The organism is Arenibacter arenosicollis, from assembly GCF_014397245.1.
In the GTDB taxonomy this organism is placed as follows: Bacteria; Bacteroidota; Bacteroidia; order Flavobacteriales; family Flavobacteriaceae; genus Arenibacter; species Arenibacter arenosicollis.
In genome coordinates this window covers 1-57,671 of record NZ_JACLHY010000007.1, presented here as the reverse complement: position 1 = coordinate 57,671, position 57,671 = coordinate 1, and the positions used below count along the sequence as shown (strand labels likewise).

Annotated in this window: 44 protein-coding genes and 1 tRNA gene; 18 read left to right on the top strand and 27 right to left on the bottom strand. The window is 39.0% G+C overall.

The annotated features are described in order from the left end of the window. Window positions 1-12: 12 nt before the first annotated feature. From H4O18_RS09015 to H4O18_RS08995, 5 genes are read right to left on the bottom strand one after another with little or no spacing between them, the layout of a single operon-like run. On the bottom strand, window positions 13-852 hold the full coding sequence (locus H4O18_RS09015) for a 5-oxoprolinase subunit C family protein (RefSeq protein ID WP_187583700.1): 840 nt from the start codon (window positions 850-852) through the stop codon (window positions 13-15). Then, complete coding sequence (pxpB, locus tag H4O18_RS09010; protein ID WP_187583698.1) at window positions 845-1,582, bottom strand: 5-oxoprolinase subunit PxpB; 738 nt, start codon at window positions 1,580-1,582, stop codon at window positions 845-847. Before pxpB ends, H4O18_RS09015 begins: the two co-directional genes overlap by 8 nt. Next, window positions 1,579-2,316 (bottom strand): 5-oxoprolinase subunit PxpA, encoded by a 738-nt coding sequence (gene pxpA / locus H4O18_RS09005; protein ID WP_187583689.1) that lies wholly within the window; start codon window positions 2,314-2,316, stop codon window positions 1,579-1,581. Before pxpA ends, pxpB begins: the two co-directional genes overlap by 4 nt. A 5-nt stretch (window positions 2,317-2,321) precedes the next feature. Further along, on the bottom strand, window positions 2,322-3,515 hold the full coding sequence (locus H4O18_RS09000; RefSeq protein ID WP_187583687.1) for an Nramp family divalent metal transporter: 1,194 nt from the start codon (window positions 3,513-3,515) through the stop codon (window positions 2,322-2,324). Between the two features lies 1 nt (window position 3,516). Then, window positions 3,517-4,632 carry a DUF2891 domain-containing protein gene (locus H4O18_RS08995; protein WP_187583685.1) on the bottom strand — a complete coding sequence of 372 codons (1,116 nt, stop codon included), beginning with the start codon at window positions 4,630-4,632 and terminating at the stop codon, window positions 3,517-3,519. A 216-nt stretch (window positions 4,633-4,848) separates the two neighbouring features. Between H4O18_RS08995 and H4O18_RS08990 the strand changes: the two genes are divergently transcribed. The 3 genes from H4O18_RS08990 (at window position 4,849) to H4O18_RS08980 (ending at window position 7,344) form a co-directional block, all read left to right on the top strand. Then, a complete protein-coding gene (locus H4O18_RS08990) occupies window positions 4,849-5,295 on the top strand; it encodes a hypothetical protein (protein ID WP_187583683.1) in 447 nt (148 codons plus the stop codon). 90 nt (window positions 5,296-5,385) lie between these two features. Further along, a complete protein-coding gene (locus H4O18_RS08985) occupies window positions 5,386-5,925 on the top strand; it encodes a hypothetical protein (protein WP_187583681.1) in 540 nt (179 codons plus the stop codon). Between the two features lie 330 nt (window positions 5,926-6,255). Beyond that, window positions 6,256-7,344: a Gfo/Idh/MocA family protein gene (locus H4O18_RS08980; RefSeq protein ID WP_187583679.1), complete on the top strand. Its 1,089-nt coding sequence runs from the start codon at window positions 6,256-6,258 to the stop codon at window positions 7,342-7,344. A 453-nt stretch (window positions 7,345-7,797) separates the two neighbouring features. Here the strand turns inward: H4O18_RS08980 and H4O18_RS08975 are convergent, their stop codons facing one another. Together H4O18_RS08975 and H4O18_RS08970 are read right to left on the bottom strand one after the other, a co-directional pair. After that, window positions 7,798-8,625, bottom strand: coding sequence for a sialate O-acetylesterase (locus H4O18_RS08975; protein WP_187583677.1), 828 nt, complete (start codon window positions 8,623-8,625; stop codon window positions 7,798-7,800). Window positions 8,626-8,670: 45 nt separating this feature from the next. Continuing rightward, a complete protein-coding gene (locus H4O18_RS08970) occupies window positions 8,671-9,141 on the bottom strand; it encodes an OsmC family protein (RefSeq protein ID WP_187583675.1) in 471 nt (156 codons plus the stop codon). Window positions 9,142-9,396: 255 nt separating this feature from the next. Here H4O18_RS08970 and H4O18_RS08965 point away from each other — a divergent pair, with 255 nt between their 5' ends. Further along, on the top strand, window positions 9,397-10,701 hold the full coding sequence (locus H4O18_RS08965; protein ID WP_187583673.1) for a serine hydrolase domain-containing protein: 1,305 nt from the start codon (window positions 9,397-9,399) through the stop codon (window positions 10,699-10,701). A gap of 67 nt (window positions 10,702-10,768) precedes the next feature. On the opposite strand, the gene H4O18_RS08960 is transcribed toward H4O18_RS08965, so the two are convergent. The 9 genes from H4O18_RS08960 to H4O18_RS08920 form a co-directional block, all read right to left on the bottom strand. Then, the gene (locus H4O18_RS08960) at window positions 10,769-12,052 is read right to left on the bottom strand and encodes an agmatine deiminase family protein (RefSeq protein ID WP_187583671.1); all 1,284 of its coding nucleotides are present in this window, start codon (window positions 12,050-12,052) and stop codon (window positions 10,769-10,771) included. A gap of 185 nt (window positions 12,053-12,237) precedes the next feature. Further along, window positions 12,238-13,773: a YifB family Mg chelatase-like AAA ATPase gene (locus H4O18_RS08955; RefSeq protein ID WP_187583669.1), complete on the bottom strand. Its 1,536-nt coding sequence runs from the start codon at window positions 13,771-13,773 to the stop codon at window positions 12,238-12,240. A 380-nt stretch (window positions 13,774-14,153) separates the two neighbouring features. After that, window positions 14,154-16,553 carry a penicillin acylase family protein gene (locus H4O18_RS08950; RefSeq protein ID WP_187583667.1) on the bottom strand — a complete coding sequence of 800 codons (2,400 nt, stop codon included), beginning with the start codon at window positions 16,551-16,553 and terminating at the stop codon, window positions 14,154-14,156. A gap of 99 nt (window positions 16,554-16,652) precedes the next feature. Continuing rightward, window positions 16,653-18,533 (bottom strand): CocE/NonD family hydrolase, encoded by a 1,881-nt coding sequence (locus H4O18_RS08945; RefSeq protein ID WP_187583665.1) that lies wholly within the window; start codon window positions 18,531-18,533, stop codon window positions 16,653-16,655. 116 nt (window positions 18,534-18,649) lie between these two features. Then, window positions 18,650-20,632, bottom strand: coding sequence for a protein-disulfide reductase DsbD family protein (locus H4O18_RS08940; RefSeq protein ID WP_187583663.1), 1,983 nt, complete (start codon window positions 20,630-20,632; stop codon window positions 18,650-18,652). Next, window positions 20,632-21,936, bottom strand: a complete 1,305-nt coding sequence (gene tilS / locus H4O18_RS08935; protein ID WP_187583661.1) for a tRNA lysidine(34) synthetase TilS — start codon at window positions 21,934-21,936, stop codon at window positions 20,632-20,634. Before tilS ends, H4O18_RS08940 begins: the two co-directional genes overlap by 1 nt. Window positions 21,937-21,968: 32 nt before the next feature. Continuing rightward, complete coding sequence (locus tag H4O18_RS08930) at window positions 21,969-22,814, bottom strand: alpha/beta hydrolase (RefSeq protein ID WP_187583652.1); 846 nt, start codon at window positions 22,812-22,814, stop codon at window positions 21,969-21,971. A gap of 87 nt (window positions 22,815-22,901) precedes the next feature. Beyond that, window positions 22,902-24,200 (bottom strand): anthranilate synthase component I family protein, encoded by a 1,299-nt coding sequence (locus tag H4O18_RS08925; RefSeq protein ID WP_187583650.1) that lies wholly within the window; start codon window positions 24,198-24,200, stop codon window positions 22,902-22,904. Between the two features lie 6 nt (window positions 24,201-24,206). Further along, window positions 24,207-24,740 (bottom strand): NADPH-dependent FMN reductase, encoded by a 534-nt coding sequence (locus H4O18_RS08920; RefSeq protein ID WP_187583648.1) that lies wholly within the window; start codon window positions 24,738-24,740, stop codon window positions 24,207-24,209. Between the two features lie 133 nt (window positions 24,741-24,873). On the opposite strand from H4O18_RS08920, the gene H4O18_RS08915 reads away from it, so the two are divergent. Continuing rightward, window positions 24,874-26,073, top strand: a complete 1,200-nt coding sequence (locus H4O18_RS08915; RefSeq protein ID WP_187583645.1) for a heparan-alpha-glucosaminide N-acetyltransferase domain-containing protein — start codon at window positions 24,874-24,876, stop codon at window positions 26,071-26,073. A 54-nt stretch (window positions 26,074-26,127) separates the two neighbouring features. Next, window positions 26,128-26,364 carry a CDGSH iron-sulfur domain-containing protein gene (locus H4O18_RS08910; protein ID WP_187583644.1) on the top strand — a complete coding sequence of 79 codons (237 nt, stop codon included), beginning with the start codon at window positions 26,128-26,130 and terminating at the stop codon, window positions 26,362-26,364. Between the two features lie 104 nt (window positions 26,365-26,468). Here H4O18_RS08910 and lpdA read toward each other — a convergent pair whose 3' ends face one another. Together lpdA and H4O18_RS08900 are read right to left on the bottom strand one after the other, a co-directional pair. Beyond that, window positions 26,469-27,875, bottom strand: coding sequence for a dihydrolipoyl dehydrogenase (gene lpdA / locus H4O18_RS08905; RefSeq protein WP_187583642.1), 1,407 nt, complete (start codon window positions 27,873-27,875; stop codon window positions 26,469-26,471). Window positions 27,876-27,991: 116 nt separating this feature from the next. Continuing rightward, on the bottom strand, window positions 27,992-28,450 hold the full coding sequence (locus tag H4O18_RS08900; protein ID WP_187583640.1) for an Lrp/AsnC family transcriptional regulator: 459 nt from the start codon (window positions 28,448-28,450) through the stop codon (window positions 27,992-27,994). Window positions 28,451-28,606: 156 nt separating this feature from the next. Between H4O18_RS08900 and H4O18_RS08895 the strand changes: the two genes are divergently transcribed. From H4O18_RS08895 to ribB, 11 genes are all read left to right on the top strand, one after another. Further along, window positions 28,607-29,827 (top strand): aminotransferase class I/II-fold pyridoxal phosphate-dependent enzyme, encoded by a 1,221-nt coding sequence (locus tag H4O18_RS08895; protein WP_187583638.1) that lies wholly within the window; start codon window positions 28,607-28,609, stop codon window positions 29,825-29,827. 61 nt (window positions 29,828-29,888) lie between these two features. Next, a complete protein-coding gene (gene nhaC / locus H4O18_RS08890; RefSeq protein WP_187583635.1) occupies window positions 29,889-31,364 on the top strand; it encodes a Na+/H+ antiporter NhaC in 1,476 nt (491 codons plus the stop codon). A 386-nt stretch (window positions 31,365-31,750) separates the two neighbouring features. After that, window positions 31,751-32,395, top strand: coding sequence for a peroxiredoxin (locus tag H4O18_RS08885; RefSeq protein ID WP_187583633.1), 645 nt, complete (start codon window positions 31,751-31,753; stop codon window positions 32,393-32,395). 74 nt (window positions 32,396-32,469) lie between these two features. Continuing rightward, on the top strand, window positions 32,470-32,784 hold the full coding sequence (locus tag H4O18_RS08880) for a thioredoxin family protein (RefSeq protein WP_187583631.1): 315 nt from the start codon (window positions 32,470-32,472) through the stop codon (window positions 32,782-32,784). Further along, window positions 32,765-33,022 (top strand): DUF6952 family protein, encoded by a 258-nt coding sequence (locus tag H4O18_RS08875; RefSeq protein ID WP_187583629.1) that lies wholly within the window; start codon window positions 32,765-32,767, stop codon window positions 33,020-33,022. The genes H4O18_RS08880 and H4O18_RS08875 overlap by 20 nt, the downstream gene beginning before the upstream one ends. Window positions 33,023-33,210: 188 nt before the next feature. Then, window positions 33,211-33,717 carry a thiol peroxidase gene (tpx, locus tag H4O18_RS08870; RefSeq protein WP_187583627.1) on the top strand — a complete coding sequence of 169 codons (507 nt, stop codon included), beginning with the start codon at window positions 33,211-33,213 and terminating at the stop codon, window positions 33,715-33,717. After that, window positions 33,710-34,075 carry a diacylglycerol kinase gene (locus H4O18_RS08865; protein ID WP_187583625.1) on the top strand — a complete coding sequence of 122 codons (366 nt, stop codon included), beginning with the start codon at window positions 33,710-33,712 and terminating at the stop codon, window positions 34,073-34,075. Before tpx ends, H4O18_RS08865 begins: the two co-directional genes overlap by 8 nt. A gap of 128 nt (window positions 34,076-34,203) precedes the next feature. After that, complete coding sequence (locus H4O18_RS08860) at window positions 34,204-36,582, top strand: FtsK/SpoIIIE family DNA translocase (protein ID WP_187583623.1); 2,379 nt, start codon at window positions 34,204-34,206, stop codon at window positions 36,580-36,582. Window positions 36,583-36,612: 30 nt separating this feature from the next. After that, on the top strand, window positions 36,613-37,257 hold the full coding sequence (gene lolA1 / locus H4O18_RS08855) for an outer membrane lipoprotein periplasmic chaperone LolA1 (protein WP_187583614.1): 645 nt from the start codon (window positions 36,613-36,615) through the stop codon (window positions 37,255-37,257). Between the two features lie 73 nt (window positions 37,258-37,330). Continuing rightward, window positions 37,331-38,746, top strand: a complete 1,416-nt coding sequence (locus tag H4O18_RS08850) for an LptF/LptG family permease (protein ID WP_246474153.1) — start codon at window positions 37,331-37,333, stop codon at window positions 38,744-38,746. Continuing rightward, complete coding sequence (gene ribB / locus H4O18_RS08845) at window positions 38,743-39,885, top strand: 3,4-dihydroxy-2-butanone-4-phosphate synthase (protein WP_187583610.1); 1,143 nt, start codon at window positions 38,743-38,745, stop codon at window positions 39,883-39,885. Before H4O18_RS08850 ends, ribB begins: the two co-directional genes overlap by 4 nt. A gap of 82 nt (window positions 39,886-39,967) precedes the next feature. Here ribB and H4O18_RS08840 read toward each other — a convergent pair whose 3' ends face one another. From H4O18_RS08840 to H4O18_RS08800, 9 genes are all read right to left on the bottom strand, one after another. Next, on the bottom strand, window positions 39,968-40,756 hold the full coding sequence (locus H4O18_RS08840; RefSeq protein WP_187583608.1) for a 3-keto-disaccharide hydrolase: 789 nt from the start codon (window positions 40,754-40,756) through the stop codon (window positions 39,968-39,970). Window positions 40,757-40,906: 150 nt separating this feature from the next. After that, a complete protein-coding gene (locus tag H4O18_RS08835) occupies window positions 40,907-44,965 on the bottom strand; it encodes a hybrid sensor histidine kinase/response regulator transcription factor (protein ID WP_187583607.1) in 4,059 nt (1,352 codons plus the stop codon). A 109-nt stretch (window positions 44,966-45,074) separates the two neighbouring features. Then, the gene (locus H4O18_RS08830; protein ID WP_246474152.1) at window positions 45,075-47,381 is read right to left on the bottom strand and encodes a GH92 family glycosyl hydrolase; all 2,307 of its coding nucleotides are present in this window, start codon (window positions 47,379-47,381) and stop codon (window positions 45,075-45,077) included. Between the two features lie 10 nt (window positions 47,382-47,391). Continuing rightward, complete coding sequence (locus H4O18_RS08825; protein ID WP_187583605.1) at window positions 47,392-49,446, bottom strand: glycosyl hydrolase 115 family protein; 2,055 nt, start codon at window positions 49,444-49,446, stop codon at window positions 47,392-47,394. Between the two features lie 139 nt (window positions 49,447-49,585). Next, a complete protein-coding gene (locus H4O18_RS08820; RefSeq protein ID WP_187583603.1) occupies window positions 49,586-51,244 on the bottom strand; it encodes a RagB/SusD family nutrient uptake outer membrane protein in 1,659 nt (552 codons plus the stop codon). A 17-nt stretch (window positions 51,245-51,261) separates the two neighbouring features. Beyond that, the gene (locus H4O18_RS08815; RefSeq protein ID WP_187583601.1) at window positions 51,262-54,330 is read right to left on the bottom strand and encodes a SusC/RagA family TonB-linked outer membrane protein; all 3,069 of its coding nucleotides are present in this window, start codon (window positions 54,328-54,330) and stop codon (window positions 51,262-51,264) included. Window positions 54,331-54,544: 214 nt separating this feature from the next. Next, window positions 54,545-55,750: a DegT/DnrJ/EryC1/StrS family aminotransferase gene (locus H4O18_RS08810; RefSeq protein WP_187583599.1), complete on the bottom strand. Its 1,206-nt coding sequence runs from the start codon at window positions 55,748-55,750 to the stop codon at window positions 54,545-54,547. Between the two features lie 56 nt (window positions 55,751-55,806). Further along, window positions 55,807-56,439, bottom strand: coding sequence for an NAD(P)H-dependent oxidoreductase (locus tag H4O18_RS08805; protein ID WP_187583597.1), 633 nt, complete (start codon window positions 56,437-56,439; stop codon window positions 55,807-55,809). Between the two features lie 13 nt (window positions 56,440-56,452). Then, window positions 56,453-57,211: a sulfite exporter TauE/SafE family protein gene (locus H4O18_RS08800; RefSeq protein WP_187583595.1), complete on the bottom strand. Its 759-nt coding sequence runs from the start codon at window positions 57,209-57,211 to the stop codon at window positions 56,453-56,455. 109 nt (window positions 57,212-57,320) lie between these two features. Between H4O18_RS08800 and H4O18_RS08795 the strand changes: the two genes are divergently transcribed. Continuing rightward, window positions 57,321-57,405 (top strand) — tRNA-Ser (locus H4O18_RS08795). Window positions 57,406-57,671 lie beyond the last annotated feature (266 nt).

Here is a 57,671-nt window from a genome sequence, read left to right as displayed (position 1 = left end):
AATATGCAGTGGCTATTTTAATTTAAACTTAATGTGGTCTCCGGATCTTTTTTGAGCTAAAATGGACATGGCCATATCTGATAACTGCAAAATTCTGGGATAGCCACCGGTAGTTTGTCCGTCTTTCATTAACACTATTAATTTTCCAGAAGGAGTCAATTGTACCGTTCCTGGGAGTGTGGCCGAGGTTAACATGGAAACTTTGTTTTCTTCTATTGTCTCATTTAACTGATATGCCATACGGTTATTTTCGTTGGCCACGGAAAATTCCCGATAGAACAATTTGCCTAATTGGTTATCCGTTAAAAGTTTATATTCCGGCCCCTTGTATACCTCCAAAACGGATTTATCCAATACGGAATCTACCTTAAGTTCGGAAATTTTTGGATTGAATTGTTTGCAAGTGGCATAGGGAAGATCGGGCATTTTTTTAATGGAATCTTTATTGGTAATTGGTTTAAAAAAGGACCTACTTCCCAATACGAGCTCTGTATTGAATCCATCCTTTATCCCCAAATAAGCCCGGAAACCTTTTTCCAATTTTCCATAGCTTAAAATATCGCCACTTTTTACTTTATAAACTTTGTAGTTCTCCAAGGCAATATCGTTCAGGGTGACCGACATTTCCGCACCGCCTAAAACAATATAGGTATCTTCTTCAAATTCCAATTTGGGGCCCGTCATGGTTATTTCCAAAACCGCGCATTTCTCATCGTTTTCCAACAATGTATTTACCTTGGATGTAGAAAAGGAATCCATTACCCCTGCCACAGGAACACCTTTATCCCTATATCCAAATCTGCCAGTATCCTGTACTGTAGTGAAAAAGCCCGATTTTAAAATGTTAAGCATTGAGCACTATTTTTTCTATGTTATATATCCCTACCTCAGCTTCTATTTTGTGCAATTGGTATTCGGCCATCGAAATTGGATAAAATTGAATTTGATCACCAACGGTAACGAAACAAGGATTTTCGTTCTTTACGTTAAACATGGGTATAGGACATTTACCAATAATATTCCATCCTCCCGGTGAATCTTGGGGATAAATCCCAGTTTGTTTGCCCGCAAGACCTACAGAACCTGCAGGTACCTTCGATCTTGGAGTAGATTTACGTGGAACTTCCAAAGCTTCAGGCACTCCGCCCAAATACATAAATCCAGGTAAAAAACCTATTCCATAGACCGTATAAATACTCTTGGAATGTAGTTCTATTATACGATTTACTTCCAATCCCAATTGACTTGAAATTTCCTGGAGATCCAAGCCAAATTCCAAATCGTAACTTACCGGTAACCTCCAAAGATACCTTGTTGCATGTGATACCTTTTTTATTAAACTATACCACTCTTTTATTTTTGGTTTAAAATAATCGAAATCTAGGACAGTATCTTTGCAAATCAAAGTAAGTGAATTATAAGCTGGAACAAATTCCCACTCCTTTTCACTTAATTGATTTTTCTTTAAATATTGAATAAACTGAAGAATCTCATCCAATATGGACTCATCCACCTTATTGGGCCATTCAACTAATATGGCATGTACCCCAAATTGCCTGACCGATATTTTGAAATTGCTCACTTCTTTATTAAGATTTGGTTCTTTGGTAAATGTTGTGAAAGATACATTAATATTTGTAATGTTGCAGGAGAATCTCCGTGAATACAATAGGTGTCCGCCTTGAGTTTTACTGCCTTACCGGACAAGGTTAAAACGGCACCCTTTTGCACCATATGAAGTATATGGTTCAAAACCGCTTTGGGATCTTGAATCAAAGCCGCAGATTCCTTTCTGGAAACCAGGGAGAGGTCTGGCTTATAATTTCGATCGGCGAAGGCCTCATATTTTACCCGAAATCCCAATTGTAAAGCTTCCTCTTCTATTTTTGATCGATAGGGAACATATAAATAAACGTCTTTTTTGTACTCCTCTATACTATTTAAAAAGACTGCGGCTAATTTCCTGTCCTTGGCAATGTCGTTGTACAAAGCACCATGTGGTTTTATATGGTTTAACCTCATTCCCAGGGACTTCAGTGCCAAATTTAAATTCCCTATTTGGGCAAGGATATTTTTTTTCAATTCCTTTTCAGAAATATTGATCGAAATTCTTCCAAAATTTTCACGATCAGGATAGGATGGATGTGCCCCAATTAGGACATGGTGTTCTTTGGCCAGACGGGCAACCCGCATCATGGTCCCATTATCACCGGCATGGCCGCCGCAGGCTATATTACATGAAGATATAAGGGGCATTATTTGAGATTCATTGCCCATACCCTCCCCTAGGTCGCAATTTATATCGATATTGATCATACTACTCAAAATAGTTCAAAAACAGTTAGTATACTCTTTACTCCCAATATTACGGATAAAAGAATGATGATAATTCCCAATATATTTTCAATCAAGGTATTCCGATATTGCAGCATCACTGTTTTCCGGTTTACGACCCATAGTAAAAAAACAGCGATAATTGGCAATAACATACCATTTGTCACTTGGGCAAATTTGATGATTTCCAAGGGTTTTATTCCTATGGACATAAATAGAACACCCACCAATATGATTACCATCCAAACCAACTTGAATCGTATATCCTTCATAGTGGTATTCCATCCAAAACAGCTATTGGCGACATATGCGGCGGCCAAGGGGGCTGTTATTGCAGAGGTTGTTCCGGCAGCAAATAATCCAATTCCCATAAAATATCTGGCACTGTTCCCATAAAGTGGTTCCAAGCCTTGAGCCATATCCATTATATTGTTAATTTCCTTGGAAGGTATTGCAGTTGCGGTAACCATTACTGCCATTGAAACCATACCGCCCAAAACGATGGATAAAACGGTATCTCTTTCCGCATCCTTTAAATTAGCTGTGGATTTCCATTTTTCACTTACTAGGGAAGTATGCAAAAATAAATTATAAGGTACCACGGTAGTGCCGACCAAAGCGATGATGGTCAGAATACTTCCTTCTGGAACTTTTGGGGTAAAAAGACCTTGTAATATGGCTAAAATATCAGGTTTTGTAATTATGGCCGTCAATATAAATGATAAGCTCATGATCACTACCAAGGTTACAAATACCTTTTCCAATAATTTATAATTGCCAAAGAACAAAAGTAAAAAAGCAACAAGACCAATGGCAAAAGGGTAGAAACTAAGGTATTCTTGCCCAAATATGGCCACAAGTCCCAAAGAAGCACCTCCAATATTGCCTCCTTCATAGGCGGCATTACCTATAACTATTGCGGATAAGATCAATCCTAGCACTAAAATCTTTATCCATTCAACACCTATTTCTTCTTTTATGACATGCGCCAGACCTTTTTGGGTAACAATTCCCAATCTCGCCGCCATTTGTTGTAAGACTACCGTAGCCACTATGGAAAGTAACATGGCCCATAGCAAGGTATATCCAAATTGTACCCCGGCAAAGGTGCATACCGTAACGGTACCTGGCCCAATAAAGGCTGCAGCTACCACAACACCTGGCCCCATTTTCCTAAACATATTATTTGGCCTTATTTAAAGCGTATAATGCAAAACTTCCCAACCAATGGGTTCCACTATAATTGTCGTCTACTATATTGGGAAGGGAGTAATTTATATGTTCAGTGGCAATTTGTTTTAAATGGGTGTATTCGGGAAGTGTTTCCGCAATTCCGTACAAACACCAAGCCCTACTAAAATTAAGTCCATCCAAATGCACCAATTTTCCATCCGTTCTGTCCGAAACCTTTCCCGGTTCAAGATTAAATTGAACATTTTTCAATTGCGGCAAAAATTTGTCCAACCATTTTTTGAACTTTTCGGGGCCGTAAATTTTTCTGACCAGATTGGCCTCCTCCAAGCAAGGGGATAAAAAATCGAATCCACTGGGTTCCCAAGTTATAGGGCAATCGGCATCATTTTCATAAAAACGTGCTACACTGGAAATAATGGCATTTTTTAAAGTGTCATCCTCCATTACAATGGCATAATCCCAAGCCATGGAAAGTCCAAATGCGGTATTGGAATGTTCTCCTACCCGAATGGGGTAATTTAATTTAGGTAAAAAATCTACGTAAGCAGCTACTATATAATCTATTAATGGTTGCAAATTTACCTCTAGATCACGGGCCAAGGGGTCGTTCCAAGTGTGAAGCTCTTCTGCCAATTTAAGGATCCAAGCCCAGCCATATGTCCGTTCATAGGATTTATTACCTTCCATATTAAAATAGGCCAATTCCCCTATTATATTTTCCTTGGAAATATTTTCTACCAACTTATTTCGGATTGTGGAAGCCTGATTTAAACTTGGGAACTGTTTTAACAGTGAAACTAAGGACCAATGACCGTGAACCGATGAATGCCAGTCGAAACATCCATAAAATGCTGGGTGCAGTTCTTGAGGTCCGCCTAGATGTGTGGAATCCTGAAGGGATTGGTTCAATTTATTGGGATATTCTGTCTGTAGGCATTCCAAAGGTAAACGCGCCAAACGGTTGGCTTCATTAAAACTAAGTTCGGGGACGGCTAGGGAGATATCTTTTTCTGGTGCTGACTTTTGTTGATCCTTACAGCTAATGTGAAGGAAAAAAACTAAAAAAGTTATACCTATTGTTTTCAGTATTGGTCTTGGATCCATTGTTTTGATTTGTAATGGTGAATATGTAAATATATATGGATATTACAAAATGGGGAAGCATATTTAAATTTTACAGAACAAGTGGTTTAAAAAGGAGGTAGTTCATCTAAAAAGTTGCAGTTCGTCTAAAAGTTGACCTTTTTGGATTACCCCAACATAATAATCCAAAAATAATTGGGTTATAATAGTCCCAAATTAAATTTTTAACCTACTTGAATGACATGTTTAGATTGTAACAAAGAGCTTAGTTATCTTGACCATAAAAGCGCAATGGATCTTTTAGGAATAGAGCTTTGTGCGAAGCATAAAAGCAGAATGGAAAAGCTAATTAAACTCAAAAGGACCCCCAAAGAAGCCATACAATTATATTATGGTTTAAAAAACGCAGGTGTAAATCCAATGCTCGAATGGTGGGATGGAAAAAAATCAGTGGATATTGCTATATCTAGGGTAAAACTTAATATAGAAATCGATACCGAATATCATTCCATTACCCACGAACAAGCCATCAATGATTTGGAAGAAGCCATGCATTCGTTTAAAAATGGATTTACCACCATTCGTATCCCCCACGTACTCATTAAATATTATTTAAAGGAAACCGTAAATAATATTTTAGGGATTATGGACGGACTTAAGGCCAATATTAAGGCGCTTAGTTAGTGATACGTTAGGGAAATGTCTTTTCAAGGAAGGACAAGGGCAATTCGGCGAATATAGAACTGAAACGCCCTGAATCTTAAAAACCATCTTATGGAAACAGAAAAGAAGATTTTAAGAACACCTTTAAGAATTGCCATTTCCCTACTTATTGTAGGTTTTATCTGCAAAATTCTACATTTCCCGAACTTTGCCAATCCCATCATAATTCTCTCACTTTGTGCTATTGGTACTTTGTACGGATTGCGATTTTGGAAAAAAAGCAAAAAGGGATTCCTGGAATACAACAAATTGGTGCTGGTTACAGCGTGGTCCTTAAACGGCATATTCAAAATTCTAGAGGTATCCAATACGGATTTTTTTCAGCTTATTGGTAGTTTGGCTTTTATTGTCTGGATTATCATGGAAGGCACAACATATCTCATAGATGATAAGGACGATAATAGAAGTGACATTGCCTATTTCATTTGGAATACCATGATGATTATCGGCATATTGGCGATTATAATAGGTAGCCTTACCAAAATATTGGAATGGGAATATGCTACCCCTACCCTCATAACAGGATTTATTCTCGTTACCGCATATGTATTAAAAGACCTTTTGATCCAAACGCTTCAGAAAAAGGAATAGAAGGGAATCTACTTAGTAATCATTCCTCTTTTGGGGTTTGCACCTGTCCATCCTTACCGTTTTATCTCTTTTGCATATTTCGGTATTCCAGGTATCTTGGGAAATAGGAAGAAAATATACAGTTTTGGTTGATCCCAATATCAAAAGGAAATCAATTACCAGATTCCTTGAAATAAACTGCACTAATTTATATTAAATCTTTTCGAGCCTAAAGAAAGGCTTTCTAAATTTTATTTAATTCTCTCAATGAACAATTTATAATCCAAGCGGTCCATTATTTTTATGGATATTTCAAATTTTTGTCTTATTTTTTCTGTTAAATCGGGAACCATGGAAAAACAAAGACGAGTATTTATTCAAAAGGCGGGTATAATTGCAGCAGTTAGTACAATTACCCCACAAATATTATTCTCTACCAATAGGGCGCAAAATAAAAAGTTGGGGGTAGCCCTTGTAGGATTGGGGTACTATAGTACCGATCTTCTTGCCCCTGCGCTGCAATTGACCAACAATTGTGAATTAAGGGGCATTGTTACCGGGAGTCCCGAAAAAATCCCTGTATGGAAGGAAAAATATGGGATAAAGGATAAGAATATCTACAATTATAAAAATTTTGATAGTATCGCGAACAACCCTGATATAGATGTCGTTTATGTGGTCTTGCCGCCTTCCATGCATGCAGAGTACACTATAAGGGCCGCAAAAGCGGGGAAACATGTTTGGTGTGAAAAGCCTATGGCGCCCTCCGTTGCAGATTGTGAAGCCATGATCAAAGCATGCAAGGATAATAAGGTAAAACTGGCCATTGGATATCGTTGTCAGCACGACCCCAATATTCAGGCCTATATGAAAGTAGGCAAGGAAAGACCATTTGGTAAGGTTAGAATGGTGACTTCGGCGGCAGGATATTTTGATGGCCGTACCAACCATTGGAAACAAAACAAGAAATTAGGTGGCGGAGCAATGGGAGATATGGGGGTTTATGCACTACAGGGTGCCAGATTGGCCACTGGTGAGGAACCCATCTCCGTATTGGCACAGGCCTCCACTACCCGACCAGAAATCTATCACGAGGTTGAGGAAACTATGATGTTTCAATTGGAATTTCCGAGTGGTGCCCGGGCATCCTGCCAGACCAGTTTTGGCATTAATATGAACCATCTACAGGTAAACTATGAAAAAGGTTGGTTAAAAATGGAACCGCATTCTTCCTACAGGGGCAATAATGGAAGCATGTCCGATGGTACCATTATAGAATTTCCCATCCCAAACCAACAGGCCAAACAAATGGATGAGGATGCTATGGCCATTATGAACAAAACCGATTTATTAGTTCCTGGGGAAGAAGGACTTCGGGATATTCGTGTTGTTGAGGCAATCTATAAATCGGCTGCACAGAATTGTGTGGTTAAATTGTAGTTTTGTAGTGGGTTCTAACTTAGAAAACATCGGTAAAATGTTACTTTACAAGGTTTTGTGTAATTGTAGGATTTTACTTTCATAGAGGATTTTGACCCTTTGTCCGACTTAGGGTCAAGTCGTCGAATTTTTGTTCCATACATGGGGATGAAAATCCTTTTCCCTCTGTTTTTGGGTTTTATATATAAACCCGATATTATGAAGGAAAATACTACATTAATCGATTTTTTATTTTATTTCTTTTGCGCCTTTTGCTTTTCTTGGGCCTTATATGTGCTGTTCTTAGGGTAAAGCTAAGAACTTGGGGGAAACGTTGGTAATCTGGAAGTCTGGCAGTTGTCTGGACTAATATTTCGGAATGCCTTTGCTAAGATTATGGTCATCTATCATAAGATGGCCGCTTGCTCTCCTCTTATGGCATAGCAAGGAAGGATGTTGTTTACGAATAATGGCCTAATTTTGAATTTTCATAAATTCTAGGGCATATCTTTCGCCCATTATCCTTTGCGCTTCAGAATTAAAGTGAACCTTATCTCCTTTTTCTTTTAGGTCCTGGGTATTGATCATCCCTGCATTCGGATCTGTGGAAATATAGTATTTTATGTGGTCATTAATCTTCGACCACAATGGATTGGTCGAATAACTGCCCAGTTGTCCTATTACAACGGTTGCCTCTTGGTTCCCAATGATTTTTCTGAATTGATAGAACAACTCCGATAATTTGATTTGGTATAATGGAGCCTCCTTGGTTTTGGCATCACTTTCACCCTGATGCCAAAGAATCCCTTTTACTGTCCCAAAACGCATTCCCAATTCCGCTTTTTCTTTAAAATTGGTGAATAGTTTAACTTCCCTATGGATGGAATCGTTTAACCATTGTGAAATTGAGCTTCCCCCTACCGCAGTGGGAATTATGAGCACCGATATACTGTCCGGGATATGCTTGATGAGAGATTTGCCGAATGAAAGACCACTGTCCAAACCGCTCATTGATGGTTCATAAAAATGTAACGGCTCCTTGGCATATATCATATCACCTTGTTTATTTATGGTGTATACCCTTGTATTGGGAACGGTGTCCTGTGGCTCTACAAATCCACGTCCCGCCATATTGGATTGCCCTGCAAGCATAAAAACCCAAAGATTTGCCTTTTCGGGAACGTTTTCTACCGACAATTCAACTTTTGGGAAAAATTGGGTCCTATTGTTTTCGTGCTGACCATAACACCAGGATAGCATGGAAAATATCAGAATGGGAAGGAGTAATTTTTTATTGGTCATATTGGTATTGTCTTTACGGAGCCTCCCAAAGGTAAGTTGAAATTTTTATTCAGCCGTAATTGTGGGTTTATGATTAATTTTGAAATTACAGGAATTGGCAATAAAACACATTTTATTGGCCTCTAAATGGAGTTGGGTCGCCTTCTCGATCAATTTGGCCTCTGTTATTTTGATTATAGGGTTTAGTGTAACTTCCTTAAAACTTCCACTTCCATTAGCTGTTTCTTCCATTAGTCCAACAGCCTCATCCATATATTCCGTAACCACTATTTTATTTACTGCACATAAATGAAGATACCAAAGCATATGACAGGCAGAGATGGAGGAAACCAGTAGATCCTCTGGATTATACCTTTTACCATCCCCAGAGAAAGCAGCATCTGACGATCCTTTTATTGAATTATATTTTTCTGGACACGAGATGTTATGGTTTCTATTATAGGATCTAGGATTTAAAGTTCCTTTTCCCTCATTTCCCGTCCATTGAACCGTGGTATGATATAGGTGATTTTTCATATTTAAAATGGTTTTGAGATTATGTCAGCCTCCCACAATATATATAATTATTTCCGCGGTTGTTTATGGATTATATTTTTTAAAAATGCCCCAACCCTCATTGAAGGATTAGTTGAGATCCGAATGTTCAGCCTTAACAAGTTGGAAATTAGTGTTAAAAAAGAAAATATAAATAAGAAATTGTGCATTTTGTCCGTTATTTAAGTATATCATCCTATATTTAAGCCGTCTTATTCTAAATTAAAATTCACCCCAATGAAGAAAAGCAAAGTCTTAATAGGAGCTTCACTTATAACCTTAGCCCTATTTGCCCTTATATTCAGTGCTTTTAAGCCAGAAGAAAAGCCTAATTCCAAAGTGGCCATTTCAACCGTAGATAAACAAAAAGATGTATTAGGGAGTCACGGGACACTTCTTTATAAAAAACATCAGGAGGAATTGGGTGCCGCTGTAAAGGCCTACTTTGAAAAAGCTATCGCTGAAGGTGATATTGTAGGTGCCGGAGTTAGTATTGTAAAAAACGATTCCGTTGTAATTTCTGATGGATATGGCAAAAGACAAATTAATTCCGATGCAGTTGTTGATGGAGGGACCATATTTAGACTGGGATCGTTATCCAAAGGATTTGCAGGTGTATTGGCCACAGAATTGAAGGATGAAGGCAAATTACATTGGGAGGATAAGGTAAGCGATTTTATTCCTGAATTTCGATTGGGCGATACGAATAACACCAATAAAATTACCCTTGCCAATATTTTATCGCACACCTCTGGTACTCCCTATCACAGTTACACCAATCTTGTTGAGGCTGGACTACCGTTACAGGATATTGCCAAACGCTTTAAGGCAGTTAAACCGATAAGTGAACCTGGATCCATGTATAGTTATCAGAATGCGATGTTTGCCCTTTGTGGGGAAATGATTCATAAAGTAACCGGACAGGATATCGGTGAGGTTTTGACCAATACGTTTTTCAATCCTTTGGGCATGTGTTCCACTACTATGGACTATGAATCCCTGTCACATATGGAAAATGTGGCTATGCCCCACACTAAAAGACGAAATAGCTGGAGAACATTACCACTTTCAGATAATTATTACAACGCAATTGCAGCAGGAGGTATTAGCGCCAGTGCGGTAGATATGGCCAAATGGATGCGATTTTTGTTGGGGTATAATCCGGAACTTATGACCAAAAATGCCTTGGCGGAAACATTTACCCCGTTTATAGAAATTAAAGGGGAAAGTAAGTATTACCAACGCTGGCCGGGACACACATCCTCTTACTACGGTTTTGGATGGAGAATCCATAAATTTTTGGAGAACGGCTCCAATAATGAAAAGACCATTTGGCATCACGGTGGAAGTGTCAACAATTACAGAAATGAAATTGCCATCTATCCCGAAGCCGAACTAGGTATCTGTGTGCTATTGAGCAACAACAGCAAAATTGCCAAAAACGTAATTCCGGACCTATACAAAATAGTAAACGACATTTTTGAGGACAATTCTGCTGAAATTGCCTTGCACACCAATAAAAGTGCTGTCTCACCCCTGTAGAAACAACTCAAAATCCAGTTCTTGAAAAAAGGAATAATACTTGGTTAACTTCCCTACAATTATAAATCTAATGGGTTGGGAAGGTTGGCTGGTGCATGCTGATGCAATGAATTCCGCCACCACCCAAATTAACGGCAAGGGCATCGATCATAATTACCTTGCGATCGGGAAATACGGATTGCAATATGTGCTTAGCCTTTTCGTCCTTTAATTTTAATTCATCTGGCATTCCTTCCCGCCAGCTGGTCTGTCCAATAACGACCTTGTTGGTAATAATAAAATTCAGATAGCTGAGCGCGGCCATGACTTTTACATTGTCTCCATTAGGGAATGTACTTCCATCCCTATAGTCAAGTGTTTTAATATAATCATAAACATAGTCCCCTGGACTCATGCTGGAAAAAATAGTTCCCGGTAACGGCATTTCAATAATGGTAAACGGCTTACCATCTTGATCGGTGGCTTCGGACAATATTCGGTAATTCTCTTCCATGCGTTTGTGGTTTTCGAAGGCAATGGGATCGCCAAGATCCACGCTATCCACTTTTGCGAAAAGGATGGTGGAATCATTTACAAATCGGGCGAATTCGTCAACATGACCATTTGTGGTAACTACCGTGTAAGCTGTGTGGCCATCTAAGGTTGTTACCGGGCCTAGGAAGGTATGATCGTCTTCCACCAAACCCTTTTTCAACCAAATTATTTTTTTAACCCCCAATAGCCTCTTGTATTCCTTCTCCATTTCCTCCTTGGTCATGTGAGGATTTCTGTCCATTTCTACTGCCTCTGTTGTAATTAGGGTACCTCTGCCATTTACTTCCCTATTTCCTCCTTCACTGATCATGGTACTGGAAATAACGGGCAGTTGAAAATGTTTCGCAACCCTTTCATCATACAATTCCTCAGTTTTGGTATCTATGTTCAAAGTATCGGAATATCCCCAAGAATTAAAATTAAAGTCGGCCATGGCCATAGTATTGTGATTGGTCTCTACAAATATGGGTCCCATGTCCCTTGCCCAGATCTCAATGGAGGGGAGTTGCAGAAGTTTAAGTTTTGTAAGTTCTCCAAAATGCTTCTTTAGGGTTTCCTGGGCGTGGGCCATAAGTTCTTTATCCTTACAAGTAATAACTATTTCTATATTACCCATCAATGCTTCAACAATAGCAAGAGTAACTTGTTCAACAGACTCCCCTTCCTTATGGTCCGTTGAAGGCCATATTAACCAAATCGCTTCTTGGGATTCGAACTCTGCAGGTTGATTTACAACATAAAAACTGTCGGTCTTCTTGGGAGATGAACACGAAAGCATCAAGAGTGAGATTACAAAGCTATTTATAAACGACCTCATACAAACTTATTTAAGGATATATAACCATTAAATATAATGAATAAACAAATCTATTGGACCTTGAAAACTTTACAAGGGAATGGTTTTGTGCTATGGGCACGATCCTGCCTCGCCAGGCAGGCGCACCCCAGTTGTTCTTTATGTTTAGGGCACGAGCCTGCCTGACGGCGAGGCAGGCTCGTGACCTACCCCAACCAGCCTTCACGGTCTAGGCTACGGTATTGAATGGCTTCGCCAATATGATTTCCACTGACATCCGTGGCATTTTCCAGATCGGCGATTGTTCTTGCCACTTTCAGAATCCTGTCGTAGGCACGGGCAGAAAGATTTAATCGCTCCATGGCATTTTTCAACAGTTCTTTGGAAGGGTCGTCCATCTTACAATATTTACGTATGTGCTTGGTATTCATCTGTGCATTGTAATGAACGTTTTCCATTTCCTCAAAACGCTGGGTCTGTATTTCCCTTGCGGCAGTAACGCGCTTTCTAATTTCCACACTACTCTCCCCTTTGCGTTCCTCGGACAGTTTTTCAAAAGGTACCGGGGTTACTTCTATATGGATATCGATACGATCCAATAAGGGCCCGGAAATCTTGCTTAAATACCGCTGCATCTCTGCCGGTGAGGAGGTAACTGGGGCATCAGGGTCGTTAAAATATCCCCCAGGACTTGGATTCATACTTGCTACCAACATAAAACTGCTGGGATAGGTTACGGTAAATCGCGCTCTGGAAATGGTAACTTCCCGATCCTCCAAGGGTTGTCTCATGACTTCAAGTACACCCCTTTTAAACTCTGGCAATTCATCCAAAAATAAAACTCCATTATGGCTCAGCGATATTTCCCCTGGTTGGGGATAAGCCCCGCCGCCGACAAGGGCGACATCCGAAATAGTATGATGCGGACTACGAAACGGTCTTTGGTTCATAAGGCCCATATTCTTGATTTTTCCTACCACGCTGTGAATTTTGGTAGTTTCCAAGGCCTCATGCAAGGTCATGGGCGGCAAAATGGAGGGCAGGCGTTTGGCCAACATGGTCTTCCCCGCTCCTGGTGGACCGATCAAGATAATATTATGTCCGCCGGCAGCAGCTATTTCCATACACCGTTTTATGCTTTCCTGGCCTTTGACGTCGGAAAAATCGAATTCAGGGAAATCCAGGGTTTTATAAAATTCTTTTTTGGTGTCTATTATCGTTTGCTCCAAGGGCGTATCCTTGTCAAAAAAATCGATTACCTGTTTAATGTTGTCAATGCCATAAACTTCCAAATCATCTACTATTGCGGCCTCTCGGGCATTGTCATTGGGCAAGATAAATCCCTTAAAGCCTTCTTCTCGAGCTTTTATAGCTATGGGCAAGGCTCCCTTTATGGGTTGCATACTGCCATCCAGGGAAAGTTCTCCCATGATGATGTATTTCTCAATGGACTCGGATTTTATCTGATTGGAAGCGGCCAAAATACCAATGGCCAAGGTTAGATCGTAGGCCGAACCTTCTTTGCGAAGATCGGCAGGGGCCATATTTATGGTTATTTTTTTTCCAGGTATTTTGTAGCCATTGTTTTGCAATGCTGCTGCAATACGATAATTGCTCTCTTTGATGGCATTGTCTGGTAAACCTACTAGATGGTAACCGATGCCTTTGTCGATATTCACTTCAACGGTGATCGTCGTTGCTTCCACTCCAAAAACCGCACTACCATAAACTTTTGTAAGCATTTACCTATTATTTATCTAAATGTAAGTAAATAAAATAAATTTTTGGTGCAGCCAATGTGCTAAATTTTAAGGAATTATGTGCTTAATGCCATTGGAACCTGGTATGAGTCAAAAAATTTAACCTTCGACATTGGACCTTCAATTTTATGACAGAAACTAGTTCTCTCCAGAAAGTAATCGGTATGCACTTGAACGGACAGGTGTAAGTCACTTCGAAATGAGCCTCATTTACTGGCGATTGACAAGTCACACAAAATCGGTTGTAGGAGCTCCTATTCTTTTTTTGGCTCCAAATACTTCTAACTACTCAATTCTATTAACTAGACTGCCTTGACTTACTACCAAGTATTGGCTAATGCACAATGGCAATTCTGGGATAATTATTTTTTAGTCGGTTCAAAGATCAGTAGTGATTTCTGGGTTTTTATAATCTCCTCTTTGTTCATCATCATTTTTCGAAATTTCCCCTGATTAAACATTTCGGCCTGATCGTCATAATGTTCACTGAAAGGATTCCCTGATTGCCCCGTAGGAAGGATACTGGTACTATTTTCAATATCCGAAAAGTCGATCACCCTCCTTGTGGACGGACCCGAAGTAACAGGGTAAAAACCTGTATCGTCATATTTAAAGTACATATTGTTGATGACCTCCCTTGTTCCGGAAACGGGAAAAGGGCCAACATTAAAGAGAGACCTAAGGGCTTTGATCTGCCCTATGGGATGTCCGTGTTCCAAGGTGTGCAGCTTATTCCATGTCCATTTGTTGGGGTTTTTTCCAAATTCCTCTTCCAGAGACTGGTAGGCTTGTCTAAAGGAAAGGTTTACCCTTTCTTTTTTTGTTTCTACACTGTCCGTGGTGGTTACATCGTCCCACCATACTGAGGTTTCCTTTTCGGCCATATGTGCTATTAGGCGTTTGTGGAAGTGGGTGTCCAACATTTGCCCAAACATCTCTGTTCCCAGTTCATCCGCGAAAGTATTCTTCAATATAAAATATATCCAGCGATTGTAAATACCGGGTTCTACTTGTTGCAATTGACTACTGCCGTCCCATAAGTTTAATTTGTCTAGGATAGCGATCTGTTTATCGTTCAATTGCTCCACTTCCATGCTTTTGGATAAATTGGTAACCACTTCGGTATTTACCATAGAGGTATCATCCAACATCATCTCCTGTACGGCCTCCCTGTCCCAGTCATCTTTAGGCTCTAAAAGAGATACAATTCGCTTCGCCCTATCCTCGGGCAAATAATAACCAGGGTATAATTTGCCGTTTATGGAGTCCGGCTGATTGTTGGCGGAATACACATAATTCCAAGACGGATTAATGGCCATGGGGTTTTCAGAAAAATCCAAATATCGTATGGGTTCATCTTTTCCTGTACTTCCTTCCAAAATAAACTTGGTATTGGTGCTATCCGGCATTTCGTATAATTTTGCCGTAGCAAACCATGCTACATTGCCCATTGCATCGCCATACATCAAGTTTAAACCCGGCGCGTGTACATTGGGAAGTGATTCACGGAATTCTGATAAATTTTGGGCGTGCGACATGCCATAAAGCGCATCCAAGATTTTGTTTTCCACTTTTGTATAGATCCAGGACATGGCTATTGGGCGTGTATCCGATACCTGATCGGCAATTCCATTTAGAATTGGACCGTGATCTGATTTTTTATAGGTGAACATGACATTCTTCTTCCCTTTTACTTTTATAGTTTTGGAAATAACTTCATATTTTTTCCATCCAGAGGGTGTTTTATAGGAGTTGGTGTCATCCTCATTTTCTTCCACATAGTAAAAGTCTATATCATCGTTTTCAAACATAGTAATCCCATATGCCAACTTCCTATCATGGCCCAAAATGGGAAATGGGACTCCGGCCAAATGATAGCCATACTTTTCGTAGGTAGGGGCATTTACATGTGCTTCATACCAAACGGAAGGTTGTGCAAAACCAATATGGGGATCGTTGGCCAATATAACTTTGCCATTCTTGGTCTTATTAGGGGCTATGACCCAGGAATTGCTCCCTTCGAATAGCGGGACAGGAAAATCCTCAAGCACCTCGGAAACGAGGCCGGCAACCTCATTTTTAATAGAATCGCGAAGGGTAGGTTTATAATTTTTTATCAATGTTGAATTGGGATCTGTGTTTAACCCCAAATCAGTTAAATAGTCAGGTCCTAATTTGTTCTTGATGTTGGTAAGCAAAGGATCGGTCTTATGGGCCATGGCAAAATCAAAAGCCATATAACCAATGGTATTATAGATATCCTTCAGTGTAAATGGTGTTTTTTCCAAACCCGTAAGATGAAATTCAATGGGTGTAGGACCTTCCTTTATATATTGATTTATTCCATCCAAATAAGCTTGTGATAACCGAACCACGGGGCTATTTTTGGAAATCATTTCCACAGTCTTTGAGGAGGCATCATCTATACCTAAGGACAAAAAGAATTTATCAGTCTTTAGCATGTCCTCACCAAAAATTTCCGAAAGTCCACCTTTGCCGATCCTACGCAACAATTCCATTTGCCATAATCTGTCCTGTGCATGTACATACCCCAGACTTCTAATGGCATCTTCTTCAGAGTTTGCATAAATATGCGGTATACCATAGGTATCAAAATAAACTTGCACCTTGTTGTTCAGCTTATCCATTGTCTTGGTTCCGGTATATTCAGGACTATGTGTGTAGATATATACAGCACTGCTAAGGGCCAGGACAACCACGATTCCCAAGATTATCCAAAGTAACTTTCTAAATACTTTCATATATGTGTTTACCTAATTAAAGGTATATTAATTTAGGGTATAAAAAAAGTACCCCTAGAGGTACTTTAATTTTTTTTATCAGATTATTCTTTCAGAATCTTAGGGCTTTAACAGGGTAAATTCTATTAAAGAAGTGTTGTAAACACGATGTGTTTGCTTTTGAAAATCCTCAGGTTTTGCTTCAAAAATGTTATCTACATAGGTCTGTGGATTAATATCTATATAAGGAAACATGGTACTTTGCACCTGTACCTGTAGTTTATGTCCCTTTTTAAAAGTATGGAAAACATCCTGAAGCTGAACATTTACCTGCGTCACCTCCCCTGGCACAAAAGGTTCAGGTTTTGAAAAATTGTTTCTGTATCTGCCTCGCATGGTCTCGCTGCGCACCATTTGATGATAATTTCCCATTTTTAAATACGACTGGGTTTCTTCATAGTTCTCATGATTGGCAGGGTATACGTCTATTACTTTTACGATCCAATCAGCATCAGTACCTGAGGTGGAAACACTTAGTTTTGCCAAAATATCACCGGCGAGGGTAAGGGGTTCTTCCAAAGGTTCGGTCTCAAAAACCAAAACATCGGGTCTGCGTGCGGCAAAACGCTGATCATCTGTCATGAACTTACGTGGGGTAAACACCATTTTTATGTCCTCGGTATAGGGTACCGGTTTTTTAGGGTCACTAACAAATTCCTGAAATGAATATTCCCTGGTTGCAATTTGTCCAAGTCTTTGGTTGCGCTGTAGGGAATAGGTTTCCTTGGTGGTGTTTTTGGGAGGCCAGCTATCAAATGTTTTCCATTCTTTGGCACCGGTATCAAAAACATAGGCTTCGGGTAAACCAGTGGTCCCTCCCTCTCCTTTAAGAAAGTGATTAAAAAATTTGGTTTCAATATTCTCCTGATAGAATTTGGATATATCATCCCCAAAATAAACATTGCCAATGGCCTGACGTTTTGTTTCTTTGGACCAGTCCCCGTGGCTCCAAGGTCCCATTACGATTGTATTATAATTGGAACTGTTTTTTTCTATATGCCCGTAGGTGTTTAATGGTCCGTATAGATCTTCGGCATCAAACCACCCTCCTACTGTCATCACTGCTGGTTTAATATTTTCCAGATGCTGGATTATTCCTCGCTTTTGCCAAAAGTCATCATAATTTGGGTGCTCTTTTAATTGTTGCCAAAAGACATTATCTTCCTTATAATACTTATCCAAATTGGATAGTGGGCCGGCATCCAAAAAAAACTGATATTGGTCTTCCGTCCCTAATTCCGGGAAAGAATACCATTCTTCGGTGGTTGGTTGGTCTTTCATATAACCAAATACCGCTGTAGCCCTCCAATAACTAAGTAAATACGCCCCGTTATGATGAAAATCGTCGAAAAAGAAATCCCCGATCGGAGCTTGAGGTGAAACCGCCTTTAATGCAGGATGGGCATCTAGCAGAGAATAGGTAGAATAAAATCCGGGATAGGAAATTCCCCAAACACCTACATTGCCATTGTGGTTTTGAACATTATTGATCAACCATTCTATGGTGTCATAGGTATCCGATGCCTCATCTACTTCCCCTTCTTTTTTATTGGGAATATAAGCCCTCATGTTGTCGTAAACACCTTCACTGTTCCATCTACCCCTTACATCCTGATAGACCACGATATTCCCTTCTTTCATCATTTTTCTATTGGGCGATATCAGGGCTTTATATTCATTGGAACCGTAGGGCCTGCAACTGTATGGCGTCCTGGACATAATAATGGGATACTTCTTGGAAGTGTCCTTGGGTGAATAAATGGTGGTATGCAATTTTATTCCATCCCGCATAGGAATGGTGATTTCTTTTTTGTTGTAAAAATCGGAGGGATTATACGTATCAACAACTCGGGTATTGGTTTTATTTGTGGAAGGTTGTATTCCTATTCTTCCACATGATACCAGGATAATAGCTGATAAAATAAATATAATCTTTCTCATGAAGGTTGAATTTGTTTTAATTGAATTCGTAGAATTTTATGCCCATTTCACGATTAATAACCTTGTCAGTGACAAGGTTTAAGCGTTAAATCACCAAGAACACTTTTATGTGGGTCTTATTTAAGCTGCCCCAGTTCCTTGAAATTACTTACTCCTTGTCTTAACCACTCCTTATAGGTGTCCCGATCTGTATATTGGACGGCAGTGTTCAAAATTTCCAAATCAGGGGAAAGAAGGACATAATAAGGTTGTGAAGCTGCGTTGAAATTTAAAGTTTGGAAAGTACCCCATTTTTCACCAACGGTATTTATTTTCTTTACGCGTCCAGACTCGTATTTAAAATGGAATTGTTCCTCTTCGGGCAATTCCTTTCTGTCATCTATATACAGCGATATTAAAACATATTCGTCTTTAAGTATGGGATAGATATCCGGCTCGCTCCATACCGTTTCCTCCATTTTTCTACAATTTACACAGGCCCAGCCCGTAAAATCCAGCAGGACCGGTTTGTTTACTTTTTGTGCATAAGCAAGGCCCTTGTCAAAATCCTTAAAACAATCTATTCCCAAGGGACAATCGCTCTCTGTTTCAAAAACACTGTAGAAATGAGGTGGTGGAAAACCGCTCAACAGTTTTAAATCGGTAATTTTCGCTAGGCCCAATATCAGATAGACGGCAAAAGCGGTACTAAGGATTGCGGTAAGCTTCCTGCCAATCGACAAGCGTTGTTTGGGACCGTCATGAGGAAATCTAAATATTCCGAATAAGTAAAGGGAAAGCAATACGAATAATAATATCCATATCCCTAGGAAAATTTCCCGTTTAAAAAATCCCCAATTGCCTACTAAATCGGCATTGGATAGAAATTTAAAAGCCAACACCAGTTCCAAGAACCCAAGGGTAACCTTTACCGTTGTCATCCATCCTCCAGATTTTGGCAAGGAATTAAGCCAAGTAGGGAACAATGCAAATAGGCCAAAGGGCAAGGCCAGGGCAACTCCAAAACCGACCATCCCCATGGAAAGGTTGGTAGCCACATCTCCGTCTGCCAAGGCAGTGCTTCCCAATAATCCTCCTAAAATAGGACCGGTACAAGAGAAGGACACTATGGCCAAGGTAACTGCCATAAAAAAGATGCCAAAAGCACCTCCCACCTTGGTGGAGGCCGAATCCATCTTATTGGCCCATGAACTTGGAAGGGTTAATTCATAATATCCAAAAAACGAGAAAGCAAAAAATATGAAAATGAGAAAGAAAAATAGGTTCAGCCAAACATTGGTCGCAATGGTGTTCAATATTTGTGAATCTACAGAATCGAACAGATGGAAGGGCAAACTCAATAAAAAGTAGATAAGTACTATAAAAAAACCATACAAAAGAGCATTGGCTATCCCCTTGGATCTATTTCCTCCCTGCTTGGTGAAAAAGGAAACCGTTAAAGGTATCATCGGAAAAACGCAAGGCGTTAAAAGCGCAATTAACCCGCCTAAAAAGCCCAAAACAAATATGGTCCAAAGCCCTGACTTTTCATTTACGGCATTGTCATCCCCGTTAACCAGCAATTCCTTGTTCTTTAGGTCCAGCATTAAAGCACTGCTCATGTCCAGACTACGCTGGTCTACTGTCTGGTCCGCAACAATTACTTCTTCGCCCGTCAGGGAGATATGGAATATTTCATCCTTTGGGATACATACCTCTTTGCAGATTTGATAGAACAAACCAACATCGACCTGAGTGACCTCTGGATTTAACAATTTTATTTTTTGGGTAAATATAGCCTCGTCCTTAAAGAAAGTTTCATCTACCTCAAAAATATCGGAGTATTCGGTTTGGGTCTCGCTTTCTGTTGTACCACCCACCAGTTCATAGTCCTCCCCAACTTTTTCAAAAGAGAACTCGCTTGGCAAGGAGCCATTTTCATCTGTAAATTGTGAATATATATGCCAGCCTTCATAAATATCGGCCTTAATAATCAGATTATATTCGGTATCCGATATTTTTTCTGCTTCATAGGTCCATCTTGCCGGATTATCATCCGACTGGGAAAACCCCAAGAAAAAACCGAACACCAATAAAAACAATCCTAATATATGTTTCATTATTCGAAAATAATCTTTAATATTTCTTTAGTACTTTCTGTAATTTTGAAACGGTCATCGGCACGTTTGCCAATGACCCAAACAATATCATGCCCAGAACACAACAACCATTGGTTCTCCTTGGCAAAGATATCCATCTTCTCATCCTTGAAATATTTTGATACCTTTTTCTTACCTAACATTCCAAGTGGGTAAAAATAATCCCCTTTTTCGCATTTACGGACAGTTAGGGGGTACTTTAACTTTTCTTTATCTACGTAAAGCGCTTTAGGGGAACTCTCCCCCATAAATTCCATAGTACTAAATTTCAAGGAAATAGGTTCTACTAAAATCTCTTGTCCCTCTACAATAGTAATAACCTTAGTATCCTCTTGTTCTTTTGGTTTCAGTAATAAAAAGTCCCGATCTTTCAGCAATCGATGTGTATTTGAATGTAATTCCTTTCCGCTACTGGCACCTAGTAAATCGTAAATGTCTGCCCATTGTGTAAAACCGAAATCCCTAAAGAAATGAAATAGATAGGCTTTGGTAGGATGCAGAGCCAATAGTGCGGCTACTTTTACCTTTTCTACCTCGCCGGCTTTAGTGAACAACTCACGCCTTAAATGGGCGATATGGGTGGCTGATATTTCTTGTGTCTGTCCAAGATATTCCTGAGTCTTTAAAAAATTGCTTAAAAAGTTGGGGTTTAGTTCCTTTAGTTTAGGAATTATATTATGGCGGATGTTATTTCTTAGATATTTTGTGTTTTCATTACTGGTGTCTTCTCTCCACTTCAAATTGTGTTCTTCGGCATAGGCTACAATTTCCGCTCTGGAAAATTTTAACAAGGGCCTGGAGATGGTATTTGTGTGTGACGGTATGCCAGTTAGACCTTCGATACCGGTTCCCCTGGATAAGTTGATAAGAAAGGTTTCCAAACTGTCATCTGCGTGGTGTGCTGTAACCAAGGTCTTTATATTGTTTTCTTCCATTATTTCCGAAAACCATTGATAGCGGAGTTCCCTAGCTGCAATTTGCAAGTTCGTTTTATGTCTGGCCATGTAGCCATGGGTATCAAAACTAGTTACAAAAATATCCTTGGCGAAGGACGCTGCCATAATTCTTACATGTTCTTCGTCCTTATCACTTTCCTCACCACGTAATTTAAAGTTGCAATGTGCTATTGTGAAATCCATTTTAGAAGTAAAACACAAATGGGCCAGAACCACACTGTCTATTCCGCCACTGCAGGCCAATAGAAACTTGCCGTCTTTTAGATGGGGAAAGTACAGGTCTATGTGGTTCCTAAAATTCTCTAGCACAGCGCTAATTTACGTAACAAAAATGATTGCAGCTATATCTGGCCGTAGAAGTGGTTCATCCTGTTTGTTAACCATGAAGCAATTAAATCCAAAGTACCTTTGCAGCCAACATCTTTATGTAATTCGTGATAGCCGCCCTCAATTAACTGAAGTTCAGTTTTGTTGGAATTTTCGTGAAAGCTTTGGGTTCCACGATAATCTATAATTTTGTCTCCTGTGCCATGTAGTAAAAGGGTTGGGATCTTTAGCTTATGACCATTATTTATGGCCCATTCCCCTGCTTCCATTATTGGAAAGGAATACATTGGGCTCACTCTATCATGAACCAAGGGGTCCGCAATATATTTTTCTACCTCCTGGGCTATTCTAGAAATGTGCTGGGGATTTAAACCAGATGACATGGTTATGGAAGGAAAAATTTGCAACATTGCCTTTCCTAAGGTCATTTTCCACTTGGGAGGTTGAAAGGCCAATTTGAGATAAGGGCTGGAAGCTACAATTCCGGTGAAATCCGATTTTATCCTTAAAGCATGGTTCAACACTAAATTCCCGCCCATACTATGCCCGTAAAGGAAAATGGGTTTATTGGGGTTTAGTAATCTTGCCTTCGCGAAAACAATATCCAACAACTCTATCAATGCGTAATAAGTGAGGCAATGACCCCGTTTTCCACCCGATTTTCCATGTCCTATATTGTCATAACCAAAGACGACCAAATTTTCTTTCAAAAGTCTAGGGACAACATCTTCCAGGTATCGGCTGGAATGTTCACCAAATCCATGGACCAGGATAACTGCTCCTTTCTCTATTTTAGGTCTGGCATACCAGGCATAAATAGGGATGGTTTTATATTGAATATCAAGCATTTTTATATCCATAGAACTTAAAATATAAAATATTACTTACACCTAAATTTATTAAAGGTTAAGGTAGATGGAAAATTGGTGATTAACAAAAATGAATTATTAATTTTCAAGCACCTGCCTCATGGCCTTTGCCTTAAGGAGGCATTCTTCATACTCCTTTTCAGGAATTGCCTTAGCGGTTATGGCGCTCCCAACGGAAAAAGAAACATATTGGGCCGTATTGTTATACAGAATACTTCTAATAACTACGTTAAAATCGAAATCGTTTTCAGGGGTAAAATAACCTACAGTGCCCGAATAGAGCCCTCTTTTTGAAGCTTCCAGGTCCTCTATTATTCTCATGGCGGAAACTTTTGGAGCTCCGGTCATACTACCCATGGGAAAGGTCTCCATTATAATATCCACAGGGTTTGCAGTGCTGGGAACTTCTGCGGATATGGTGGAGATCATTTGGTGCACTTGATCAAATGAATATACTTTGCACAATTCCTCAACTTCAACGGTTCCTTTTAAGGCACTTTTGGAAAGATCGTTTCTTACCAAATCCACGATCATAATATTTTCCGCCCTTTCCTTTGCATCATTCTCCAAGGTTTTTAACAACAATTTGTCTTCGTTTATATCCAAGGAACGCTTTGCAGTGCCCTTGATGGGTTGCGATATAATCTTGTTATTTATTTTTTTAATATAACGTTCGGGAGAAGAGGATAATAGGTATTTATCGTTGATTTTTAAAAAGGTTGAAAACGGTGCACGGGTAATGGAATTTAGCTTTTGATAAGTCCTCAATGGATTAATGATCGTATTTTCAGCATAAAATTCCTGACAAAAGTTGGCTTCATAAATATCTCCTCTATGTATATGGTTGAGCATTTTACTTACACGCCTAAAATAGTCGTCCTTAAAAATTCTTAGTTTAATGCGAATGTTGGATTCAACCTCCAATTCAGTGGTAAGTGCATCATTTTGATTATTGATGGACACAAAATCCGTTTCAATTTCATCTGCCACCATGTTCAAATAATGGAAGGTGACCACTTGGCCCTCTATCCTTATTATCTTCTTTGGTTGAAAAAAGTATAATTCCGGAAAATTCAATCCGTCAATATTGGCAGAGGTAAGGCGTTCAGTATCATTTTTTAGATCATAGGATAAATATCCAAAAATCCAATCCTTGGCGTTGGATTGGTATGTTCTTAAATCTTCAAAGGCATTTTGGGTGTCGGTCACAATCGATGTTAGTGCGTCCACTGCAAGCATTCCATCAAAGGAGCTGTATTTGCTTTTATGTCCGTTGCTGTCCAGCCAAACAACTTCGTAATATTGTTGTGACCAGAGTAATAAGGATTGCTTAAAACTTACAATGTCCGAGACAGTAAATGATACCTTTTTTCGCAAAGATTGTTAAATTTGTGATAAGAATATTTCCAAAGCGTTTTTATGGGCCAAGGCGAGTTCAGGGTCCGTTATACCCTTTGACTCTTCAAAGGTATGGTTAAAGGATGGTAATGAAAAGGTGGCTACCACTTCCCCTCCAAAACGCGGTAAAATTCCTTTGGTAACCTCCAAGGAACCCATGGCTCCCCTTCTACCCCCGGAACAGGACATGAGTAAAATCTTAGTGTCTGCCAGGTAATTCCTGTCCACTCGTGATAACCAATCCAATACATTCTTAAAATATGCGGACGGATTACTATTGTGTTCGTTTACAGAAATAATCAATCCATCTGCACTCACAATCTTGTTCTTTAGGCTCTTAAGCAAATCGGAATACCCTTCATTTCTTTCCAAATCCTCACTAAAAACAGGAAAATTATAATCCACCATATCTATTAGGCTAATATCGTGATTCTTAATAAGTGAGGTAGTATATTTTACCAATTTATAATTAATGGAGGTGCTGGAGTTGCTCCCTGCAAAGGCCAAAATACGAGACATCCGAAATAATTTAATAATTGAACAACGAAAATACCGTAAAATAGATTGAATTGCGAGGAATTTGTATAATTTTGCACCCGCAAACATCCAAAACCACTGTTATACAAGTATATAGGATGTATACGAAGCTACTATGGGCAATAACAACCTGAGACTTTATTTTATTGATGCTATGAGGGCATGGGCCATCCTTATGATGTTGCAAGGACATTTTGTGGACGGATTGCTTGACAATGTATTTAGGGATAATTCCAATAGCGTATATTCTGTATGGAAATATTTCAGGGGCGTTACCGCACCAGTGTTCTTTACTGTATCCGGTTTTATATTTACCTACCTATTAATAAAAGGAGACGAAATTGGCTTTAAAAACCCTAGAGTAAAAAAAGGGATTAAAAGGGGCTTGCAATTATTGGCTATTGGCTACTTACTTAGATTAAACTTTTTTGGATTATTGAAAGGTCAGATTTACGGTTCATTTTATCTGGTAGATGTTTTGCATTGTATTGGTCTTTCTATTTTGGGTATTATCGGAATTTATCTACTTACGATTACAAGAAATAAATACCTATTCCCAGGGGTGTTATTGGTAACCACCCTGGTTTTATTTGTATTTGAACCCAACTATAAACAATACGCCCATCATTACCTGCCTGAGTTATTGGCCAATTACCTAACTAAGGCCAATGGATCCGTATTTACAATTATGCCTTGGTTTGGGTATGCAACCATAGGTGCTTTTATGTCGGTATTGTTTACCAGGTTCAAGAATTTCAAATATTTATATCCGGCAGCCATAGCCAGTTTTACTCTTGTTGGCTTCGGTCTTTTGTTTTATTCCTCAGGTTTCTTTTTAAAGTTATATAACTGGACAGGGATGCTTATTTTTTCGAAGGTTTATTTCAATAACTATCTGTTTATAAGATTAGGGGATGTATCCTTGGTTTTTGCCGTATTTATGTTATTTAGAAGATTTATGAGTAATAGTACAGTGCTGAAAATAGGCCAAAGTACTCTCTCCATTTATGTGATTCATTATATCATATTGTATGGAAGCTTTACCGGCTTGGGACTTTATTACTTCTTAAACCATAGCCTTTCCCCTTCTATCGTAATTCCAGGCGCCTTAGCCTTTATGATAGCAACTACGGTATTGGCCTTACAATATGAAAAGAACAAAGTTTTTATAAAACTGCAATTATCCACTGCTGTCAAGACAGTCCAACTAAAAGGCGAGTCTTGGTTGAATGAAGAAGGTCAACCCCTTTTAAAAGCTTTTGTCCTAAAAACCAAGCTGACGTTGATACGCTTATTTAGATTGGTAAAAAATTAGTAGTACACGCTTTTTTCTAATTTGCTTTCCCTTATTTTCGCACAAAAAATATAAATGAGCGATACGAATAATAAGTTTGCCCCGGTAGCGGTCGAATTGGAGAAAGATAAAAAATATAAGTGGTGTACTTGTAGCCATAGTAGTGTTCAACCATTTTGTGATGGTTCCCACAAGGCCGAAAACGCCACACCCCCTTTGGTCTTTATTGCAGAAGAGGATAAAAAGGCCCATTTGTGCACCTGTAAACTTACCAAGAATCCACCATTTTGTGATGGTACCCACAAGTTGTAAATGCAATTTGTATCCTGATAAATAATATTTAGGGAATTACTATAATATAATAGCCCCGTTAGACACAATCTAACGGGGCTATTATTATCAATCTGTTCAATTATTTAAACATGCAAAGCTCTATTGTCAGTAGCTGCTAAGGCGGCCTCTTTCACGGCCTCTGCAAAGGTTGGATGTGCATGGCTCATTCTGGAAATATCTTCGGCCGAAGCTCTGAATTCCATTGCTGTTACCGCTTCCGCAATAAGATCTGCCATTCTGGCTCCGATCATATGGACTCCCAAGACTTCATCGGTCTCTTTATCCGCCAATATTTTGACGAAACCATCCAAATCCATACTAGCCCTAGCTCGTCCCAAGGCACGCATAGGAAACTGACCTACTTTATATTCAACTCCAGCTTCTTTTAGTTCTTCTTCTGTTTTTCCTACGGCGGCTACCTCAGGCCAGGTGTATACCACACCTGGAATTAGGTTGTAATCTATATGTGGCTTTTGTCCGGCTAATATTTCTGCAACGAATGTTCCCTCCTCTTCTGCCTTGTGCGCCAGCATGGCACCCCTTACCACATCTCCAATAGCATAAATATTGGATACACTGGTCTGTAAATGTTCATTTACGGCAATGGTCCCGTTCTTTTCCATTTTTACTCCGGAAGCTTCAATGTTTAGCCCATCCGTAAAAGGTCTTCTGCCTACTGAAACCAAACAATAGTCTCCGGTAAAAGTTATCTCTTCCCCTTTTTTATCCTCAGCTTTTACAATTACTTCTTTGCCTTTGGCCTCTACAGATTTAACCTTATGTGATAAATTAAATTTCACCTTTTGCTTCTTCATTACTTTCAAAAGTTCTTTTGAAAGTGCTCCATCCATCCCAGGAATAATGCGGTCCATATATTCGATGACCGTTACCTCTGCACCAAGGCGTTTGTATACCTGTCCCAATTCCAATCCAATAACACCGCCCCCAATAACTATTAAATGTTTGGGTATTTCTTTGAGTTTTAAAGCTTCCGTTGAGGTTATGACACGCTTCTTGTCCAATTTTATAAATGGCAAGGTGGATGGCTTGGAGCCCGTGGCAATAATTATATTTTTAGCCTCAATGGTTTCTGTTTTGCCATCGTTCTTTTTAATGTTGACATGGGTTGCATCCTTAAAACTTCCCAAGCCCTCATAAACATCAATTTTATTTTTATCCATTAGGAACTTGACCCCTGAACAAGTTTGGTCAACAACCGATTGTTTCCTGGCAATCATTTTTTCAAGGTTAACCTTGATTTCACCCGGAATTTCAATTCCATGATCTTCAAAATGCTTAACGGCATCTTCATAATGGTGGGAAGAATCCAATAATGCTTTGGAAGGAATGCAACCTACGTTAAGGCAAGTTCCCCCTAAAGTTGAATATTTTTCTATTATAGCAGTTTTCATTCCTAACTGGGCACAACGGATTGCTGCAACATATCCACCGGGACCTGAGCCTATTATGGCTACGTCGTATTGGGTCATATTATTATTGTATTGAAAAGATTAGTTTAATCATTGTGAACACAAAAATACAAATGTTTTGTTGTTGGACAACATTCATATTCCCTGGGATATGAACGTTTTATGGACAAATGTTATTAAATGAATACTTCTGTGGTACTTTTAACCTCATTGATTACAAATGAACTTTGAGTACTTCCAATATGATTTATGGCGGTAAGTTTAGTGATCATGAACTCCCTGTATTCTTCCATGTTGGCCACGTATATTTTGAGGATATAGTCGTAATCGCCGCTGGTGTGATAACATTCGGCTACCTCATTTAATTTGAGTATTTCCCGTTCAAACTGCAGAACATACTCCTTTATATGCTGAACCAGTTTAATATGGCAAAGCACGGTAAAGGCCTTGTCTACCTTCTTTTTGTCTACCAAGGCTACATATTTGGTAACCACCCCCAGCTTTTCCAGTCTTTTTATGCGCTCATATACGGCCGTTACCGATAAATTTAATTGAAGGGCATATTCCTTAGTGGTCTTTTTGCTATCATTTTGTAGCAATCCCAATAATTTTATATCTATTTCGTCAAACTTCATGGTGATATATTTTCTTTGGTTTGGCTATAATTCTCTACTTGGGATAAAAATAAACTAAATATGATATAATTTGTAGATTTATAATCTACATTTTTTCTAATTGGTTGATTTATTACTATTATACCCTTAGTTTTATAGTAAAATAAATATTTTGTTATGGATTTTAAGGCATCAGATGATTTACAGGATTTACAGTATTTTGGTGAATATGGAGGGGTGAATCCTTCTATATCCGATTCTTCTACCTATACGTTTTTATCGGCAAAGACCATGTTCGATACCTTTGAGGGCAATACGGAAGGCTGCTATTTGTATAGTAGGCACTCCTCCCCTTCCAACCTTTATTTGGGAGAGGCATTGGCCGCTTTGGAGGGTACGGAAACTGCCAATGTAACCGCCAGTGGTATGGGAGCTATTAGTGCTGTGATATTGCAGCTGTGCAATGCCGGGGACCATATTGTTAGCAGCAGGACCATTTACGGTGGTACTTACGCCCTGATGAAGAACTTTTTAAAGAAATTCAATATTACAACTTCCTTTGTGGACACTACAAGATTGGAGGAAGTGGCCATGGCCATTACCCCAAAAACAAAAATGATCTATTGTGAGTCAGTAAGTAACCCTTTATTGGAAGTGGCCGATATAGGGGCTCTTTCCAAACTGGCCAAAAAGCATAACCTTCCCTTGGTAGTGGACAATACTTTTTCTCCTTTATCCATTTCTCCTGCCAAATTGGGAGCCGATATTGTTATACACAGTTTAACTAAGTTTATAAATGGTACCAGCGATTGTGTGGCGGGAGTGGTTTGTGGCACCAAAGATTTCTGTTTGGGCCTAAAGGATGTGAATAATGGTGCTGGCATGTTGTTGGGCAGTACATTGGATAGCTTAAGGGCTTCTTCAATTTTAAAGAATATGAGAACGCTGCATATAAGGATGAAAAAACATAGTGAAAATGCCTTGTATTTAGCTCAAAATTTTGAAAAAGACGGATTGCGGGTGGTATATCCAGGATTAAAATCGCATGCTGGGCACGGGGTAATGAAAAAACAATTTAACCCGGAATATGGCTTTGGGGGATTAATGACTTTGGATGTAGGATCCTTGGATAATGCCAATGCCCTGATGGAATTAATGCAGAAAAAACATTTGGGATATTTGGCCGTTAGTTTAGGCTTTTATAAAACTTTGTTTAGTGCGCCTGGAACTTCCACTTCTTCAGAAATTCCTATGGATGAACAATTGGAGATGGGCTTATCCAACGGTCTAATTCGGTTTTCAATAGGATTGGATGACCATATTGATAGGACCTATAGGGCTATGAAAGATTGCTTGGTCCAATTGAAAATTTTAAAAAATATTAAGGCAGGGGTGTAATATTGGGTTTGCAGAACAGATATCAAAATCGTAATATTACGAAGAAACAAATAGCTACTAGATGCAAAACCTTAGCACTAATCCCGCTGGACCTGAGAATGAACATATTGTAGAAAATAAGGAACTAAATATCTGGGAGGCCCTTATCCCAGTTGTTCTTTTAATGATGATGTTGGCCTATAATATTTTCTTTGCCGATGGGGAATGGTTCGGGGAATATTCAAATCAGATTATTTTATTAATCGGTGGTGGAATAAGTGCCGTTGTCGGGTTTTTTAATAAAACCTCCCTAAGAACTATGGGCCTAGAAGTTCTGGAAAATTTAAAAAGTGTTCTCGTCCCAATCATGATATTGTTTTTGGTAGGAGCCTTGGCGGGTACTTGGTTGGTTAGTGGTGTTATCCCCGCCATGGTCTATTACGGACTTAAGGTTTTGAATCCCTCCATTTTTTTGCCAGCTTCCGTGGTAATTGCCGCGATAATCTCCGTGGCTACAGGAAGTTCATGGACTACATCCGCAACCGTGGGTATAGCACTTGTGGGTATTGGGACTGCATTGGGCATTGACCCCGGTATGATTGCCGGAGCGGTAATTTCAGGGGCTTATTTTGGGGATAAGATGTCCCCTTTAAGCGATACCACCAATTTGGCACCCGCCATGGCAGGGACTGACTTGTTTACTCATATAAAGTACATGACCATTACTACCGTGCCTACAATATTGATTACTTTGGTTGTTTTTACGGTAATCAGCTTCAATATAGAGACTTCTGGGAGTGCAGATGTAAGTGCACTATTGGACACTATTAAAAATACCTTTAATATAAGCCCGTATTTATTTATAGTGCCAGGAGTGGTAATAGCGCTCATACTTCTTAAAACAAAGCCACTGATTGCCTTGGGGACTGGTGTAGGGTTGGCTGGGGTGTTTGCCCTATTTTTTCAAACCGAAGTATTGAAAACCCTGTCAGATTCCAATGTTACTGCTATTTTCAATGCAATTTTTATTGATACGGCCATAGTAACCGAAAACGAAAAGTTGAACGAGCTCTTCAGTGCCGGTGGAATGCAAGGTATGCTTTGGACCATATTGCTTATTTGCTGTGCTATGGTATTTGGGGGAATCATGGACGGCATTGGGGCGTTGGCCCGAATTACCAAATCCTTGTTATCCTTTGCAACTTCCGTATTTGGTTTATTTGCCAGTACCGTGATGAGCTGTATTGGGTTAAACGCCATTGCCAGTGATCAATACTTGGCTATTGTTATCCCTGGCAAAATGTTTAAGAAAGCCTTTCACGACAAGGGTTTGGCTCCTGAGAACTTGAGTCGGACTTTGGAAGATTCTGGTACTGTGACGTCTGTATTAATTCCATGGAACACCTGTGGAGCTTACCAATCGAGTGTATTGGGGGTTGGTGTGGCCGAATACTTTGTTTATGCCATTTTCAATTGGTTGAGCCCCTTTATGACGCTGTTTTTCGCAGCACTACATCTCAAAATTAGGCAGCTAAGAACATCTTCGGTAGCTGCTTGATCAGTGGGCATTGGACAAGACATTATTCCAAAATTATTTGTGATTATTTCTGCCGAAATTTTTCAAGGAATTGCCCGATCATCAAATTAGTTGTAGGCAGGTAATGAGTAAACCTCTTTTAATAAAATGGGTAATAGATCAATAATTGACTTTTCTTAAAACTCGCTCCATTTTTAAAAAACATATTTGATATTTTTTAATCATCATGATTGCTATATCGTGAAATTTTACGTTGAATTTTTTACAACTTCGCAAGTAAAATCCATAAAGGGCATAGGTATATACAATAGTTATATTGGAATAAGTTTTTTAAATCCAGAATATGGCAATACGCCTTATTTAGCTGTAATTTTACATCAGAAATTAATAGTATAAAATTTATAAATATGACTTTAGTAGGTAAAAAATTTCCAAATCTTAGCGTGAATGCAATGAACGATTTGGGTGACACTTTCAAATTGAATGTTTTGGAGGAAGCTCAAAAAAACAACAAAAAGGTGATTTTGTTTTGGTATCCAAAAGACTTTACTTTTGTTTGTCCAACAGAATTGCATGCTTTTCAAGCTGCTTTGGGAGAATTTGAAAAAAGAAACACTTTGGTTATCGGTGCTTCCTGCGACACTGCCGAAGTTCATTTTGCTTGGTTGAGTACGGCTAAGGATAATGGTGGAATTGAAGGGGTTACTTACCCAATACTTGCGGACAGCAATAGAAACTTGGCTTCCACTTTAGGTATTTTGGACATTACCAATGAGCAGTACAATGAGGAAACAGGTGTTATCATGGTAGATGGTGACAATGTAACTTACCGTGCTACTTATTTAATTGATGAAGAAGGTACTGTTTTCCACGAAGGAATTAATCATATGCCATTGGGTAGAAATGTAAATGAGTATTTACGTTTGATCGATGCCTATACCCACGTTCAGCAAAAAGGAGAAGTTTGTCCTGCCAACTGGGAAGAGGGTAAAGATGCAATGACTGCTGACAGGAATGGTGTTGCCAATTATTTGTCTGCACACGCAAACTAGGCTCAAGACATAAATATAAGGAGTCAATTGTTAAATAAAATTGGCTCCTTTTTTATAAATTAAAATAAGAAATTATGCTGCTTGAATTGGAAAATGATAATCTTAAGGAGATTATTGATCAAAATAAAAATGTAGTGGTTCAATATTCAGCTACTTGGTGTGGCAATTGTAGAATAATGAAGCCCAAGTTTAAAAAAGAAGCGTCTGCAAATGAGGATATTACATTTGTTCTTGCGGATGCAGAAAAGTTCCCTGAATCCAGAAAATTGGCCAATGTGGACAATCTTCCAACTTTCGCCATATTTAGCGATGGTGAATTTAAGAATCAGGTTCAGACTAATAAATATGACGTTTTAAAAGAATTGATAAGTGAAATTACCAGTAATTAAGCACCTAGCCGGCTTCATCGCGGAAAATGATGAGGACTATGTGTTGGAAACCATAGAAACCTTGGAATCCATAACCGAAGTTTCTTCATTAAAAGATGAGGAACTGGATGTTATTGGCGAATTGATCTCCAATTTATATGGAGCCTTGGAGGTTCAAAAATCTATTAAGGAAGGAAAGCCCCAGAAGGAGGCTTTAAACGAATTTATGCAAAGGGTCGTTGGTTCTATTGACAAATAGATGTAAGGGAATCCATCAAACCAATTGCGGTAAATCCCTCTAACCCTCTGTGTAACTCATTGGTTAGAGGGATTTTTGTTTTATTTATCTTATCGACTAGCTTTTTTGTCCTCCTACTTTTTTATCCATTATTCCTAACATATCAATCATATATTTTTTATTTTCACGCAAAATTTAAAAAGATAAACATGGCTACTGTAACACTTAAAGGAAATCCAATAAATACAATAGGTACACTCCCTTCTAAAGGTAGTGAGGCACCTAGCTTTTCGTTGACCAAAAAAGATTTATCAACCAGTACTTTTTCCGATTATAAGGGAAAAAAAATAGTATTGAATATTTTTCCTAGTGTAGATACGGGTACTTGTGCACAATCTGTTAGACAATTTAATGAGAAAGCGGCAGAATTGGTAAACACCAAGGTTTTATGTATTTCCAAGGACCTTCCATTTGCCCAGAATCGTTTCTGTGGTGCAGAAGGATTGGATAATGTAGAAATGTTGTCCGATTTTAGGGACGGTAACTTCGGAAAAGCTTTTGGTGTTGAATTTATTGATGGACCTCTTAAATCCTTGCATTCCAGATCTGTAGTAGTTGTTGATGAAGAAGGAAAAGTAATTTATACGGAACAGGTTGCAGAAACCGTGGATGAGCCCAATTATGATGCGGCCCTAGAAGTATTGATGGATGCCTAAGGAAAGCTTCTTGGTGAATCGTATAAAGAGTGTGGGTTTCGCTTTTAGGGGAGCCCTACTCTTGATAAGGACAGAATCCAGTATCAAGATACAGGTTTTTATAACTCTGGTGATGACAGCCGCGGGATTTTATTTTGAAATTTCCAACACGGAATGGATACTTCAAATTATGGCCATTGGATTGGTTCTAGGTATTGAAGGCTTAAATACGGCCATTGAGAAAATAGCTGATTTTATCCAACCCGAATACGATGAAAAAATTGGATTTATAAAAGATATTTCTGCGGGTGCCGTTATGTTTGTGTCTATTGCCGCTTCCATTATTGGCCTTATCATATACATTCCAAAGCTTTTTTGATAACCATTAGTAGTACCTATTAATATATCGGCTTTAGACGTAGTTTTCTTAAAATGATATATCCAAGGGAAAAGTTCCGATGAGTTCATAAGTAAATTTGTAATTTAGCCTCCAGAATTGAAGATTTAATGGCAAAAAAGGTAAGAAAACCAAAGTCAACACCCAATAAAAAAGGCTTTTCCTTAAAATTATCGCAACAGAACAAAATTATTTTTGGAGGGTTGCTAATGCTTTTAAGTATAGCCCTGTTCTTTTCTTTTGTATCCTTCTATTTTACATGGCAGGATGATCAAAGCTTGCTCTCCGAATTTGCAAACAGGAATGAACAAGCAAGAAATTTGTTGAATAAATTTGGAGCTAACGTAAGTCATTTTGTCCTTTATAAAGGATTTGGTATTTCTTCTATCATATTTACTTTTCTACTTTTTACCACTGGGCTGTACATGTTTTTAAGTATGCAAAAACAAGGGCTGCTTAGAAAATGGATATGGGGATTGGTATTTATCATCTGGTTCTCTATTGCACTAGGCTTTTTTGCCTCAGCAAAACCACTGTTAGGCGGTATGGTTGGGTATGAAATGAACGATTTTCTTCAAGATTATGCTGGCAAAGTCGGGGTCTTTCTGTTATTGCTTTTCGGCTTGATCGTAATTTTGGTAAGATTGTTTCAATTTTCCCCTGACAAGGCTGTAGCTTATATAAACACAAAGGGAAAATCTTTGGCTTCGGAATTTAAGAATGGTAAAGCTCCTATAGCGGATAACGACAGGGAGAACGATATTTTATATACGGAGGAAAAGGTAGAAACCCCTATCGTAATAGATACTTATACCCACAAAAAAGATATTCCTCCTTTGGAAAAAGAAGGCGAAGACGAGGAATTTGAAGTAAAAGTGGGGCCCGTGGAGGAGACTATTTCCATGGAGGTAGAAAAAATCAAGGTGGAACAAGAGGAGTCCGATAATATTTCGGATAAACTTGTGGAAGATTTTGGAGAATTTGATCCTACCTTGGAATTGGGCAATTATAAATTCCCTCCTTTGGATCTTTTGGATCAGCATGGGGCTACGGGTGGAATAACCATAAATCAGGAGGAGCTCGAAGAAAACAAGAATAAAATTGTTGAGACCTTAAAGAATTATAAAATTGGCATTGCCCAAATTAAGGCTACCATAGGGCCTACAGTTACCCTATATGAAATTGTTCCCGACGCAGGGGTGCGAATTTCCAAAATAAAAAACTTGGAGGACGATATTGCCTTGTCCCTTGCAGCGCTTGGCATACGTATAATCGCTCCTATTCCGGGCAAGGGCACCATTGGTATCGAAGTCCCGAATAAAAACGCTACTATTGTTTCTATGCGTTCCGTAATAGCATCCAGCAAATTTCAAAAAGCGGAAATGCAATTGCCCATTGCCTTTGGTAAGACCATTAGCAACGAAACTTTTGTGGTAGATTTGGCAAAAATGCCACACTTGTTAATGGCAGGAGCCACTGGACAGGGTAAATCTGTTGGATTAAATGCCGTATTGACCTCCCTGCTCTATAAAAAGCACCCTGCGGAAGTTAAGTTTGTACTAATAGATCCCAAGAAAGTAGAGCTTACCCTATTCAACAAAATAGAAAGGCATTATTTGGCCAAATTGCCAGATTCGGAGGAAGCCATAATTACCGACAATAATAAGGTGATAAATACCCTAAATTCACTTTGTATTGAAATGGACAACCGTTACGAGTTGTTGAAGGTGGCCATGGTGAGGAATATTAAGGAGTATAATGCCAAGTTTAAGGCGAGGAAATTAAACCCCAATGACGGGCACATGTTCCTTCCTTATATTGTATTGGTTATTGATGAGTTTGCCGATTTAATTATGACCGCAGGTAAGGAAGTGGAAACACCAATTGCGAGGTTGGCACAATTGGCTAGGGCAATTGGTATCCATTTGATTATTGCCACCCAAAGACCTTCTGTTAACGTAATTACAGGTATCATAAAAGCCAACTTCCCGGCGAGGATAGCTTTTAGGGTTACTTCAAAAATAGATTCAAGAACCATTTTGGATGCCCAGGGCGCCGATCAATTAATAGGACGCGGGGATATGCTGTTTACACAGGGCAATGATGTTACCAGAATTCAATGTGCTTTTGTGGATACTCCTGAGGTTGCCAAGATTACAGAATTCATAGGTTCACAGAGAGCCTACCCGGATGCACATTTACTTCCGGAATATGTTGGGAACGACGATTCTGGCACAAGTATTGATTATAACATCTCTGATCGTGATGCCATGTTTAGGGATGCGGCAGAGGTAATTGTTATTGCACAACAAGGTTCGGCCTCCCTGATACAACGAAAGTTGAAATTAGGGTACAATAGAGCAGGGAGAATTATAGATCAATTGGAGGCCGCAGGTATCGTTGGTCCGTTCGAAGGCAGTAAAGCTCGCCAGGTTCTGGTTGCGGATATTTATGCCTTAGATCAACTCTTGAGCAATGAAAGCCCATAGAGGTACATTAAAAATTTAAAAAGAAGACAAATGAAACTTAAATTATCTATTATATTATTGGTATTATCTACTTCTATCTCTATGGCCCAAAACTCCGCAAAGGCCAAGTCTTTGTTGGATGAAGTGTATAATAAAGTAAAAAGTTATGACAATATTTTTGTAGACTTTAAATATAGCCTTAATAATGAAGAGGCCAATATAAATACCGAGACACGGGGAGATGTTACCATGCAGGGAGATAAATATTTATTTAATTATTTAGGTTCCAAACAATTATATGATGGTAAAAAAGTATATACCGTTGTTCCGGAAAATGAAGAAGTTACCATTGAAGAAAAGCTGGATGATGAAAACACCATCACCCCTTCAAAAATGCTTACCTTTTATAAACAAGGTCACAATTATGATTGGGACATTCTACAAAATATACAGGGAAGAAAAATTCAGTTTGTAAAGTTGACACCAATTGATACCAATTCCGAAATCAAATCCATTTTATTAGGAATAGATGTGGAGACCAAGCATATCTATAAGCTTATTGAAACCGGTAAGAACGGTACTAAAACTACCATTACTGTTAATTCTTTTAAAATAGACCAGCCTTTGTCCAAAACCTTATTTACTTTTGACGAGAGCAAGTATAAAAATGATGGGTACTACATCATAAGAAATTAGGACATTGAGAATTCTAGACCGATATATATTATCGAGCTTCCTTTTTAATTTTTTCAGCTCGTTTGTGATACTGATGTTTATCTTCGTATTTCAAACGATCTGGCTGTTTATTGATGATTTTGCAGGTAAGGGCTTGGATATTTTTATAATCGGAAAATTCTTGTTTTACCTTATGCCCAATCTAATGGAACGGGTAATTCCTTTGACCGTGTTGCTTTCTTCTATCCTAACTTTCGGTTCCTTTGCCGAGAATTATGAATTTGCAGCCATGAAGGCCTCTGGTATTTCCTTGCAAAGGGCAATGTTGCCCCTTATTATCTTTGTCACTTTTTTAGGAGGGGTTACCTTTTATTTTGCAAATAACATTATCCCTATTTCAGAACAAAAAATTTATAACCTAAGAAGGAATATAGCCAAGGTAAAACCGGCCGCTATAATTTCTGAAGGGGTTTTTAGTGATTTGGAAGGTACGGAGATGAACATGAAGGTCGACCGTAAATATGGTCAAAATGATCGGTTTTTGGAAAATGTCATCATCCATGAAAAATCTAAAATAAAAGTAAATACAACCGTAATCAAGGCTAAGTCAGGTGAACTTATCAGTAGCGAAGATTCGGATATTTTACAGTTGGTATTGAAAGATGGACATTACTATTCTGAAATGCCCACTAAGAATAACAAGGAAAAGAAGAAGAATCCTTTTACCAAGGCCAATTTTAAAACCTACACCATAAACAAAGATCTTTCCGATCTAAATGATGTGGATTTGGATGAAGAGCGGGATGTAAGTACGGATAAGATGAAGAACATATCGCGCTTAACCAAGGATATAGACTCCCTTAAGGAGGACAACGTAAAATTGGTTACCGCTTTCTCCAAGAATATAGTGGGAAGAATGGGGGCCTTCGTACCCTTAAAAAAGCCCGATTCATTATCGCAAATAACAATTGACAAGAAAAAGAAGGAAAGGGATTCGTTGGGCACTACCCTATCTACCGATGATATTGTTGCACTTTTCCCTTCATGGCACCAAACACAAATAGTAAATTCGGCTAAAAGTTCCACTTCCAATATTATTACAAGTATACAGGGAAAGAAAAATGAACTTCAAATAAAATACAAGATTTATCGTCTGCATATTTTATCACTTCATAAAAAATACGCCTTAGCCTTATCGTGTATTATTTTGTTCTTTGTTGGAGCGCCACTGGGAGCCATAATTAGAAAAGGAGGTTTGGGATTGCCAATGGTAATCGCCATTGTTTTATTCCTTACCTATTACTTTATTGGTGTATTTGCCGGTAATTATGCCAAGGAGGGGAATATTAATCCAATTATAGGCGCATGGCTTTCTACGTTTATAATGTTACCTTTAGGTGTGTTTTTAACTAGGAGAGCAACGGCCGATAAGGGCTTAATGTCCTTTGGAAGTATTTTTGATTATTTTAAAGGCATATTTAAAAAGAAAGATAAAATTGCTGCAACATGACAACAAAAGTTAGCAAAACCATTACACTAAATACCATTGAAGAAGCCATTGAGGATATAAGACAAGGCAAGGTTATTATTGTAGTGGACGATGAAAATAGGGAAAATGAAGGGGATTTTTTGGCAGCTGCAGAATTGGCCACCCCCGAATTGATTAATTTTATGGCAACCCATGGCAGGGGGCTTATCTGCGCTCCACTTACTGAAGGTAGATGTAAGGAATTAGGCCTGCACATGATGGTCCATAATAATACGGATCCCATGGAAACTGCATTTACCGTTTCTGTAGATTTAAGAGGCTATGGAGTAACTACTGGCATTTCTGCAGCAGATCGTGCAAGTACCGTAAAGGCCTTGACCGACGAAAATATTAAGTCTTATGACCTTGGAAGGCCTGGGCATATATTTCCGCTTGTCGCCAAAGAAGGTGGCGTGTTAAGAAGAACTGGTCATACAGAGGCCGCTATAGATTTTGCCCGTTTAGCCGGACTAAAACCAGCTGGAGTCATAGTAGAAATTATGAATGAAGATGGCTCTATGGCCAGATTGCCTCAATTGGTAAAAGTAGCCAAAACTTTTGACCTCAAAATCGTTTCCATAGAGGCCTTGATCGCCTATCGTATGGAGCATGACAGTCTTATACGCAAAAAGGAGGATTTTAATATTGTTACCAGGTTTGGGGAATTTAGGTTGAGGGCATATCAACAGACCACCAATAATCAAGTACATATAGCATTGACCAAAGGTACCTGGAAAAAGGACGAAAAGGTCCTTACCCGAATCAATTCAACCTTAATAAACAATGACATTTTAGGTACGCTGACGAACAACCCCGATAAAAAATTGGAAGACATGTTCAATGCGATCAATGAAGAGGGAAAAGGAGCATTTGTTTTTATAAATCAGGAAACCGAATCATTGAATTTACTGGGAAGATTGAGTGAATTGAAGGAATTACAAAAGAAAGGCGTATTTAAGGCACCCAAAGTGGATATGGATGCTAAGGATTTTGGTGTAGGCGCACAAATTTTGCACGATTTGGATATTGCCAAAATAAGGCTGTTGTCCAATTCTACCCAAACTAAAAGAGTGGGTATTGTGGGTTACGGGCTCGAAATTGTAGAATACGTAACGTATTAATAAGAACGAATAAATCTTAAATAATAAATGCCGAGGGATCAATTTCCTTCGGCATTTTATTTTGGCTCAAGGTAGTTCCGACCTACAAGGGTCTTACCCAGATGTTTCTGAATTGGGTTTTGTTGCCGTGATCCTGTAGAGAAAGTACATCATCGCCATGGGGAGATGGATAATCATGCAAACCAATATAATAGGTGTTACCGCTAATCTCTACATTATTTTGTACTAGAACACCGTTGTGTAGAACCGTAATCCTCGCTTTGGCATCCAATCGGCCATCTTTTTTAAATCTAGGAGCCGTATAAATTACGTCGTAAGTGTTCCATTCCAATGGACCGCGCATGGCATTTACCAAGGGTGCATGATCCTTATAAATACTGGCTGCCTGTCCGTTTCTATAGGTGCGGTTATTGTAAGAATCCAATATTTGCAATTCATATCTGTTCTGCAAAAATAATCCGCTATTGCCCCTACCCTGGCTTGAACCTTCCACCACATCCGGAGCACTAAATTCTATGTGAATCTGGCAGTCGCCAAATTTCATCTTTGTACTTATACCTCCAGAACCTGGAACTACTTCCATATGGTTATTGTCTACAATTTTCCATGGAGCAGGTTGTGCATTATCTTTTTGTTTTACCCATTGATCCAAGTTTGTGCCATCAAATAAAATTATAGCATCCGAAGGGGCGTCTCCCAATGTTTTTGCAGGAGTCACTACACTTACTTCTGGCTCCCATATTTCTGTCATTTCTGCCTTCATGGGCATAGGTGATACTTCGGGAGGAGTGCTAATATGTTTGTTTTGTGCTCCTATTTGCAAAGAAAAAGAAATAGCTAATAGGAAAAGGAAAATAGTCTTGGAATTCATATTACTAAAGGATTTAAACGTAAATATTACGTAAATTATTTGAATACTAAATATAGCAATATTACTTAAACATATCCAAGGGTTTGGATATGTTTCCTTTATTGAAGTGAATTATTTGGTAACCCGGCATTTTGTAAATATCTGACAACTTTACTTGATGAGATTACTTGGAGGGTAACCAAATTGCTTTTTAAAACATCTACTAAAATATAAAGGGTCGTTAAATCCTACTAGGCCAGTTACCTCACTGACATTATATTTTTTGGTATTTAGTAAATGTGCCGCCTTTTTAAGCCTAATGGTCCTGATAAATTCATTTGGAGCCAAATCAGTTATCTCCTTAATTTTTCTGTATAATTTGGAAGAGCTCATGCCTAATTCATGACACAAAAAGGAGGTATTAAGCTCCAGGTTACTCATATCATCTTCGATCAATTGTGTGAGTTTCTCCATGAACAGTTCATCAGCGGGCGAGTGTGTCAAAGTGGTAACCTCACTTTCCACTTCTCCTGAAAATTTATTTTTCAGCTCCATTCGCGATTTTATGATGTTCTCAATTCTCGTTTTTAACAAGGAAGGTTCAAAGGGCTTTACCAAATACCCATCGGCACCACTGCTATACCCTCGAATTTTATCATCACTGTCCGAAAGTGCAGTCAATAAAATAACGGGTACATGACTTATATCGTCATCGTTCTTTAATATTTTACAGAATTCCAGTCCATCCATTTCCGGCATCATAATATCGGCTATGCATAGTACAGGTTTTACTTTTCTACATTGTTCAAGGCCCACTTTACCATTTTCCGCTTCAAAAACCTTGTAATGGTCCGAAAGGTACTCCACTAAATAATTTCGCAATTCAACATTGTCTTCAATGATTAGTATCCTTTCTTTTAGGTGGGTACTTTGAATTATCTTTTTAGCTGTTATTAGTTGGGGAGATGCCTCTGGAGTATCGGGCTTTACCACCTCAAAAATTTCATCCTCTAAATAGGCTTTCTTGGAAATAGGAATTTTTAATGTGAAAGTACTGCCTTTTTCTAGCTCACTCTCTACCTCTATGGTACCCTTGTGCAATTCCACCAATGCCTTTACCAGGGACAAACCAATACCGGAGCCCGTATTATTTTCCTTACTATTGGAGGCTTGAAAAAATCTAGAAAATATTTTTGCTTGACTCTCTTTGGGAATTCCAATACCATCGTCGCTGACTTCTACTACCAATTTTTGTTGATTGTTCTCCCGATGCGTATTTACAAATAGGTCTACGTGTCCATATTTGTGGGTGAATTTCAATGCATTGGATAATAAATTGTACAGTATCTTATCATACTTGTCCCAGTCTAAATAGCCTTCTATATCCTGATTGTCGCAGACGATATTAAAGTTGATTTTCTTATCATCTGCCAGTTCCTGAAAAGATCTAAAAGTATTTGTAGTTCGTTGAAAAATATTGGTTTTAGTGACTTTCAATAGTAATTCACCCGATTGTGCCCTACGAAAATCAAGTACTTGATTCACTAGGTTTAAAAGTCTGTTGGCATTTTGGTGGATTAGATTGAACCGGCTTTGCTGGAATTGGTTGCCAGATTCTTTTCCTTCCTCAATCAATTGTTTTGCGGGACCTAATATGAGGGTCAAAGGGGTTCTTAGCTCGTGCGATATATTGGTGAAAAATTTAAGTTTTTCATTGTTCAGTTTCTCATCCCGTTCTCTTTTTACCTTTTCCAACAACAACTCCTGTTTTAGAATTAATCTGGCCCTAATTTGTTTCCTCACAAAATAGAACACTACAGAAATAACTAATAAAGCCAGTAAGAGCGCCTTATAGGTTAACCAGAATGGAGGAAGAATTTTTATGTTATAAGTGGAAATAGGACTCCAGACGCCATGACTATTCATAGCCCTTACCTCAAAGCCATAGTCCCCAAAAAAAAGATTGGTGTATTGAACGGTTCGTTGTCTTATATCTACAGTGGTCCACTGATTATCAAATCCCACTAGCCTATAGCTGTATTTGTTGAAACGTTCATTAGTATAGGATGGATGTGAGAAGGTTAGTGAAAAGTTTTTGTTATCATGTTCTAGAATCAATGTCCGCCCCTTGTTAATGTCCTCTTTTAGAATTAATTGATCATTGAGTACATCTCCTACCTCAATTTCATTATTCTGTATTCGAATATCAGTGATTACAGGAGGGGGGGATTTGTCATTGTCCTTAAGGTTTTTTGGGGAAAAGCTTATGATTCCGTCCTTCCCTGCCAGATACATATGGTCATCACTGGCGTAATAAAAACCTCTGGAACTAAATATATCCAACCTGTTTCCACTATCCGTATAGTACATGTTTAGTTCCTTCGAAACTGTATTGTACCTGGCCAAACGGTTATTATTCATGTTTAGCCACAAATGATCTTTATTGTCCGTAACCACATTCGTTATCCAGGTACCATTTAAATCTTTGGGTTCCATTACAGGTATAAAGTTATCCAAACTGGAATCGTAGTAGTCCAGGCCTTTTCTAGTGGCCGCCCATATGTTTCCTGAACGATCAATAGCTACATCACTTACATTTCCATGCGACAATCCAGTTTTACCTTCCAAATTTGGATTGTATACCTTTGCTTTATTGGTTAGGGGGTCATACTTTATGATTCCTGTTTGTGTAGCATACCAAAGTGATCCTATTGAATCTACAGCAATCTGATTTATTTCACGGGAAGATAGCAGAATACCCTCGGATTTTTCTGGTAGGTCCAGTTCCGTATTGAAAATTATGGACCCTTCTCCATGTGAGCCAATAGCCATCTGGTTGTTACCAAGGTTGGCGAATGCCAATATAGGTGCTGTACCTAAACCAATTTCAACGACTTTTGAAGTATTGGCCGGATAATCATAAATCAAAATTTTTCCGTTCCATAGTCCACAGTAAAATATTATACCATTTGTGGAAAATATACTGGCAATATCATGGCCACTTTGGTGTAAGGATAATACCCTTTGGCAGGACGAACAGGAATTATCATCTTCAACCACAAATAGTCCGTTGTGCCTAGTAGCCACAATCACCTTGTCATCAAAAGTTTTGGAAAAACCTCTAATTCGCGGTACCTGATTATCCAAATACTTGGATATGCCCTTATTTACCCTAAATTGATTGCTAAAGGGGTCATATTTATCCAGACCGTTTTCGGTTCCTATCCACAACAAGCCCAACTCATCAAAATAAAGTTCATATACAAGATCATCTATTAGGGAGTCACTATTGGATAATTCCGAATAATACCATTCGTAATTTTCTTCCGTGATGTCCTCAAGATTATCCACGACCAAAATACCTCCTAAGGTACCCAGCCAGTATTTGCCGTCCGGTGCTCGAGCAATGGAGATGAAATAAGGACCCAGTTTGTCCCTAGTTTTTACATCTTTTATATATAAGTTTGTAAATTGGTTGGATTCTTCATTGAACTTGTATAAACCTTGTCTACTACCTACAAAAATATCCAAATTGGAATTTTGATAGATAAAATTCACGTAGGGATTAATTTCTTTTGAATTAGGAACGTTTAGGGTGTAAGTGTCTATTTTTACAGGGTTTCCCACATTGTCCAAAGTAATTTTGGCCACTCCGGCCGTTCCGTAACTTCCAATCCATAGTTGGCCTTTGGAATCCTCAAAGATCTCTTTGATATACTCAAAACCTTGTAATTCTATTTTTTCAAAAATATGTTGATCCTGATGGTATACAAAAAGTCCCTTATTTTTGGTACCCACCCAAATTTGATTAAAACGATCTATATGTACGGACCGTATTTCATGGTCCTGTAAACTATGGGCGTCCTTGGCGTTTGGTAAAAAAGTAGTGAATTCTTGGGTGTCGATGTCCAACAAGGTTAACCCATTCCGAGTACCTATCCATAAATTATTGGATTCTTCGTCATATTCCAAGGCTGTGATATCATCATTGGGGATGGTATTGGCAACTGAGGAAGAACTCATAAAGGATTTAATCTGATATCCGTCGAATCTATTTAGACCAGAAAAAGTACCCAACCATAGAAAACCATTTTTATCTTGGACAATATGTCTTACAGAATTGTGCGAAAGTCCGTTGGCATCATTATAATGTTCAAACTGGATGGTCTGCGAAAACAGACCCCAAATTGAAAAAATATAAAGTATAATATGGCTAATGATGCCTTTCAAAGGAAAACGATTTTAATTTATTGCAAGATACGCTAATTAAGGACCACTTGCTTTGGCCACTAAAATTGAAGCCTTTTTTAAATTTGCGGCATAGCAGAACTAGGAGGGCTTACTCCCCTCCAAGTTCCAATTCCAGTTCTCCGCCTTTTACCACTCGTGAGTGCTTAACAGAAAAACCATTTAATACCTCATTGTCCAGGCTGGCATTTTTTATGGACCATTGGTCCTGACCATTATTTTTTGATTTTATGGAAAACGTCTTTCCCGAATAATAATCGGGATGAAGACTAATCTCTATCCGATCAAAAAGAGGACTGCCCAATTCATAAACCGGATCATTTTCCGTTCCTCCGTTCATTTGAAAAAGACCCATTTTCATTAGCACTGCCAAACTTCCCATAAGACCTTGGTCTTCATCTCCATTATAGCCTGTTGCCGGTGAGAGGCCGCTAAATACTTTGCCTACCACTTTTCTCGACCAGTATTGTGTAAGATCGGGCCTGTCTAACTTATTAAAAACAAAGGCAGTTTGAATGGACGGTTGATTTCCGTAATTAATAGGAACACGTCTATATTCCGGGTGTAATTCCTGTGCATGCGAATTACCTGCCGCAAATCCTAATTTTTCTGCAGTCTCGAATTGTTCGTTTAACTTTTCCACAGCCTTTTCCTTACCGCCCATTAGTTCTGCCAAGCCGCCAATATCATGGGGTACGAACCATGTGGATTGTGCTCCATTGGATTCTATAAATCCGTGTTCGTGTTCGTAAGGGTCATAATTCTTGAACCATACACCATCCACATCCTTGGGCCTCATCCAGCCCACAGCCTTATCAAACACATTTTTATAATTCTTGGAACGAAGCATAAGCATATCATAGTCGTCCTTATGACCAAGTTTTTCAGCTAATTGGGCTAAAGTCCAGTCTTGATAGGCGTACTCCAAGGTAAGGCTTGCGCCATCCTGATGTCCACCAAATTTACCTTCGGGAATCGGATAAGGTACGTAGCCGTCTTTTAAATAATACTTAAATCCTCCACCAAGGGCCGTTTTGTGTTCATAACCGGCCTTTTCCATAATTCCTCCTGGCATATGGTTTTTCTTTAAAGCCTGATATATTGCTTCAAGATCTTCCTTAATAATTCCTTTCTGTATGGCGCTAACTATAAAAGGAGTAGACGAGGCACCAGTCATAACATAGGTGTAATTACCGCCTGATGGTCCTCGTGGAACTAAACCACCGTCTTTATAATATTGAATAAGCGAATGAACAAAATCTTCCATAATATCGGGGTAAGCTAGCCCCCACAGCGTATTAATGGTCCATTGAGCACCCCAAAAGGAATCGGAGTTGTAATGATTAAATTTTGGTTTTCCGGATGCATCCAAGGGTATTTGCCCTATTCTTAAGTTATCTCCCGTATTATCGGGATAGGCCCCATTAAAGTCACTTATTACCCTTCTACCTTGCAAGGCGTGCCATAGGTCCGTATAAAATCTTCGTTGTTGTGTTTCTGAACCTCCTTCAATTTTAATTCTACCCAGAAACCCATTCCATTCCGCTTTGGAATCGTCCACCACCTTTTGGAAGTCCCAGTGGTTTAATTCCGAATCCATATTGGTAGTGGCATTTGCAGTGGAAGTATACGAGATAGCGGCTTTCATTAATACATTCCGGTTATTTTCATCTGTGAAGACTAAATAATTACCGGTATCCGGGTCTTGAGCAATAGCGCTGATTTCCGAGTCCAATTCTATTTTAAAAAAGAGTTTGAAGGGTTTTGGGCGCCTATGGGTTGGGGTCATTTCCAGCTCTCCGGAAAGAGTTTTGTTTCCAATTTTCTCTAAGGTCCCATTTACATTTCCATTAGGCCCCAAAAGGGTGTTAAGGTTAAAAAGTATTGCCGGACTTCCATTTTTTGGAAAGGAGTATTTGTGGAATCCCACCCTTTTGGTACTGGTGAGCTCCGCGGTTATCCCTTGGCGTTCCATTTCCACATAATGATAACCAGGAGAAACCTTCTCCGCATCGTGATTAAATTTGGAATAAAAATCTTTGTATATCGTAGTCTTGTTTTCAGGGGTAATACTTACAGGCATCACCGAAAGCCCTGATATCTGCCAACCGTGCACATGGCTAAATCCTTTAATGGTATCTGTTTTATATCTATATCCACTACCCCATGCACCCTTAAGTTCTGTGTCTGGACTTAAATTCACCATGCCAAAAGGTCTGGAGGCCGAGGAAAAAAAGAACCACCTAGAGTTCTCGGAATCGAGATGTGGATAAACCAAATCTACAGCTGATGTAGCATTTGGACTTAAATTTTGGGAAGGTGCTTGTTCCGTTTTACAGGAGTAGCACATCATTGCCGTTAGTAATCCTATAATAAGTCCCGAATAAAACTTTTTCATATGTACACTTTTATAATTTAGCCTCTAAATTTACTTTAATTGCGGTTAGCATTTCTATAGTAGGAAAGCCATTATTTGGTCTGCGGATTTGTGGTGAGTACCACTTGTCCCATTTTATATCCTTGTCCCCTACGTTCCTATTTTGATAAATGACCTCTAATTTTTTATTTATCTCAAGCCATTGGTCCAAGGCCTGTTTTATGTATACTTTTTTTCCAGTATCCTCATATTGTTTTTTCAATAAGGCCATATTATGTAATGTGACTTCAAACGAGATTAGGTCGTTGTAAAGAAGAGCTGGCAGATAGACATATGAGTAATAGAAATCAGCTTCCAAGTCTTTTTTATCCAGTCCTTTTTCGGCTGCCTCCAGAGATTGTTGAATATAATTCTGAGTTTTTTTCACATGCACCAGGTCATTTTCAACCCTTTTAAAATCATGTGGTACCGGAGTTTTCCCAGGTCTTTGAATTGGGGAATCCGACAGGTATGAAATAGCCTCCCGTATTTCCCATAAATGCTGTACGTAACCTATTCTTCCTTCTTGAGCTTGGTGCAGCAATTTCATTGAGGTTATGGCAGATTCTCGCTGATTTTCCTTGAAATATCTTTTGGTCCATTGCTTATAGAAATCGTCATAATTAAAACTGTCGGGATCTTCACAAACAGCACTATAGGCTTCCAAATTAATTAGGAATGGCCTAAAATTCTGTCCGTTTACCAGGCAATATTTATCCGCACCATATTCTTGGAACATATTTTTCATTACCGTTTCCACTGTCTCAGGGTATGGGTTGTGTACAGTGTGGTTCAACCAAAAACCGGCATGCATATAAGTTCCAAAATTGTAGCCATCGGTGGTATTGGGCAAATGTTCAAAGTTGCCAAAACCATCATCGGACCAGGCCACTATCCAATCTTTTGGAGGCCTAAATCCGTCGTTCCACATCTCCATGCCATCGGAATAACAGATCAATACCTTATCCGCATTGGGTTTGTATTGATCCACCAATTCGCCAAACACCTTATACACGTCATTGAAGACCTCTATTTTATTCTCGCCACAAGTACTTTCATATTCCCAATCCCATACCTGGTGTCTAGGTCTCAGTATAAATATGTCTGTCTTTTTTAGAGGAGTCTCCTCCAAATAATACTTCCAAGCCTTTACCCACTCCTCTTTATAATCCCTCCAACAGGTAGCCTTGTCCTCAGACATGGGATGAATTTGATATCCCAAAGCGAAATCTATCTGAACTTTCATTCCTTTTCGGTGGGCATAGTCGATCATCTTATCCAGATATTCTATGTCTATTTGATAATTTGGATTTAGCTCTTTGTATTCCGGACGAATAAAAAATTCCGGTCGTCCCAACATATCAAAAAATTGGATGGCGTTGTAACGTAGTCTAACAAGGGAGTTGATCATTTGGGTATAACTTTCCCAGTCGTACTCCAATAATTTGCCTCTGTAATTGGCCAGTTCATCCACGTCGTTTTCGAAATAGCATAGAATGGGAACTTTGGGAGGCGCAATTCTTCGATTTTCAAAATTGACCAAATCCAAGTTCGTTTTCTTTAAAGCTTTCTTTCCTGTCCAATATTCAAGAGGGTCAATACCCAAAATTTCTTTGGAATAGTCGTATACGGCGTACTGAAAACCTTGTACATCCGATCCGGCGAGAACAATGGCCTCCTGCTTATTTTTCAATTTTGTTCTGTGCCATATGCCTCCCCTTGGTCCCGGATTATCTTCAGAAAGAATTATGGCTTTCTTTTTAACCAAGCTGGCTATAAGACTATTGGATTTGGGAGTGCCCAAAATAAATGTAGGTGTGCCTTTTGGAATATTATCAATATCGGAAATTATACGGCCTTCCAGTTCGAGCACTTTTGATAGGTCTGACTTTAAATCTTCGGCAGTACTTATTTCTACCTCGTTTGCTTTATTTCCCACCACCAAATAATAATGCTCCGTTTGTGGGCTGGAACAGGATGACAGTATCAGCATCCCTAAAAATAGGCACCAAATGTTTCTTGGTATTATATGGAAGATTTTGATCATTTTAATTCTGCTGTTAAATATACTATCCCTAAGGGAATTGTTCATTGATTTTTAATAAAAATGGACAGGCGAATTAACCTGCCCATTTTTGAAGGGGGAACTAACTCAAAAAAAAACTAACTAATTAATCTGTAAAATTTTAGTAACCTGGGTTCTGTTGTAATGAGCCATCTGAAAGTTCCAATTCCCCTGAAGGAATAGGTCTCAATAAATGAATACTTGGATCAAAGGCTCCATGATCTATTACATGTGGATTGTATAGTCCAATACGTTCCTGAAGTTTCCCAGTACGCTTTAATACCGCCCAGCGATTTGCCTCACCGGCCAATTCCAAAGCACGTTCGTTTAAAATATCATCTATGGTAACTGTGGCATAAGCATTGGCAACGCCAGTAGCCCTTTCACGAACACGGTTGATATGAAATAGGGCTTGGGTAGTATTACCTGCTCCTAGATGAGCCTCTGCGGCCAATAAATGAGTTCCTGCAACCCTAAATACAAAGGTATCGCGCGAACCTCCTTCGGATTCATCAAAATCTACATCGCCAAACTTCTTAAATATTGGGAAATTCGTACGGTTAAGGTTTGAACTGTATTGGTAAATAGCTCCATCAACATTTGCAGGTACACCGAATAAATATTGATCTGGCTGATATACATAATATCTATTTAATTTATCTGCCAACTCTGCCGCATCAAGTGCAATCTTTGGATAATATATCACAGTGTCGCCAGGCACAATGAGGTCGGTTCCAAAATCTGAATTGTAGGTCACACTTTCATTTGCGATTAAAGCTCTGTGCATGGTAGCTTGCTCCCTATCATCATTATCGGTGAACAAAGAGTAAAAGAATGGGGTTGGCATTGCACCAAAATCACTTCTTCCATAAGGATTGGTTCTAGCTATTCCAGGATAATCGTTAACACTGTTCAGGAAAATGGAGTGCTTATTGTTATTTCTATCCGCTGCATCGCCAGAATTTCCGTATTGTATGGCAAATAGTATCTCCGGGTTTACTTGGTTTCCATAGTCAAAAACTTGGTCAAAAGTCTGACTTCTTATATCATAATTGCCAATTGCCTGTTCTGCCAAGGCCGCAGCCGTTGCAAAATCCGAAGAATCGGCAAAAGAAGAATATGCTCTTGTTAAATAAACCTCCGCCAACAAATGTTGTGCTGCCCTTTTGGAAAATCGACCTGTTTGCGGGGCATCCATTAAATTTGGAATAGCGGCCTCCAAGTCTGCTATAATCTGGGCATAAGTTTCTTGCTCTGTACTTCTGGCATAATCGGAACGAATACTATTAGGTTCATCCAATTCCAAAACTACCCCACCGTATTGCTGTGCTAGATTAAAAAATGCCAATGCCCTTAAAGCTTTAGCCTGAGCAATGCCATAGGCTTTATCATCCAGTCTGGAATCGCTAAAGTTAATTTCATTTTCATAGCGATTAATAGCTGTATTCGCCTTGGCGATTACATTGTAATTACGGGACCACATACTTCCTCCGACTCCGGAGTTTAGGTCGAAATAATCATTGGTCGAAGAAAAAGAGAACACTTCTCCCTTACTCGTAAAAATATCGGTACCTAAAAATTGAAGACCGTAATCCTTGTATACATTTCGCAAATTGGAGTAGATACCTACTACCAATTGATCGGCCGTATTTTCATCTATAAAGTTTTCACTGGTTATATCGGAAAAAATATCTTCTTCAATATAACTTTCACAGGCGCTGAGGCCAATGAATACTCCCAGTAAAACCAGAACGTATATTTTGTTTTTTATCAGTTTCATCTTGAATATTTTATAAGTTAAAAGGTAAGTTTTAAGCCAAACAATACGGTTTTAACCGAGTATGTCATGTTGTAGGAGTTCTGTAAGCCCGTTTCTGGGTCCGGTCCTTTATAGTCTGTAAATGTAAATGGGTTTTGAACATCCAAGGACAAACGTAGGCTAGACATATTAAATTGGTCCATTAGGCTATCTGAAAAATTATATCCCAGACCGATGTTACCAATACGAACAAAATCGAAATTTTCAAAATACCACTCCCCTGGGTGCCCGTATTCTGGAGCTGGGTATTTTGCATCCGGATTGTTAGGGGTCCAATAATCTAAATCCACTTTATTGAATTTTCCATCATCACCTTGATATGGTGCAAAATGTTGGTAAAATTCAGAATGTCCCAGTACTCCTTGTCTTGTATACATTTGTACACTAAAGTCCAAATTCTTGTAAGCAAAACTGTTGGTCATACCTCCGGTCCACTCTGGTGAAATGGAACCTAAAACTACCTGATCGTCCTGATTGATCAAGTTATCATTATTTTGATCCACATATTTGTATTGACCAGGAACTGCATTATATACAGCTGCATCCGCGGCCTCGTCCAATTGCCATATACCTACTTTATCATATGCATAGATCGCATCAACGGCTTCTCCAATTTTTAGGACTCCGTGACTTCCGAAAGGAATCTCATCCAAATCGCCATCCAATTTTAAAATTTCGTTGGTGTTCTTGGAAAAGTTGATACTGGTCTTCCAAGAAAAGTCCTTTGTTCTTACATTTACGGTGTTCAAGGTAAGCTCTATCCCTTTGTTGCGGACAGATCCAAAATTACCTACAGCACTACCAAATCCGGTTATAGATGACAATTGTCTGTCAAGAATACTTCCTTCGGTTTCTTTGTTATAATATTCAAACCCAAGTCGAACACGGTTATTGACCATGGCAAAATCCAATCCAAAGTTATATTCCTTAGAAATCTCCCATGTTAAATTACTATTCGATAATCCAGCCACTGACTTTCCGTTACCTTGAGCATCACCGAACAAGTAGTTGGTGTTATTCAAGAAAGAAAGTGAACTGTAAGGTTGAACCGTGGTGTCATTACCAGATTCACCATAACTAAGCCTCAATTTTAGATCGTTGATCCAGTCTACGGACTCCATAAAATTTTCTTCACTAACTCTCCAGGCAAATGCTGCAGATGGAAAAAAGTTCCATTTGTTGCCTACTGAAAGTTTGGATGAACCATCATACCTACCTGTGAAGGTAAATAGATACTTGTCCTGGATATTGTAGTTTAATCTCCCTGCAAATGAAGCCAAGGATTGCTTACCGTAAAAACTACCATAATCCCTTATATCGGTACCAGCCTGTGTATTATAGAACAAGTAGGCATCCGTATCAAAATTCCTGGTCTGTATATCACTTCCCTCATTTTGGTTATAGTATAGGGAGGAAATAATTGTGGTCTTTAAATTATGTCCGTTGAAGAAGTCAAAATCAAAATCCACTATATTATCCCAAGTATAGGAAGTTCTAAATCGGGAATCGTAGTGAGATTGTATCCTACTAGCATCGTTTCTTGAAGATTTAGTGTATAAGCCTCTGTATTCCCCGAACCTTGTAGTGCTGATGTTGGGGGCGAATTGAGTCTTAAAATTGATCCAGCTTGCCGGTTTGTAATTCAAATATACATTGGCAATAACATCTAACGATTTAGTGTTTACCCTCCAAGCACCAGTTGCATCATAATAAGGATTGGCAAAACGCTGATCTTGATCATCCGGGAATAGGATTACCTCTCCTTCGGGGTCAAAAGAGTTTACGGTTGGGGCCAATCTGAAAGTACTTCTGAATAACTCCCTACTTCCTTCTTCCCTTTCAGAAAGTGCCAAATAGGTTTTTACTCCAACTGTAAGTTGATCGGTCACCTTTTTTGAAAGGGATGCGCTTAAATTATAACGCTCGTAACCTTCAATGCCCATTACTCCTTCGTCACTAAGGTACCCTAGGGATCCGTTATACGTTAATCCGTTGCTACCACCAGACATTCCAAGGGTGTGACTTGTCTGAATCCCTGTTTTTCTATAATCGCCCAACCAATCGGTATACCGTCCAGTGGCCACGTTATTAGCTTCTTCATTGGAAGACTGAAATTCCGTAGAACGATCAATAACTGCATTGTTATAGTCGTCCACCGTTCCAAAATTACCATTGGAGAAAAGTCCACGCCAAGCTCTGGCCTTTAAAAGGTCATCTATAAAAGCTACATATTCATCACCGGAATACATATCTGGAATATTAGTGGCGGAACGTAAACCAAAAGTAGATTCATAGGAGAATACTGTCTTTCCTTCTATACCACTTTTGGTCGTAATTATAACCACACCATTGGCGCCACGTGAACCGTAAATAGCTGTAGCTGAAGCATCCTTTAGAATATCCATTTGCTCTATATCCGCTGGATTAAGAATATTGATATCCTCAAAAAACACACCATCAACCACGTATAGAGGTTTAGATAAATCGTCTTCCAGGTTGTCACTAACACCATCTCTACCAGCATTATTGTTGGTGATAACGGTATTACCACGAATTTTTATTGAAAGTGGTGCACCGGGTTTGGAGCTAAGGGCCCTTACATCTACACCAGCAACACGACCTTGCATAGCCTGGCCGATATCAGTTTTTTTCTGTTCGGTCAATGCCTCTGTATTTAAGGAGGCAACCGCTCCGGTTAGGTCACTTTTCTTTACCGAACCATATCCAATAACAACAACTTCTTCAAGACCAGTAGCATCTTCAGCAAGGGTTATGGTGTAATTGGATGAACCGTCCAAGGTAAATTCCTTAGCCACATACCCTATATAGGATACCACCAACCTCGCTTTAGCATCTTTGACATTAATGGAGAAATTTCCATCAAAGTCTGTCACCACTCCATTGGTAGTGCCTTTTACTACTACGTTCGCCCCTGGGAGCGGAACGTTTTGCTCGTCCATTACTGTTCCCGTCACATTAGTCTGAGCCCAGGAAACAGATGTGATACCCATCAGAAAGACTAGTATCAAAAATTTAAGTTTCTTCATGTTTAATTGAGTTTGTTTTTTATCTGTTGCTAAATTAATGTTAAAGAAATGTGAAGGAATGGACATATTTTCCAAATACATGGAGGAATTGATCAAAACCAATAAAAGAGGGCGTTGAGCCCTCTTTTATGATGTTAATTAAAGTGAATTATGAATATGTTTTTAAGGCATATTGCCAATTTGAAACCTGAAATGTTAAAAATTTAAGAGTTAATTATGTCTGACTGACGACAATATTCTGGAGAACATTTACCATTTTTTTGGTTCTTGAAGTAACCTCCTCATCTGTCCATCCCAATTTGATCAAACAGGATATATTTCTACTTACCCAATGATCGGATTTGGAGAAATCTGAAACCTCATAATTAGGAAGTCCATCTTTAATTTCTTTGGAAAAACCATTGAGGCTATTAAGGTCTTTTAAATGATCCCATTTTCTGTAATAATGCCAATTATTGTCGAACCAATAAAAGCAGGCATCCACGCCATTTTCAGAAAAATCCTTGATTGTCTTTCTGGCCATTTCTTCTGTTGGCAGATAGAAACTGAGAAAGGAATAGTTCTCAACACCATTTTTTGGGACCCGTCTAAAGCTAATTCCAGGGATTTTTTCCAAGGCCGTTTTTAAAACGGAATAATTTTTTTTCTGGGTGGCTATAAAATCATCCAAACGTTCAATTTGTGCCAGACCAACCGCAGCATGTAGTTCCGAAATCCTGTAGTTATACCCTAGAATGGGATGGTCCTCCGCTCCCCTATCCTTTCCAATATGGTCATGGCCATGATCGGAATATTGGTCGGCACTTTTATAATATTCTTTGTTATTGGTGATAATAGCACCACCTTCCCCACAGGTAATGGTCTTTACATAGTCGAACGAAAAACATCCCAAATCTCCATAGCTGCCCAAAGGTTTTCCTTCATAGCTACCACCAATGGCCTGACAGGCATCTTCCAATAGAATTAGGTTATGTTTGTCGCATATGCTTTTTAATGGTGCCAAATCGGCCATAGATCCGCACATATGCACAGGCATCACTGCTTTGGTTTTACTGCTAATGGCTTTTTCAACTGCTGCGGGATCTAAGGTAAGTGTATCGTCCACATCTACCAAAATGGGAATAGCACCAACGGAAAGGACAGCTTCAAAACTAGCAACAAAGGTAAACGTGGGCAAAATAACTTCGTCCCCTGCCCCTACCTTTCCACAGGCCAAAGCAACTGTTAAGGCGGCTGTACCACTGCTCACAAGTTGTGCGTGATTGACTTGCATTCGTTTTTCCAGGGCATTTTCCAATTCTTTTGCTTTCCAATGACCATTCCTCATGCCATCAAAACCATACCTCATTAATACTCCTGAATCCAATACGTCATTTAACTGTTCACGTTCCTTATCTCCAAAAAGCTCAAATCCTGGCATATTTTAAAATTTATTTATGATTTATGTTTTATGATTTATTGAATTTTATAGTGTGACTAGGGTATGTGGATGATGCTGTCATCAAGATCTCTACGCACTTTTTTTAGAGTTGCGAACATATCATCAGTTGCCCTATATCCAACGGGAAGCACTAAAACCGAAGTCAGTTTAAGTTTGTCCAGTCCCAACAACTCGTCGTAGGAATTTGGCTGAAACCCTTCCATGGGACAGGCATCAATTTCTTCCAAGGCGCAAACGGTCAATAGAGTTCCCAAGGCCAAATAAGCCTGATTGGTGGCCCAACCCCTTACCTCTTCCCTTTCCTTTTTAGAGAAGCTTTCGACCAATGCCCCCTTGAAGGGATCAAGTACTTCATCCGAAGTATTTCTTATTTGTTGTACCCTGGCGAAATAATCATGAATAAATTTCTTGTCAATTTGCTTTTCAATACAAATAACAAAAACGTGCGATGCTTCTGCCACTTGCTTTTGACCATAAGAAAATTTGACCAGTTTCTGTTGTAGGGCTTTATTGTTTACCACCAATAATTTAATAGGTTGTAAACCATATGATGTGGCCGTTAAATTAAAAGCTTGTTTCAATTTATCGAGTTTTTCTTCTGGCAAGAGCTTGTCAGGATTAAACTTCTTTACTGCATAACGCCATTCCAATTTCTTAATAATATCCAAAGCTAATTTTCTTTTAATTAAAAAACCATAGTTTAATGGACATACAAATGACCACTATAATCAATAGAATTTTTACAATTCCGTCTCCTTTGTCCACAGACCATCTGCTGGTGAGCCATCCACCAAGCGTTTGTCCTGAGGCCAAAGTTAACCCTATTTCCCAATCCAATTTGCCGTTCAACCCGAAAAGTATTAAAGCTGCACTGGTATATACTACCATAACAACGGCCTTAATAACGTTCGACTTCATTAAGGTAAGGTGATTGATGGAGGACAATACCAATAATACAAAAATTCCGGTTCCCGCCTGAATGAATCCACCGTATATACCAATAAAGAAAAACGCAACTATGGCCCAGAATTGCCGTTTCCCGGTTATGAGCTCTTCAAAATCGTTAATATGAATTTTTGGTTTTATAACCATAACAAGAACGATCAGGACCATTACTATGGCCAATATTTTATTGAATGCGGTGTCATTAATGTCGATCGCTAATTTGGAACCAATTAGGGTACCCGCGGTTGCCACTATGGAGAGATACAGTATAAATGGACTGGCAATCTCCTTCCCCTTGCTTTTATATCCGGCCACATTGGCAAGTCCCTGCGTTAAGACGGCTATTCTATTGGTGCCGTTCGCAACACTGGCAGGAAGGCCCATAAAGATAAGCATTGGCAAAGTTAGAAGGGAACCACCGGCAGCCAAGGTATTAAGAGCTCCCACGGCGAAACCTACCAAAGCCAAAAGCACATAGTGGTACCATTCTTCCATTGGGCAAAAATAAGGTCTTCACTAGAATCTAACATTATTAAAATAATTAAATAAAATTCCCTTTTTCTTTTAAAAAGAATAAAAAGGTTTCTATATTTGCACCCGCTAAGGAGAAATGGCAGAGTGGTCGAATGCGGCAGTCTTGAAAACTGTTGAGGGTCACACCTCCGGGGGTTCGAATCCCTCTTTCTCCGCTGGGAATTGCGCAAATTCCACTAAAAGCCCGTAAACATTATGTTTTCGGGCTTTTTTAATTTCCCAAAATATCAAATAAAACCATAAAATATCATAAAAAAGGTGCGGTATTCGGTGCGTAATTTTTAATTTGATTTTGGATCAAGAACAATTGTTGTGTTTATGCAAATATTGTGGTCAATCTATAAAGGAAGAATTCTACGTTTTTGACTCCTCTGAATTGCGCTCTAAAAGCTTTTATTTTTGCATTGAATGATTCCGCCGA

Excerpts from the sequence above, each read along its gene's own strand:
- ribB (WP_187583610.1), top strand. The coding sequence starts at position 38,743 with ATGACAACAAAAGTTAGCAAAACCATTACACTAAATACCATTGAAGAA.
- H4O18_RS08815 (WP_187583601.1), bottom strand. The coding sequence starts at position 54,330 with ATGAAGAAACTTAAATTTTTGATACTAGTCTTTCTGATGGGTATCACA.
- H4O18_RS08885 (WP_187583633.1), top strand. The coding sequence starts at position 31,751 with ATGACTTTAGTAGGTAAAAAATTTCCAAATCTTAGCGTGAATGCAATG.
- H4O18_RS08910 (WP_187583644.1), top strand. The coding sequence starts at position 26,128 with ATGAGCGATACGAATAATAAGTTTGCCCCGGTAGCGGTCGAATTGGAG.
- tpx (WP_187583627.1), top strand. The coding sequence starts at position 33,211 with ATGGCTACTGTAACACTTAAAGGAAATCCAATAAATACAATAGGTACA.
- H4O18_RS08965 (WP_187583673.1), top strand. The coding sequence starts at position 9,397 with ATGAAGAAAAGCAAAGTCTTAATAGGAGCTTCACTTATAACCTTAGCC.
- H4O18_RS08810 (WP_187583599.1), bottom strand. The coding sequence starts at position 55,750 with ATGCCAGGATTTGAGCTTTTTGGAGATAAGGAACGTGAACAGTTAAAT.
- lolA1 (WP_187583614.1), top strand. The coding sequence starts at position 36,613 with ATGAAACTTAAATTATCTATTATATTATTGGTATTATCTACTTCTATC.
- H4O18_RS08950 (WP_187583667.1), bottom strand. The coding sequence starts at position 16,553 with ATGAAAGTATTTAGAAAGTTACTTTGGATAATCTTGGGAATCGTGGTT.
- H4O18_RS08920 (WP_187583648.1), bottom strand. The coding sequence starts at position 24,740 with ATGTCTCGTATTTTGGCCTTTGCAGGGAGCAACTCCAGCACCTCCATT.
- H4O18_RS08960 (WP_187583671.1), bottom strand. The coding sequence starts at position 12,052 with ATGAGGTCGTTTATAAATAGCTTTGTAATCTCACTCTTGATGCTTTCG.
- H4O18_RS08820 (WP_187583603.1), bottom strand. The coding sequence starts at position 51,244 with ATGAAACTGATAAAAAACAAAATATACGTTCTGGTTTTACTGGGAGTA.
- H4O18_RS08860 (WP_187583623.1), top strand. The coding sequence starts at position 34,204 with ATGGCAAAAAAGGTAAGAAAACCAAAGTCAACACCCAATAAAAAAGGC.
- H4O18_RS08915 (WP_187583645.1), top strand. The coding sequence starts at position 24,874 with ATGGGCAATAACAACCTGAGACTTTATTTTATTGATGCTATGAGGGCA.
- H4O18_RS08955 (WP_187583669.1), bottom strand. The coding sequence starts at position 13,773 with ATGCTTACAAAAGTTTATGGTAGTGCGGTTTTTGGAGTGGAAGCAACG.
- H4O18_RS08850 (WP_246474153.1), top strand. The coding sequence starts at position 37,331 with ATGTTTATCTTCGTATTTCAAACGATCTGGCTGTTTATTGATGATTTT.
- H4O18_RS08930 (WP_187583652.1), bottom strand. The coding sequence starts at position 22,814 with ATGGATATAAAAATGCTTGATATTCAATATAAAACCATCCCTATTTAT.
- H4O18_RS08940 (WP_187583663.1), bottom strand. The coding sequence starts at position 20,632 with ATGAAACATATATTAGGATTGTTTTTATTGGTGTTCGGTTTTTTCTTG.
- lpdA (WP_187583642.1), bottom strand. The coding sequence starts at position 27,875 with ATGACCCAATACGACGTAGCCATAATAGGCTCAGGTCCCGGTGGATAT.
- H4O18_RS08900 (WP_187583640.1), bottom strand. The coding sequence starts at position 28,450 with ATGAAGTTTGACGAAATAGATATAAAATTATTGGGATTGCTACAAAAT.
- H4O18_RS08995 (WP_187583685.1), bottom strand. The coding sequence starts at position 4,632 with ATGGATCCAAGACCAATACTGAAAACAATAGGTATAACTTTTTTAGTT.
- nhaC (WP_187583635.1), top strand. The coding sequence starts at position 29,889 with ATGCAAAACCTTAGCACTAATCCCGCTGGACCTGAGAATGAACATATT.
- H4O18_RS09015 (WP_187583700.1), bottom strand. The coding sequence starts at position 852 with ATGCTTAACATTTTAAAATCGGGCTTTTTCACTACAGTACAGGATACT.
- H4O18_RS09000 (WP_187583687.1), bottom strand. The coding sequence starts at position 3,515 with ATGTTTAGGAAAATGGGGCCAGGTGTTGTGGTAGCTGCAGCCTTTATT.
- H4O18_RS08895 (WP_187583638.1), top strand. The coding sequence starts at position 28,607 with ATGGATTTTAAGGCATCAGATGATTTACAGGATTTACAGTATTTTGGT.
- H4O18_RS08825 (WP_187583605.1), bottom strand. The coding sequence starts at position 49,446 with ATGATCAAAATCTTCCATATAATACCAAGAAACATTTGGTGCCTATTT.
- H4O18_RS08800 (WP_187583595.1), bottom strand. The coding sequence starts at position 57,211 with ATGGAAGAATGGTACCACTATGTGCTTTTGGCTTTGGTAGGTTTCGCC.
- H4O18_RS08985 (WP_187583681.1), top strand. The coding sequence starts at position 5,386 with ATGGAAACAGAAAAGAAGATTTTAAGAACACCTTTAAGAATTGCCATT.
- pxpA (WP_187583689.1), bottom strand. The coding sequence starts at position 2,316 with ATGATCAATATCGATATAAATTGCGACCTAGGGGAGGGTATGGGCAAT.
- H4O18_RS08830 (WP_246474152.1), bottom strand. The coding sequence starts at position 47,381 with ATGAAAAAGTTTTATTCGGGACTTATTATAGGATTACTAACGGCAATG.
- H4O18_RS08990 (WP_187583683.1), top strand. The coding sequence starts at position 4,849 with ATGACATGTTTAGATTGTAACAAAGAGCTTAGTTATCTTGACCATAAA.
- H4O18_RS08865 (WP_187583625.1), top strand. The coding sequence starts at position 33,710 with ATGCCTAAGGAAAGCTTCTTGGTGAATCGTATAAAGAGTGTGGGTTTC.
- H4O18_RS08945 (WP_187583665.1), bottom strand. The coding sequence starts at position 18,533 with ATGAGAAAGATTATATTTATTTTATCAGCTATTATCCTGGTATCATGT.
- H4O18_RS08970 (WP_187583675.1), bottom strand. The coding sequence starts at position 9,141 with ATGAAAAATCACCTATATCATACCACGGTTCAATGGACGGGAAATGAG.
- H4O18_RS08975 (WP_187583677.1), bottom strand. The coding sequence starts at position 8,625 with ATGACCAATAAAAAATTACTCCTTCCCATTCTGATATTTTCCATGCTA.
- H4O18_RS08840 (WP_187583608.1), bottom strand. The coding sequence starts at position 40,756 with ATGAATTCCAAGACTATTTTCCTTTTCCTATTAGCTATTTCTTTTTCT.
- H4O18_RS08880 (WP_187583631.1), top strand. The coding sequence starts at position 32,470 with ATGCTGCTTGAATTGGAAAATGATAATCTTAAGGAGATTATTGATCAA.
- H4O18_RS08980 (WP_187583679.1), top strand. The coding sequence starts at position 6,256 with ATGGAAAAACAAAGACGAGTATTTATTCAAAAGGCGGGTATAATTGCA.